This is a genomic window from Microseira wollei NIES-4236 (assembly GCF_020521235.1).
In the GTDB taxonomy this organism is placed as follows: Bacteria; Cyanobacteriota; Cyanobacteriia; order Cyanobacteriales; family Aerosakkonemataceae; genus Microseira; species Microseira wollei.
Map to the genome: position 1 here is coordinate 1 of NZ_BLAY01000061.1, position 51,684 is coordinate 51,684.

Genomic DNA, 51,684 nt, shown 5'->3' on the forward strand with positions numbered 1-51,684 from the left:
AAGCGCGCAGGATGAAGTGAGGTACAGCCTTTTGGCTGGTTTGTCAAGCGCGCAGGATGAAGTGAGGTACAGCCTTTTGGCTGGTTTGTCAAGCGCGCAGGATGAAGTGAGGTACAGCCTTTTGGCTTCGTTTGTCAAGCGCGCAGGATGAAGTGAGGTACAGCCTTTTGGCTTGTTTGTGTAGCGGCAGGATGAAGTGAGGTACAGCCTTTTGGCTTGTTTGTCAAGCGCGCAGGATGAAGTGAGGTACAGCCTTTTGGCTTGTTTGTCAAGCGCGCAGGATGAAGTGAGGTACAGCCTTTTGGCTGGTTTGTGTAGCGGCAGCATTAATGCTGCCGCTACACAAACGAAGGTGTACCATCAACCGCAGCAATCCGCTATAAAGCGATCGCGTAACCTCACTTAACCTAGCGCACGATTTCCCGCAGTGCTTCTGCATCAATCGGTTTGATCAGATAAATCCGCAGTAGATGACCGACAATTCCCAGTTGCAACGGTAACTTGCGTAACGCTTTTACCCACTTAGGCTGAGAACTGCTATCGATATCAGCCATTTGCACGTTGAGATCGCAACAGCGACGCAAGCGACTGAAAAACTGCGGATGTTCCGTGTCGAGAACGGACGGGAAAGCGCGAGCTGCTGTTTCGTTGGTTTTGCGAATCACTTCGGCATCAAACTCGGTTGGATCTAGCCCCAACACGCGATAAAAGCCAGTACGTTCGTGAACCGTTAGGGTATGGGTGGCGAAGACAGTAAGCAGGAAAAAGCGGCTCCATAAACGAGATTGCCAGGTTTTCCAGAGTTTGGGTTGGGATCGCAACAATGCCTTAAAAATATCCCCGTGGCGGTTTTCATCCTGACACCAGCTTTCAAAGTAGCCCAATAGCGGGTAGAACTGATTCTCAGGATGTTTTTCCAAATGACGATAAATGATGATGTAGCGCCAATAGCCAATCTTCTCTGACAGATAGACCGTATAAATCACCCACTCGATCGGGAAAAACGTATAGACCCGATTCTTCGTCAGGTATGCCAAATCCATCGTCGAGCCAAAATCTCCCATCGCTTTGTTGAGGAATCCCGCATGGCGCGCTTCATCCCGCGCCATCAGGTTAAACATTTCCGCCAGCACAGGACTGCGATTTTTCAACTTGCGAGAGAGTTCCTTAAACAGCAGAAAGCCGGAAAACTCCGAAACGCACGATCGCTCCAAGTAATCGATAAATGCCTGTCTCGCTTCTCCCGTAATCTGTTCCCAGGATTGATCGAACGCCTCATCCCGCACAAAGTGGTGGCGGTTGTAATCCGCTCGCATTTCTGCCAGCATCGCCTGCAACTCCATCTCCTGGGCAGACAAATCCAGCTGTGCAGCCGTTTCAAAGTCCGTTGTATAAAACCGGGGAGTGAGGATGTTTTCCTTCAGTGCCTTCGTCTTGGCTGCCGATCCTTCCAGATTGGGCTTTACCGGAGATTTAACCATCGTCTTCCACTGTCGCTAATAACTCAATAGCTTTTAAGTTATACTACTTGCCGCCTCTTGAACAGACGGTTCGTTGAAAAAAGTAATAAACCTCAACATACAGACAATTTTGTCGTAATTAGGCAAAGAAACCGGGTTTTTAGGAAAAACGAAGCAACCGGCTGGCTGCCCTCCCGGCCAGAAACCCGGTTTCTTCGTCGATCTCTGGTTCCCTTTCCCAAGGATTTTTCGTATCACCTTAGTTTCTTTGCGTAAGACGTGTTTTGTTAAGTTATGAAAACTATCGTTCAATAAATCGCCCCATAGCTATAAAGTTAGTTAAGTCAGGGAGACGGCATTGCGATTGATGCAGCGTCGCACTCCATCCACCACTTATAGCGGTTTGCAGCCCATTGTGTAGCGGGTGCATTAATGCACCCGTTACACAAACAAAGCCATCTGGCTGTATCGCGATCGTTTAGGCAAAAAAACTTTGGTGATAGGAAAAATCGTGGGTTTAGAGGCGCTCTATTGACGCATCACCTTTGTTTTTGGCCCCGCGTGGGTAAGTCCTGTGCAATCTGCTGTAAAAGATGGTGGTTTTTACGAGTATTTCGGTGAGGTTTTAGATGAGTCACGATTTAGCCAACCGCCTGCGAGAAGGCACCGCCCATTCTCACACCGCCGCAGAAAACACAGCTTATATGAAGTGTTTCCTCAAAGGAATTGTTGAAAGAGAGCCATTCCGCAAGCTGCTGGCAAATCTGTATTTTGTTTACAGTACGCTGGAAGAAGCACTGCGGCGACACCAGGATCATCCAGCGGTGGGGGCGATTTATTTCCCTGAGCTAAACCGCACGGCAAATCTAGAGAGAGATTTAGCATTTTACTACGGTGACAGCTGGCGCGAGCAAATTACTCCGTTACCCGCAGGTCAGGTTTACGTCAATCGCCTGGAGGAAATCGCCAATAACGACCCCGTTCTACTGATTGCTCACAGCTACACCCGTTACATGGGGGATTTGTCCGGCGGTCAGGCGTTGAAAAACATTGTTCGTTCGGCACTGAATTTGCCCCCCGATCTCGGTACGGGACTGCATGAATTTGAGCAAATTCCAACTGCGGAAGCAAGACGAGAATTCAAGGAAAAGTATCGTCTGGCGCTCAACTCTTTACCGATTGACGAAGCAACCATTCAACGGATTGTAGATGAAGCCAACTATGCGTTTCAACTCAATCGAGATGTGGTTCACGATCTAGAAGATGATGTAAAAGCTGCAATTGGGGAACACGTCTTCGATTTACTCACCCGTCAGGATAAACCCGGTAGCACAGAGCGAGTTCATCCTGGTTCTGCACCCCATTTAGTAGTAACGTAAGTTGCTAGTTATCTGGTTAGGAATGCTAATGGCTGATGGCTAATGGCTGATGGCTGATGGCTGATGGCTGATGGCTGATGGCTGATGGCTGATGGCTGATGGCTGATGGCTAATGGCTAATGGCTAATGGCTAATGGCTAATGGCTAATGGCTAATGGCTAATGGCTGGCTAGTGTTAGGGAAAATGCTGTATTAGCAATTAGCAATTAGCAATTAGCAAGTTTATAACTGGCAACTTGCTAATGGCTAATGGCTAATGATTCAAGTTGCTAGTTATCTCTCGAAGCTCGGCTAATGGCTAATGGCTCATGGCTAATGCCAGTAAAAATCCAAGATTAGCAATTAGCAATTAGCAATTAGCAACGCCCTTTATAACTAGCAACTTGTGTAAAGTAAATTTAGTGGCAAACCAAGAGGGGAATATTAATCCATGAGCTTTTCGCTGCCTGTTCAATTTGACTCAACATTGCTCCGAAAGTACGACCAATCTCTACCGCGCTACACGAGCTATCCACCTGCTACGGAGTTGAAACCGGAGTTTGAATTAGTCGATTTTAGGGCGGCGATCGCAGTCGGTAACTATAAAAAAACGCCACTATCTCTCTACTGTCATATCCCGTTTTGTGAAACGGTTTGTTATTTCTGTGGTTGCAATACCGTCATTACCCAGCGAAAAGAAGTAGCAGAGCCTTATCTGGACTATACAGCGCGTCATATTCGCCAGATGGCTGAGCTAATTGATTGCCATCGTCCGGTGCATCAAATGCACTGGGGAGGAGGGACGCCAAACTATCTTTCTCTGAGTCAAATTGAAAGGTTATGGACGACAATCAATCGGTATTTTCGCTTCGATGCCAACGCTGAAATTTCGATTGAGGTGAATCCCCGATATCTAGATCGAAACTGCATTCTGTTTTTGAAAGATTTGGGATTTAACCGGATTAGTTTTGGCATTCAAGATTTTAACCCCCAAGTGCAGGAAGCGATTAACCGCATTCAACCAGAAGCCATGCTGTTTAATGTCATGGATTGGATACGCGAAGCGGGGTTTGAGAGTGTCAATGTTGACCTGATTTATGGTTTACCCTTTCAAACGCTGGATACATTCCGCAACACTATTTACAAAACCATCAAACTCGCTCCGGATCGCATTGCTGCGTTCAATTTTGCCTATGTACCGTGGATAAAACCCGTACAGCGACGGATTCCCCAAGAAGCGCTTCCCAAAGCTGCGGAAAAACTCGATATTTTGCAAATGACGATCGAAGAACTGAGTCAAAACGGGTATCATTTTATTGGTATGGATCATTTCGCCAAACCAAACGATGAATTAGCGTCCGCTCAACGGGAAGGACAACTCCATCGCAACTTTCAGGGATATACCACCAAACCGGAATCGGATCTGATCGGGTTTGGCATTACCTCGATTAGTATGCTGCATGATGCCTACGTTCAAAATCACAAACGGTTGAAAGACTTTTATCAAGCGATTGATGCAGGAGTTTTACCGATTGAACGAGGGGTGAGTCTCAGCCAAGATGATGTGGTTCGTCGGACAGCTATTATGGAATTAATGTGTCAATTCCAACTCTCAAAAGACGATTTTGAAGACAAGTATCATCTGCATTTCGATCGAGATTTTGATGAGTATTTCGCCCGCGAGCGATTTGAGTTGAAAAAGCTGGAAGCGGATGGACTAATCCGCATGTTCCACAATCGAATTCAGGTAACTCCTGCCGGAAGATTGCTAATCCGCAATATTGCTGCCGTTTTTGATACCTATCTTCTGCACCAAAAAACTGCTGGCAGTTTCTCAAAAGCAATTTAATACAGTAGGGAACATCCAAAACAGTTTGATTTGGCGACAAAACTTAGTGATGTTCCCTACTAATTTTGGTGTATTGAAGAACTTACGTAAGACGAGAAAAGAAACCCGGTTTCGACCGTCGATCTCTCGTTGACAAACCAACGATTTTTCGGAGAAACCGGGTTTCTGAGTAGCGACACGGCAGCCGAAATATTCTGTACAAGTAAACATTTTATACTTGCCGTGTCCCTACAACATTCCCGAGGATTTTTCAGAGAAACCCGGATGGGTGAGCGTCATATCATGTCGGCTTAATTACTTATAATAAAAACTTCCCGGCGTCGGGAGCGTCCCCGTGTCCCCGCGTCAGATGTTAAGTTTTATGACGGTTGCTCATAAGAAAATTGGGGTAATAGTTTATAATTAAAGCCAGTAAAAAGACAAAATTGACCAGGGTTAAGCAGATACAATCGCTATCCCAGAAAAGTTTGGCGCATCTTTTTTTATATAAGAGTTAGAGAAGGAGAGCTTTTAGGGCAGCGATCGCACTAGCTCAATCCGAATATTGAGGCTCGCCTTTGCGACTGGTTCTCCAAAAATATTGGAGTCATGAACCCCACGCATAAATGCGGGGGCTTGTAGAAGTCATTCTTGTGCAAGCTCGAATATATTCTACAAGCCTACATGACCAGACTAAGGTTTGAAACAAAACCTACGTTCAGAAGAAGCGTTAAAGTCCTACCTACGAATGCATGAACCAGTTTGAGCTGCTAGAACTTCAACATTAAACAGGTGTACAAGGGTTAAGCCAGTGTGTTGAAGAAAGTACCGATTCTGAACATTGTCGTTAGCGAAGCGGGGCGTTAGCCCGGTTCACATTACCCCGCAAGGGAGATTAAAACTCATGTTTGTATTTGTTTTAGATAGCTCAAAGAAACCATTGAACCCAACCCATCCGGCCAGAGCCAGAAAATTGCTTAAAACAGGTAAAGCCGCTGTCTTCAAAAGATATCCTTTCACGATTATTTTGCCGGAGGAAGTAGTAGAAACAAACACCCAAGATTTGAGAATTAAAATTGACCCCGGAGCCAAAACGTCAGGTATAGCAATTTTGCGAAACGAAGTAGTCCTGTGGGCAGCAGAGTTGACTCATAGAGGATTTCAGATACGAGATGCTCTAACTTCCAGAAGACAGTTAAGACGTTCTCGTAGAAATCGTAAGACTCGGTATCGTCAACCTCGATTCAATAATCGAAAACGTATGCAGCAATGGCTACCACCTTCGTTAATTAGTCGAGTTGATAACATCCTGACTTGGGTTAAACGGCTATTGCGACTATCTCCAATTACAGCTATTTCGACTGAGTTAGTACGATTTGATACCCAATTGATGCAGAATCCAGAAATCTCTGGGTTTGAGTATCAACAGGGTGAACTTGCTGGATACGAGTTGAGAGAGTATATGCTCGAAAAATGGCATCGTAAGTGCGCTTACTGCGGTGCTACCGATACTCAGTTAGAGATTGAGCATATTATCCCAAAGTCCAAAGGTGGCTCTAATCGGGTATCTAATTTGACGTTGAGTTGTACAAAATGTAATCAAAAGAAAGGAAATAAACCCATTGAACAATTTAAAAAAAATCAACCAGAATTACTCAAGTCAATCAAGAGTCAAGCTAGACGACCACTGGCTGATACAGCAGCAGCTAATGCTACTCGTTGGAAACTGTTCAATTGTCTCAAAGAATTTGGTTTGCCTGTTGAAACGGGAACAGGAGGTAGGACTAAATACAACCGTTGTCGTCAAATTTTACCTAAACATCACTGGCTTGACGCTGCCAATGTAGGGGCATCAACAGAGCGAGAATTTAAAAGTCTTGGTATCAAGCCCTTTGATTATCAAAGCAACTGGACACGGCAATCGTCTGTGCGGCACAAATCGCTATGGATTCCCTATTCGACATAGAGAAAACATCAAAAAACACTTTGGTTTCAAAACTGGCGATATTGTTAAAGCGGTTGTCACTAAAGGTAAAAAACTTGGCTCTTATGTGGGTCGAGTTTTGTGTCGAGCATCAGGTAGTTTCGATATCACAACGGCTACAGGTCGAGTAGCTGGAATTTCTCACAAATATTGTTCATTTATTCACAGGAGCGATGGTTATGCCTATCAATAAGGATTCGCTGCCGCTGGGTTGTCTGTGTAAGGGGGAAACTTTCCTCCCCATGGGTAAACGACAGGGGCTTCCAGTTTCCCCCTTACAAACCCCCGATTATGGTGAAAAAATACTCATTCTGCCAATGCCGATAAGCGGTTGATTGGCGGTTGGCGATCGCAATTCTGGTGGGACGCAACGCCCCAAGCCGTTAAAACCTACTAAAAAGAGGAATAAACCCATGCCCATCACCCCCACTTATCCTGGTGTTTATATAGAAGAAATACCCAGCGGTGTCCGCACGATTACTGGAGTTAGTACATCAGTTACCGCATTCGTCGGATATACCCAGCGGGGTTCCACTGACAAAGGAGTCCAAATTTTCAACTTTGGCGATTATGAGCGGCAGTTTGGCGGTCTTGATCGAGATAGCCCCATAAGCTATGCAGTCCAACAGTTTTTTTTGAATGGAGGTGCAGAAGCTTGGGTGGTACGGGTAGCAAAAGGTGCAGCAAAAGCAGCCATTAACCTGAAGAACAATGTAGATGGTGGGGCAGTGGTGGTGCTGACAGTCACTGCGATTTCAGAAGGAACCTGGGGAAATCTTCTTAGGGTTGAGGTAAATTACGACACTGCCAACCCAGCCAGTCTGTTTAATCTATCAGTAACAGAATTAGTAGACCGGGGCGGAACGCTGGAGCCGGGACGCAGGGAAATCCACCGCAACCTCAGTCTGAACAGCTTTTCACCCAGCTATGGGGTGAACGTTATCAATGCAGGTTCAGAGTTGATTGAAGTCAGCCGTCCCGGTGGTGCTACGGCTGCCATCGCCAATGCCAAAGCAACCAGTACTAGCGGAGTTCTCACCCTAGCCGACTTAGCTCAGTTGAATGATGACCACCGCAGACTTGCCATTAGTTTGGATGGAGATGGCGCTTACGAATTCGATATCTTTGATGCTGGAGGAGGTTTGAGCGGTGCAACCCTGAACGATCGCCTAGACAACCTGGCATCTCGGATTCAAAGCCAAGTCAGAGCTATTAAGCCTGCCGTGCCAGCCTTTTCTGGCTTCACTTGCGTCCGCAATAGCAGTCAAATTGTAGCGACCTCTGGAACCCCAAACGGCGAAGGGGAAAAATCTGCTGTTCGCTTCAGTAACGCTAGTATTCGCAATGCTACGGCTATTCTCAAGTTGGGAGTTAGCAACGGTGGACGCGAAGTAGAAGCAACAGCCCTAATTCGACCCGTTCAAAGCGGAACAACGAGTACCGACCTTTCCGGCTTGGATCTGACCACCCTCGCTCAACCAGCTAGCCTCAACGTGACGCTCCAAGTAGCTGGAGTTGCTGACGATGGCCCCTACACGATCAATCTTTGGAATACCCGACCGACAACATTAGAGGAATTGCGAAGTCGCTTGACAAGCGCTCTAGCCAGTTCCTCTAAAGTAGAGTTGAACCGTGCTAGCGTCAGTTTGGTGGATTCGAGGCTGCGAGTTGTAGCTGGAGGCAGCAATCCCAATGTGCGATTGCACTTTACCAACGCTGGTGGTGACACGACTGCGACAAATATCGGTCTGGTTGGTGGGATAGAAAACGTAGCGCAGTATGCGGTAGGGGTAGGTCTGACTTCCCAAGCTGAGAGTGGCGCTGTCCCCGGCGACGACGGGACTCCACCAGACCCCAATAATTTTAAAGGGAGTCGCGCCAATAAGAAAGGCTTGTATGCTCTAGAAGATGTAGACATTTTCAATATCCTGTGTCTGCCAAACATATCGGATGCCGCCGTACTGAGCGAGGCATTGAGTTACGTAACCGAACGGAGAGCTTTTCTGCTGATAGACTTTCCGCCTGAGGTGGATACTGTTGTCGAAGCCAAACAGTGGCTAGCCACCAATGCCACTCTCCGCAGTAAGAATGCAGCAATCTACTTCCCTCGCATCCAAGCAGCCGATCCGCTGCAAGGGAACCGCATTGGTCCTTTTCCAACCTGTGGGGCGATCGCGGGATTGTATGCCCGAATCGATGCTACGCGAGGGGTATGGAAGGCTCCAGCAGGAACCGAGGCGGTGCTGCGGGGAGTGCAGAAGTTGGATTATACCTTGACCGATCCAGAAAATGGCACGCTCAATCCCCTTGCTATCAACTGCCTGCGGACATTCCCTGCCTATGGCTCGGTTGTTTGGGGTGGACGAACCCTAGAAGGAACCGATGTACTGGCATCGGAGTGGAAGTACATCCCAGTCAGACGATTGGCTCTTTTCATTGAGGAAAGTTTGTACCGGGGTACTAAATGGGTCGTTTTTGAACCCAACGACGAGCCATTGTGGTCGCAAATTCGCCTCAATATCGGGGCATTTATGAATAATCTTTTCCGCCAAGGTGCATTTCAAGGCAAAACACCCCGCGAGGCTTATTTTGTTAAATGCGACAGAGAAACAACCACTCAGAATGACATTAATTTAGGCATTGTCAATATTTTGGTGGGATTTGCACCGCTGAAGCCAGCCGAGTTTGTAATTATCAAGATTCAGCAAATGGCTGGTCAAATTGTGACTTAAAACGATCCCCCCCAACCCCCAATGCCTTGGGGGGGGTAAGACAGAAATAAACAGTTCTCCCAACCTTCTTTAAAAAGAGGAGAGGAAACTAGGAAATGGTATTAGGAGGAATCATGGCTCAATTTAGCGTTAATGCCCAGCGGTTTGACCCATACAAAAATTTCAAATTCCGCGTTAAGTGGGATGGGCGTTATGTGGCGGGGGTGAGCAAAGTCGGCGCACTGAAGCGGACGACGGAAGTGGTAAAACACAGGGAAGGAGGAGATCCGAGTAGTAGTCGCAAATCTCCAGGGCGAACTGAGTACGAAGCAATTACCCTAGAACGCGGCGTGACTCACGATACCGAGTTTGAGCAGTGGGCGAATAAAGTTTGGAACTACGGATCGGGTTTGGGTGCAGAAGTTTCGCTCAAGGATTTTCGCAAAGATATTATCATCGAAGTTTACAACGAAGCCGGTCAGTTAGCGATTGCTTATAGGGTTTTCCGCTGCTGGGTTTCAGAATACCAAGCCATGCCAGATTTGGATGCGAATGCTAATGCTGTCGCCATCCAAAACATCAAGTTGGAAAACGAAGGTTGGGAACGCGATTACGAAGTCACAGAACCAACGGAACTCAGTTTTGTGGAACCTTAAGAGTTAATTGTTAATGGCTGGCTAATGGCTAATGGCTAATGGCTAATGGCTAATGGCTAATGGCTAATGGCTAATGGCTAATGGCTAATGGCTAATGGCTAATGGCTAATTAATTTCCCTCTTCCCAATTAGCAATTAGCAATTAGCAATTAGCAATTCCCAATTAGCAATTAGCAATTAGCCATTAGCAATTAGCAATTAGCAATTCCCAATTAGCCATTAGCAATTAGCAATTCCCAATTACCCATCACTAAAAAAATGCGTTCTCTAAGTGCTAGCGATATCTTGCAAATTTGGGAGTTAGGGTTGTGTCAGCATCCCCTGCAACGGGCTGTGACTATTTTGACTGTCGCTTTTCCGGAAATGAGTGCTGAGGAAGTGGCTTCGCTGACAATTGGGGAGCGAGACGGGTATCTTTTGAGACTCAGGGAATGGACGTTTGGAACGGGGATGAAGGGTTTTGCGGCATGTCCGCAGTGTAGCGATCGCTTAGAGTTCACCTTAGATGTAGCAGATATTCGCGTTGGCGATAATCAACCGATAGAGTCGGAATACAGGCTATCTTACGGGGAAATAGAGTTACAGTTTCGACTTCCTAACAGTCGGGATTTAGCGGCGATCGCTAGTTGTAACAACCCGATTATCGCCCAACAGCGGCTAATTCAACGGTGCGTGTTGCAGGCGAAACAAGATGGGGCGATTTTAGGGACAAACGAGTTATCGGAGGAAGCGATCGCACAACTGGCAAAACAAATGGCAAAGTGCGACCCCCAAGCGGAAATTATGCTGGATTTTACTTGTCCGGGGTGCAACTACCAATGGCAAACTCTGTTTGACATTACCGCATTTTTTTGGAGCGAAATTGCTGCTTTTGCTAAACGCTTGCTGCGGGAAGTTCACACCCTAGCAAAAGCTTATGGTTGGCGCGAAGCGGATATTTTAGCCATGAGTCACCAGCGGCGGCAGTTTTATTTGGAAATGGTGGGATTATGACAAATTTTCTGACTAGATTGGTAGGACGTACCCTCGGCACAATACCCGTGGTACAACCCCGAATTGCCTCGATGTACGATCCGGGAATGGGAATTGGGGAGCAGGGGAGCAGGGGAGCAGGGGAGCAGGGGAGCAGGGGAGAGGGGGAAATTTTCATTTCTAATAAACCTAGTGAAAATATCAACTCTTTGACAGGCGAGACGCCTATCCCACAAGAGTTTTTGGAGAAGTCTAACGATCGATCTCCAATTTCTCATCAGCTGACGATACCGCTTGCACCTGGGGAAATTCAAAGGGAAGTAGATGTAGGGGATGAGTTATTTAATAGTATCGTGGTTGAAAATCGGGGTGAGTTTGCTAAAGCAGCGACGGGGATATCTTTTCAACCGAACTCTACAAGTTTTGATAGTCCCGAAATGCAGAGGAAACCAAAAAATTCGCAGTTTGCAGATGGATTGATTGGCGACAAGGTTGAATCAACGCCTATGATTTCAAATCGCTTATCTGTTCCATCCCTTCGATCTGACGCGGGGATTGTTGCTGCATCTTTTGACAATAACAGAGTAACTGTAATCTCATCTCCAAATCAAGAAGATACTCGACTGCATCGAAACGCAGACTCATTAACTATGGGTGAAACAATTGCGGCAATACCCGAATCGCCTGAATTAAAACAAAAACCGCCCAATCCCAGCAGCGGGAAAGATGAGCAGATGGAGAGATTACCCATCACCGATTACCCATCACCAATTCCCAATTACCAATTCCCAATTCCCCAAACAACTCGAGTCAGTATTGGTCGGATTGAAGTGCGGGCAATTCCGGCGCCACCTGCGCCACCAGCACCGCGCAAATCGATGCCAACACCTAAATTATCGCTGTCAGATTATTTGCGAAAAAGTGGAGGTGGGGGATGAGTAATTTTTTAGCGATCGCAACAGTCACTGCTACTTTTAGTCAAACTATTAGTAGTGCTGTCCAAGCATCTGTTCCCGGTGCTGAGGTAACCACCCAGCGTCCCCACGCACCGGAGAAAGACGAAAAACCGCACGTGAATATTTATCTTTATCAAGTCACTCACAATGCTGCTTGGATTAACGCCGATCTTCCTACTCGTCGCGCCGAAGGAACCCTCGTGCAGCGCCCTCAAATTGCCCTCGATCTCCACTATTTGTTGACGTTTTATGGCGATGAAACCGAGTTTGTCCCCCAGCGTTTAATGGGCAGTACCTTGAGTGCTATACATGCCAAACCAATTCTAACTAGAGAAGCGATCCGCAAGCTGATTGATACTGCCCAATATCCTCATCTTTCTGATGAGTATCTGGAAACCTCTAACTTGGATGAACAGGTGGAATTAATCAAATTTTCGCCAATTTCCATGAATCTGGAAGAGCTATCCAAATTGTGGTCGGTGTTTTTCCAAACACCTTATGCCTTATCGGTTGCCTATCAAGCTTCGGTGGCGCTGATCGAGGCGGAAATTGCGCCCCAGAGAGCGTTGCCGGTGCGCGAGCGCAATATCTACGTCATGCCTTTCCGGCAACCTATTATTGAGCAAGTTATTTCATCTTCTGGCACAAATAAACCGATTTTTATAGACAGCAACTTACTCATTTTGGGCAAGCAATTAAAAGGCGATATTACCACGGTCAAACTAGGAGAAATTGAAGCCACACCACTCCCAGAAAATATCGGCGAAAACCAAATAGAATTAACACTTGTATCTTTGGCTTTAAAAGCTGGCGTTCAAGCTGTACAGGTGGTGCATAAAATCAACTTTGGCACCAGCGCATCCGACCCCCATCGAGGTTTTGAATCCAATGTAGCGGCGTTCGTTTTGCACCCAAAAATTACAGTTTCGATTAGTTCTGTAATCTGCACAATTACAAACGGCATCACCCGATGTTCCGCTGAGGTGACGGTGAATTTTACGCCCAATGTTGGCAAGCGGCAGCGAGTCGTTTTGTTACTAAACGAGTTCCTTTCTGTACCTGCTAATTCGGCAAGAGCTTATAGCTTTAATGCTCCATTAAATAACGGAATTACAGACCCAAATCAAGATGAAACTGCTGCGATTGCGATTCCAATTAAGGGGGTAGCACCGGGAAATTATCTAGTGCGCGTGCAAGTAGACGGCGCAGAGAGCAACCTTGGTGCAAACGCCGCCGGACTTTACAACTCGCCGCAGGTGACAATCTCATGAACAATATTGCACCTCCTAACTGGCAAGAAGCAAACCAGCGTTACCTAACAGCAGCGTTGGCAAAAATTCGGATATATTTACAGCAGTATATCGCTCGTTATCAAGGGAATAATACTGTTGAAATAACTCACATCTTGCACCTTGAGGCAGATCCTCAGCATTTTCGTTCCCAGGTTGAACCTGGGAACGAGATCCGGGAGGTTATAACCGAGATTGCAGCAGAGGAATTAGAAGCGATCGCTTCTACAATGCCCCACCCTCCAGCTTTGGATAGACTATGTGTCGCGTTTAACTTGTCACCATTTGAGCGTCATGTTTTGCTGTTGTGTGCGGGAGTAGAATTGAGTGCATCTTTAGCGAAACTTTGTGCAGAAGCTCAAGGCAATTCCCAGTTTAATTATCCAACATTTAGCTTAGCATTAGCCGTTTTTCCAGAATCTCACTGGAGTGCTTTAGCACCTGTTGCAACCTTACGTCATTGGCGATTAATCGAGGTAGGAAATGGGGAAAGTTTGACTCAGAATCGCCTGGGAATTGACGAACGGATTTTGCATTATTTAACAGGCGTATCCTACATCGACGATCGCTTGCAAGGATTGATAGAACCTGCGATCGCCGGAGAATGGTCAGATGAACTGCCTGCCTCTCACCGCGCGATCGCGCAACAAATTGTTACGATTTGGTCGCGGACAAAAAGAGGATCGGTTTTACCTGCAATCCAACTTTGCGGGGAAGAATTGGTGGGAAAACAAGCGATCGCAATATCCGCTTGTACTGCTTTAGGTATGCAATTGCAAGTTCTCCACGCTGGCGATATTCCCAATAACGTAGCTGAAAGAGAAGCGTTAATGCGTTTGTGGGGAAGGGAAGCAGTGCTGAGTGGCAGCGCCCTACTTTTAGATTGCCAGGAGTTGGAAGGCGTGTCAATGCGCGTTTTGCTGTCGTTTGTGGAACGATCGCCTGGTTTATTATTAATAGCTATTCGCGAACCTTTACCAACTCCTACTCGTCCAGTTATTCGCCTAGATATCAACAAACCGACTTTTCTAGAACAGCAGATATTGTGGAAAAGTGCCTTGGGTTCCTTATCCGAGCAATTAAACGGAAAAATAGCAATTTTAGCAACGCAATTCAACTTAAGTCCCCCAGCAATTAGCGCCGTTAGTATCGAAGTATTGAATCACATCAACCAAGAAACTAACCAATTACCAATTACCAATTACCAATTACCAAATTTATTATGGAATTCTTGTCGAGTGCAGGCGCGATCGCGTTTAGAAACTCTCGCCCAACGCATCGAATCTACCGCTAATTGGGATAACTTAGTATTACCAGAATCCCAACGCCAAATGCTGCGGGATATTGCTGCCAATGTCAGACAAAGATCCAAGGTATACGAAACTTGGGGGTTTGCTAGAGATACGCGGGGATTGGGAATTAGCGCTTTGTTTGTCGGCGCTAGTGGAACTGGTAAAACAATGGCAGCAGAAGTACTCGCAAATGAATTACAATTAGACTTATATCGAATTGACTTAAGTTCGGTTGTTAGCAAATACATTGGCGAAACAGAGAAGAACTTACGGCGCGTATTTGATGCCGCAGAAACAGGCGGGGCAATTCTATTATTTGACGAAGCAGATGCCTTATTTGGCAAGCGGTCTGAAGTAAAAGATAGCCACGATCGCTATGCTAATATCGAGGTAAGTTACCTGCTGCAACGCATGGAAGCTTATCGAGGTTTAGCTATTTTAACTACGAATCTCAAAAGCGCTTTAGATACTGCTTTTTTGCGCCGCATTCGCTTCGTGGTGCAGTTTCCTTTCCCAGATGCAACGCAGCGCAAAGAAATTTGGCGGCGCATCTTTCCAGCCAAAACGCCAATAGAAGGGCTAGATTTTGACAAGTTAGCGCGGCTGAACGTTCCTGGGGGTAATATCCGCAATATTGCTTTAAATGCGGCTTTTTTGGCAGCCGATGCGGGGGAATCGGTGCGGATGTCCCATTTATTACGCGCTGCTAAATGTGAATACGGGAAGTTGGAGAAATCTTTGACAGAGACAGAAATTGGAGGGTGGGTATGAACAACATTGAATTGCATATTGAAGAGTTGGTATTGCATGGGATGGGGGGGAGCGATCGCTACTTAATTGGCGAAGCACTCCAGCAAGAATTAACCAGATTGTTGAGCGAAAAAGGCTTACCGCCTTCACTCGCTCAAGGAGGTGAAATTGCCCGCATAAATGCTGGCGAATTTGAGATGAAATCGGGGGCGAAACCAGAAGCAATTGGAATTCAGATAGCGCATAAAATTTATGGAGGATTAAGGGAATAAAATCTCAATTCGGCAAGATATACTGAAAAATAGCTTCTCCCAAAACTCAACAGTTATGGTACAACAACTATCTGCTCAAACCACATCAGAAATCATCTACCCTGACAGCGACGGAGAACCGATGGCAGAGAACACAGAACAGTTCAAATGGATTGTCCTGATTAAAGAGAACTTAGAAATTTGGTTTGCTGGCGCAGCGGACGTATTTGTCGCTGGAGATTTGCTGTGGTATCCGGTTGAAGGAAATAACAAACTTCGGCAAGCTCCTGATACGATGGTTATCTTCGGACGCCCCAAAGGAAAACGCGGTTCTTACAAGCAATGGGAAGAAGAGAATATACCGCCGCAGGTAGTTTTTGAAATTCTTTCTCCAGGGAATCGCAGCAAAAAAATGTTTGAGAAACTGTTGTTTTATCAACGCTATGGCGTGCAGGAATATTACATTTACGATCCAGACGATAACGAATTAACCGGCTTAGTTCGTTCTGGAGATTGGTTAGAGCCAATTGAAGAGATGAATAATTGGGTGAGTCCGCTGTTAGAAATTCGCTTTGAACTGACAGAAAATAGCCTGGAAATTTATCGTCCAGATGGAAGGCGGTTCCTAACTTCGGTGGAATTGGAACAACGAGCTAACGAGGCGACAGCGAGAGCTGAGGAGGCGACAGCGAGACTCGAACAAGAACAACAGCGCTATCAAGCGTTATTAGAACAACTACGACAGAAAGGCATCGATCCAGAGCAATTGTAAGTCACGGGCGATCGCTTACGGCAGGCTGGCGATCGCTCGATCCAGGTAACTCAGCGAATCGGGAGATTAAGGTTATGAGAGAACGATCGCAAACCCAAACAAAAACAACACCCAAACCATCTTTCACACTTGTTAAATCAGGACTGTTACAGCGCAAATGTGCCTGCAGTAATACCAACCAATTATCCCAAACAAACTGATAATAACTATGACCCAAATTACCCTGGATATACCTGAAGAAGCATTCCCCAATCGCTATCCTTCTCCAGCAGAATTTACCCAGGCAATGAGAATTGCCGCTGCAATCTACTGGTATGCCCGTGGGGAAATTTCCCAAGGCAAAGCTGCTCAACTGGCAGGACTCAATCGCAAAGAGTTTCTGGAAGTCCTTGCCCGCGAACGAGTTGATGTCTTCCTCGTAGACTTCGACGATCTCAACCAGGAGTTGGCTCGTGGTTGAACAGTCATCTGAAGCGGCTGTGTCTCCTGTTATTGACTCTTCGCCTCTGATTTTGCTGACTAAAGCTAACTTGTTGAGCCTTTTGCAGATGTTTTACCCAGAAGTGTTAGTCCCTTCCGCCGTTGCTACAGAAATCCAGCAGTATGGAGAAACAGATGTGACCTTTCAAGCTCTAACTCAGACGGATTGGCTGGTTATAGTCGAAACCCCATCGGTGCCAGAACCCATCGGGGCTTGCAACCTTGACCCTGGCGAAGCAGCGGTACTGGCTTGGGCATATAACCACCCAGGTACTGAGGCAATTCTGGACGATCTCGCTGCTCGTCGCTGTGCCAATAGTCTTAACATTCCGGTTCGAGGAACTCTCGGTTTGGTACTGACTGCCAAGCAACAAGGAAAAATTCCAGCCGCCAGACCTGTCCTGGAACAACTTCGCCAGTCAGGGATGTACCTCTCCGATCGAGTGCTTAATCAAGCTCTGGCGATCGTTGGAGAGTAGAACCTAAATCCAAAATCATTATGACCAGTTTCGGGCATCGACTCAGAAATGCTGGACTAGAGAACTGGCTCAATTTAGAAGAACAACTTTTGCCAACGCTATCGGGAGATTGGGAAAATGAGAACGCGATCGCAAACCCAAACAAAACCCACACCCAAACCATCTTTCACACCCGTTCGGTCTGGACTTTTGCAGCGCAAATGTGCCTGTGGGAATTCGGCTAGTTTGACAGGAAAGTGTACCGAGTGTGAAAACAAACGGCTGACTTTACAGCGTCGTTCTACAGATCGAGCGGAAGCTTCTGAAGTGCCGCCGATAGTGCATGAAGTGTTGCGTGAGCCTGATCAATCTCTAAATGCTTCATCCCTCACTTTAATGAATTCGCGTTTTGGGCATGACTTTAGCCAATTGCAGGTTTATATAGACAAACCTACAGGGAAATCAGTACAGACACTCAGTCTGGGTAGCCCAAAAGGGGGGTTAGGTCATTCAGTAGCTAGCGAGAGGGTGGTTGAGAAGAGGCACTTTCAGAACATGGGGGTTGCCAGAAAAGCTGAAAATCTCCAGCTAACTGCATATCTGAAGATTGAGCGTCCAACCTTGAAACAGAGAGCAGCAGTTCTATCCGATACTGGCGAGGCTGATGTAGAAGCTCTGGAGGATGGTGTCATCAGGAAAGCCCAAGCAGCAGGAGGGGGAGGGGCTGGGGCGGGAGGCGCAGCACCTACATGCACTTATGCAGTTGACTACGCAAATCTCAGCACTGTTGGGTGCGATAGTGGTAAATGCGGTGCCAAAATTTCCTATGACGTTACTGGGGTGAGAGCAACAGGAAGTGGCTGCCCATCCTCACTGGATGGTTTGAGGCTGACTGAAACGGTAACGACAAACAACGGTTGCGGACCGGGCAGCGTCACAACGGGTTCTGGCTGCCCAATTCGGTCGCATCCGCCGATGTTACCAAATTATGGGCAAATCACCGGCTGTACCGATACCTATACTTTGTGCGCTTCCCCAGCCTATTATCCAGCTACTGGATGCACTGAAAGATATACACAGCAATTATTTGTTGGAGGAAACTTAGCTGAGACACGGACAATTACATTCCGCATTACTAAGTCTAGTGGGAGTTGTTCTGGCACAGTTACCCGTACCTGATGGAGGATGATTGTTATGGAGCTAGATAAAAGGGCGAATTCTTCTGAGACAGACCCAAGAGGTACTCTATTAAATTTCATCCGTGAGCTTCGGGATAGTAAGGGTATTCCGATTAACTTTATTGAAGCCGACGAACAGGTGGAAGTTAGCTGGTCAACAATTGACCAGGAAGTAGAAACAGTTCTTAATACAACTGTTAATGGAACTGGCTGCTATCGATGGCGACTGATCTTGGGGCATTATGTGGTCTACCCCAGCGATCGCGTATGGGATACTAAGGTCTGCGGTATCGGGATTACAAACGTGCCACGTCTTGAGGCTGCAACGCAGTACGTGACCGCAGTGCAAACTCAGATCCCTGCACTTAACGATCTTTTAGCACCCCCAATCAAGGGAGAACCCCGTGCGCCAGTCTATATTGAACCTGTTTCGCTGCATCCAGAGTTTTCTATCGTGGAAAATTTAGTGGAGCTACTAGGCACGAATGACCAACTTGCCTTTACTATCGAATACACTTTATCAGAGCGGCGAGTGCTGTACTTCCAGCAGGTTTTAACGAGTAAATAATCACCACTTTCCCCAATTCCCCCGTTTACTGAAAGGCGCAATTAGGGAGAGGAGAGAGGCGATCGCCCAGACGCTACCATGAAACCAACTTTTTGCTCAGGAGGTGTATTTTCTGACAAACCGTCCGGACGATTCAGCCCTTGCAGAACTTTACGAAACAATCGGCAACCTTGTCATCCGATTTCCCCTGCTTCATTGTGAGGAATGTGCCAGCACTCTCAGACAATGGCTCAAACAACGAGGAATTCCCGGCAAACTTTGGCGACTCTCGACTCGGTACGATAATGAAGACTTTATTCTCAGCGATCGCCTCGAACAACAAGGTTGCTTTGAAACCATTACCGAAAATGGCGTTCACTATGGTGTTGAAGTCTTTGGAAAAATCTTCGATAACCTTTCCAAACAAGGACTGTCACCAGAAGATTGGGTCAAAGATTTTACTTCCCCAACGAATGAATTTGAAGTCGAAGTGATTGAAGAGTTTTAAAGATTCGATTCAATGGAGCTAAACCTAATGAGTACATTATTTGACCTACTCGAAAAAATCAAAACCAAACCTGGGTTATATCTGGGAACTACCTCCATCACCAGTCTGCGGATGTTCGTTCTTGGCTATCGTTTTGCGCGCTCAGAATTGAGCATCACCAATACTGAAGCCGAAAGTGACTTCTACAAAAACTTCCAACCGTGGCTGCAAAACCATTTATCTATTCGTACCGTCAACGCCTGGGACAAAATTATTTTGCTGACCTGCATCGACGAGAAAGCTGCTTTTGATTACTTCTTCCAACTGCTGGATGAGTTTCTGCAACGAGACAAAAACCAAGACATCGACCCACTTCTGGTTAAATCCTCAAAAGATACTGAAAAAGTTGCATGAAGACCATCAGTGCGTGTAGTTGCTATCCAGCGGATTGGTGAAAAACCGAATAATACGGTGTTCTTTCGTGGCAGATAGGGGGAATGACAATGTTATGGACTTACCGCATATTTCACGATAAAGATGGTTACTGTATCCGCGTAGTCTATTACGAACGCGACGGGACGCTCATCAGTTATCAGAAAGATCCTGCCATGCCTACAGGCGCGACGGCTCAAGAATTACTGCAAGATATCGAAGCTTTTAAACAGGCGTTTGAGTTGCCTATCCTCACGATGGAGGAACTCGATACCAAAATCGCTTCCTATCCTCCGAAGCCCAAAAAAGATCGGAGTCAAAACAAAACTCTCGACCAAGTAATGACCGAACTGGACAATGAATTTGAAGTCGAAACGAGCGAGCGCCACTAACTTAGATTGAGAAACAAACCCCAAAATTATCATGACTTCTTTCCCCAATTCCCCCCGTTTACTTAAAGGCGCAATTATCGGAGTTGACCTCTTCAATCCGGTGGCAAGCGTCATCATTTTTCAATACAATCCCGACACGCTCACCCGCACGATTAATGCCCAAACAACGGGCAGCGATAATGCCAGCCAAGGTGAAGCATTGCGATTTAAAGGGCCACCCAGAGAATCGATTAGACTTGATGTGGAAATCGACGCGGCGGATCAGTTAGAACAAGAAAAATTTCCGGCTACTTCGATGGGAATTTACCCGACATTGGCGGCGTTGGAAATGTTGCTGTATCCCAAATCTGCGGTAGCGATCGCTAACGAAGTCCTAGCAAGATTTGGCATCATCGAAGTCATCCAACCCGAAGCGCCGCTGACCCTATTTATCTGGGGATCTAGGCGAGTTTTACCCGTGCGCTTAACTCAATTTACTATTACTGAAGAAGCTTTTGACCCTAACTTAAATCCAATTCGTGCCAAAGTTAGTTTAGATTTGAACGTCCTCAATTACCAAGATTTAGGATTGCTGAGCGTTGGTGGTTCGTTGTTTATGGTGCATCAAGTTGCTAAAGAAGTCATGGCAACAATCAACGGCGTCGGTAACTTGCCATCTGCATCAGCATCTTTCTCAGTTAGTGCCAATCTTAGTATTGGAGGTTAAAAAATGTTGAGCCGCCCACCCGCCAGGGAATTAATTCCCTGGCTAATAGCTAAAGTCCACTTAAGTGGACTAAAAAACTTTTACCAAGCCTTTCAGTCGGTTTTAACCGACTTGAGCTATTAGCCCGGAGTTTAAACTCCGGGCGGGCTTGGTTTGTATAGCCGAGATTTCTAACTGCCAGGTCTTTTTCCACCAGTGAGAGGATCGCACTATGTTTGCTCCAAATAGCCGCTATCACAACATTCCCACCGCCACTATGACGGTAACCGATAGCAACGGAATGCCTCGCGAAATCCGCTACCTGCGACGCAGATTTATCCCTTCATCTGAGGGGATGACAACCCTGGTAGAACATACGGTAAAACAAAGCGATCGCTTAGACAACATCACCGCCCGCTACTTAGGCGATCCCACCCAATTTTGGCAAGTCTGCGACAGCAATAATGCTATAAATCCCAACGAACTCACCGACGAAATTGGGCGCGTCATCAAAATTTCTTTTCCCCATTTGTAGAGAATGGTAACGGGAGATTGGCGCTTGTGAATTGGGAAATCAAATCCCTATTCAATTCCAATTAGCCATTAGCCATTAGCCATTAGCCAATCCAAAATCGCTATGCTAACCAACCAACTCGGAATTCGTTTAATTTTATTAATTGGCAAAACTATTCCCTTGCCAGCATCTTATGATGTAACTAGCGCCTTAACCAGAGTTGAAGTTACCAACGATGCAGAACAAGGCGATGGCTTCCAAATTATGTTTACGCTGAGTAAGGATAACGTCGTCAATTATGGCTTGCTACAAAGCGGCGTGGTAGAAACCTTTACCCGCGTAATTATTGGCGTGCTGTTGGGTACAACACCAGAAGTATTAATTGATGGCGTTATTACCCATCACCAAATAGCACCGAGTAACGAACCGGGGATGACTACCCTCACCGTTACCGGCAAAGATGTTAGCCAAATGCTCGATTTGAAAGAGAAAAATGCTGAGTATAAAAATCAACCAGATTTTCTGATTGTGACTCGGATAATAGCCGATTATGCCCAGTATGGATTAGTGCCAAAAGCAACACCAACCACCGATGTACCAATCGAATTGCAGCGGGTTCCTCGCCAGCAAGAAACAGATTTGCAGTTTATTAAAAGATTGGCGAGGCGGAATGGTTTTGTCTTCTACATTGAACCAATAACTTTTCAAGCGAACCTCGCTTATTGGGGGCCAGAAATTCGCGGTGGAATTCCTCAACCTGCTTTAACAATGAATATGGGGGCGTCTAATAATGTCAAATCTTTGCATTTTTCCCAAGATGCGATCGCACCAGTGGGAACGTCAGGTTCTTTTGTCGAACCGATTACTAAAATTAGCATTCCGATTCCCTCCCTACCATCGCTACGTTTACCGCCTTTAGTATTATCACCAACGCCAGCGAAACGGACTGTGCTGTTAAGGAATACGGCGAATCAAAACCCAGCACAAGCAGCAACGGAAGCTGTTGCTACTGTAACGCGATCGCCCGACTCAGTAACAGGAGAAGGCGAACTCGATACCATACGTTACGGTCACATTTTAAGGGCGCGAAAATTAGTCGGAGTGCGCGGTGTAGGTCTTTCCTACAACGGCAACTACTACGTCCGTAGCGTCACCCACACCATTTCGCGCGGCGAATACACCCAAAAATTCACAATCAGCAGAGAAGGAACAAGGTCGTTGCTACCAGTAGTAAGACCATGAACCATTAGCAATTAGCAATTAGCAATTAGCAATTCCCAATTACCCATGACCAACCATCAATTTTTCGGCAAATATCGCGGCATTGTTACCGACATTCAAGACCCATTATTTATAGGAAGAATACGGGCAAGAGTACCTGACGTAATGGGCGACTTAGAAAGTGGTTGGGCAATGCCTTGCGCCCCTTTTGGTGGCAGCGGCATGGGTTTTTTCGCCTTACCAAAAGTAGGGGCGGGTGTGTGGATTGAATTTGAACATGGCGACCCAGATTACCCGATTTGGTCGGGTTGTTGGTGGGGGTCCGCTGCTGAAATACCTCCGATTTTGCTCGCACCTCCCTACAAAAAATTAATGCTCAAAACTGAAGGAGGTCATACGATTGTGGTGGACGATACGCCGGGAATTGGAGGCATCACCCTGGAAACTGCAACAGGGCAAAAGATTGTGATGAATGCTACGGGGATTGAAATTGATAATGGTTTGGGTGGCAGCATCAAGTTAACTGGTCCACAAGTATCGATCAACAATGGGGCATTGGAGGTGATATAAATGCCGGGATTTTTATTACATCAAGGGGCGACGGTGCTGTGTTCTCACGCCGGACAAGCGCAACCCGTTGTACCTAATCCCAGAGTAAAAGTTAGCGGACAACCGATTGTGACGCAAGCTGGAATTTATACCGTAGCTGGGTGTAGTTTACCACCGCCACCAGCTGCGAATGGCCCTTGCATCACCGCCCAGTGGATTACCGCTGCAACGCGAATTCGTGCTAGTGGAGTGCCAGTTTTATTGCAAGATTCTCAAGCAATTTGCGCCCCCACTGGTACGCCTTTAAACATTGTTGTCACGCAAGTTCGCGTCAGGGGAATGTAGGTAATTTTAGATTTTAGATTGAAATTAAATCTGCAATTACCAATTAACAATTAGCAATTAGCAATTAGCCATGAATATAGATTACCCATTCCACTTTGATACTCGCGGGCGCACTGCCCAAACCAGTGAAGACGAACATATCCGCGATTTGATCGAACAAGTGTTATTTACTTCTCCCGGTGAGAGAGTGAATAGACCGACTTTTGGTAGCGGTATTTTGCAGTTAATTTTTGCTCCAAATAGCGATGCCTTAGCGGCAGCAACTCAACTGACAGTGCAAGGATCGTTACAACAATGGTTGGGGGATTTAATTCAAGTTGAGGCGGTGGACGTGCAGAGTGAATATTCAACTTTGCGCGTGTTGGTGCAATATACTGTCCGCAAGTCGCAACAACGACAAGTCGCCCAGTTTACGCGAGGAGTTTAGGAATTTCAGATTTTAGATTTTAGATTTCAGATTACCAAAAGGAGAAGAAAAAATTCCAATTAGCAATTAGCAATTAGCAATTAGCAATTAGCAATTAGCAATTACCAATTACCAATTACCAATATGCTGTACTTTTGTTGCGATGAATATCGGCGGGCTGCGGTGAAGGCGCACGGTAGCCTGAACGGGATTGATTTTTTGGAAGTAGATCCCGATCAAAAAAGTTTGTACGTTCACTTTATTAAAGATTTAGATAGTAAGGCGCTGATTCAAGAAAATATCCGCATCGAGGGTGGAGAACGCATCCCCAACATATCCATCGATAACATAACGATTGGTACGAAAATTCTCACGGTGCGGGTGAAGGAACCTGGGGATTTTTCTACTTATACGCTGAGGTTAGTAAAAGATGAAAAAGAACCGAAACGGATCGACAAGTTCGATCCATTGTTGAGGGCTGTTGATTTTTCGTTTAAAGTTAATTGTCCGAGCGATTTTGATTGTCGTCCAGAACGGATTTGTCCGCCGTCACCTGCAAAAGAACCAGAAATTGATTATTTAGCGAAGGATTATGATAGTTTTCGTCAATTAATGCTCGATCGCATGGCAGTTTTAATGCCGCAGTGGAGAGAACGAAATGCGGCAGATTTGGGCATTGCTTTGGTGGAAATTTTGGCGTATGTCGGCGATTATTTAAGCTATCAACAGGATGCGATCGCAACCGAATCCTATCTTGGCACAGCGCGCCGTCGCATCTCGGTACGTCGCCACGCAAGATTAGTCGATTATTTCATGCACAATGGCTGCAATGCAAGAGTTTGGGTGCAAGTGCGAGTCAAGGATGATGTCGCCGATAACGAGGAGGTGGTGCTTAAAAAAGGCACTCAACTATTAACAACTGTTCCTGGAATTGAAAAACGCATTCCCAGTTCTTCCTCATCAGCTTACAATCAAGCCCTAAACGCACAACCTGAAGTGTTTGAAACCATGCACGAGGCTAGTTTATTCAAGCCTCATAATCAGCTTGAATTTTACACTTGGGGTGCAAAAGAATGCTGTTTACCTAAAGGGGCTACCCGCGCTACGTTACGGGGAAATTACCCTAATTTGCAACCCGGTGATGTGCTGATTTTTGCAGAAGTTATTAGTCCATTAACGGGAGAAACAGAAGATGCTGACCCGACTCATCGCCACGCCGTGCGTTTAACAGAAGTTACGCCTACAGAAGATCCCCTGGGTGGGCGATTTCCTGACCCGGAAAATGGGAATGATGACCCCGTTTCCGTTACTGAAATTGCTTGGGATAGGGAAGATGCATTACCGTTTCCATTGTGTATTTCTGGCAAAACAGATGATAAAAATGTCAGCGTTGCCTTTGGGAATATTGTTTTGGCAGATTACGGTCAAACAATTAACGATGAATTGGTTGGCATTGTTCCGAAGCCGACAATTTTTAGAGTACCAGTTCCGAGTAAAGAAAGTCGCTGTCAGGAAATACCATCCAATCCAATTCCGCCTCGCTTCTATCCTCGTTTGAAAGAAGCACCGCTAACTCATGCCATACCTTACAATTCCAATGCATCGGCTTACTCTACTATGCACTGGTTAGTGAAAGATGCGATACCTGCCGTCAATCTCACCAGTAAATTACACAACAAAACTGATTCTTGGAAGCCAAAACGGGATTTACTCAACAGCAAACCCGACAGCAGAGAATTTGTCGTCGAAGTAGAAACTGATGGTAAAACTTACCTGCGTTTCGGAGATGACAAAAACGGGTTGCGTCCATCTACAGAAACCGAATTTACAGCCACTTATCGCGTTGGCAATGGCGTCGCCGGAAATGTCGGTGCAGAGTCGATAACGCACATCGTTACCGATGAATCAAGAATTAAAGAAGTCAGCAACCCTTTACCTGCAAGAGGTGGAATTGAACCCGAAAGTATAGAAGATGTGCGTTCAAAAGCACCCGCTGCTTTTCGGACTCAAGAAAGGGCAGTTACGCCAGAAGATTATGCAGAAGTTACTCAACGTCATCCCGAAGTGCAAAAAGCAGCAGCAACGTTTCGCTGGACGGGAAGTTGGCACACAGTTTTTGTCACGGTGGATAGATTGGGCGGTGCATCTGTTGACGAAAAGTTTGCAAATAAAATACGCCAGCATTTAGAAAAATATCGCATGGCTGGTTATGATTTGGAAATAGATGCGCCGCGTTTTGTTTCTTTAGAAATTGAGATGCAGGTGTGTGTAAAACCCGGTTATTTCCGCAGCGATGTTAAAGCTGCTTTGCTGCAAATTTTTAGTAACCGCATCTTACCAGACGGACGCAAAGGCGTATTTCATCCCGATAATTTTACCTTTGGACAACCCGTTTATCTCAGCCCATTGTATGCCGCCGCTATGGCAGTTTCGGGAGTCGCTTCGGTGAAAATTACCGCATTTCAACGTCAGGGAACACCAAGTTTAGAAGCATTAGACAAAGGATTTCTATCTTTAGGGCGTTTGGAAATTGCCCGTTTGGATAACGATCCGGACTTTCCAGAACGCGGTATTTTGCGTTTAATAATGGAGGGGGGAAAATGATTCGCTGCGCACCATCCCCCCAGGGAATAAATTCCAAAGCTGATAGCAGAAGTCCGTTAAAACGGACTGAAGAAGTAGAGACAGCAGTCGGTTTTAACCGACTTAGGCTATTAGCCCGGAAATTGATTTCCGGGCGGGATGAAAACTTCGCCAGAGTTTTCCTTTGGCTGATTCGCTGCGCACCATCCCCCCAGGGAATAAATTCCAAAGCTGATAGCAGAAGTCCGTTAAAACAAACTGAAAAGGTAGATGCAGCAGTCGGTTTTAACCGACTTAGGCTATTAGCCCGGAAATTGATTTCCGGGCGGGTTGACAACTTCGCCAGATTTCCGGGCGGGATGAAAACTTCGCCAGAGTTTTCCTTTGGCATTGACAAGCGGAGTTTGGGAACGATAAAAGTTTTGGAGGCGGAAAATGAATTTATCACCCGATAAAAGTCTGCGAAATTTAGATGATTGCGGTTGTTGTGAAGCGATTAGGCAAGAGACACCTGTAGGCGTTTATAACCTGCCTGGTTTAGATGAAATTGCTTATCGCGGTTTGCACTCGGTGATGGTACACCTTGGTTTGTGTAGCGGCAGCATTAATGCTGCCGCTACACAAAAGGCGCCACAAGGCTGTACCTCACTCGCTTGCAATCCGCTGTATCGCGTCGGTACTCATGCCAAATTTAAAGAAAGCTTGTTGGCGCGTCTGTCTGATTCCAAGTTGCCGCAATTACAAGGATTGCGAACTAGGGAGGATGATGACTTTGCGATTGCATTCCTAGATGCGTGGTCAACTGTCGCCGATGTCCTGACTTTCTATCAAGAACGGATCGCCAATGAATCCTATCTCCGTACAGCCAAAGAACGGGTATCAATTTTACACCTCGCGCGCTTAATTGGATACGAATTACGACCTGGTGTAGCTGCCAATACTTACCTTGCTTTCACTTTAGAAGATGCCCCAACTTCGCCACTTCAGGTAACAATTGATATCGGTACTAAAGTCCAAAGTCTACCAGGCGCTGGCGAACAACCCCAGACATTTGAAACAATTGAAAAAATCGAAGCTAGACCAGAATGGAATGCTATTAAACCGCGTTTAACCGAACGACAAGCTATTAAAGGCAATGCCAATTCCCTACTTTTAGAAGGAATAACTACGGGACTTAAACCCGGAGATAATTTGCTAATTGTTCCGGATGGTGGCGGCAAACCTGTCTTTCGCCAAATTGCATCAGTAACGCCTCAACCGCAACAAAATACCACGCAAGTACAACTACAACCGCTAATAGAAACTAGCTTACCTCAGCTCAGCATTTTTTATCAAAAATTATTCCTCAATTATAGCGTTTTAACTGCATCGTTTTTCGACAAAACAATTAGCGGCGCGGATTTTTACGCCTTCGGACAAAGATATCGTTTTCAAGCTAGAGACATCTTCAACAATTTAAAAGCGACTCAACCACCTCCGAGGAGCGTTTTTACTTTCCGACTGCGGGCAGCAATTTTTGGTCACAATGCGCCGAAATGGGATGCTTTACCCTACACTCAGCGCGTGGGCGAATTCGTTCGAGTCCCCAGGACGCCAACTGAAGATAACCCGATGGACAACAAGGAAATATGGCACAATGGAGTTTACTATAATCGCGAAAATTATTGGGCAGAAAATACCCTTAAGAATTACCCCGGTGAATCTTCAACCAGTACAAACCTATATCTCGATAATGTTTATTCCAGCATTGTTAAAGACAGCTATGTGGTTTTGAAACAGGGTAGCAACTGGAAGCTACATCAGGTTGACGCAACAACGGAAATTTCTAAATCCGATTTCACATTAACTGCCAAAGTTACCCGCCTGACTTTGAAAAATAATGATGATTTCGCTAATTTTCAGATTCGCCAAACAACGGTTTTTGCCCAAAGTGAGGAACTAAAACTCGCCCGGTTACCTATTGAACAACCCGTTTCAGGTACGCAAATTCAACTCAATGGTTGGATAGAAACTTTATTTGCAGGACAGATGCTGATAATCTGCGGCGAATTGGATAAATCGCGGGGCAATCAGGCGTGCGAACCAGTAAAAATTAGCAAGGTAGAACACGTTATCGAGAGTGAAGGATATACGCAAATCACCTTAGAAACTAAGCTCAATAACGACTACGTGCGCGATACAGTGACGATTTATGGAAATGTTGCCCGTGCCACTCATGGCGAAACTAAAACCGAAGTTTTGGGTAGCGGGAATGCCAGTCAAACTTATCAGCATTTTACCTTACGTCAATCACCGCTTACTTATGTAACTGCTGATACTCCTAGCGGTGCAGAATCAACTTTACAGGTGCGCGTCAACGATATTTTGTGGCATGAAGTGCCAACTTTATACGGACGAAATTCAGATGAACGAGTCTACATCACTCGCACCGATGATGATAGCAAAACCACTATTCAATTTGGCGACGGCAAAACCGGATCTCGCCTGCCGACAGGACAAGAAAATATCACAGCAACCTATCGCCAAGGTATCGGTTTGGCGGGAATGGTAAAAGCAGGAAAACTCAGTTTATTAATGACTCGTCCGTTAGGCGTTAAAGGAGTAAATAACCCCTTAGATGCTATTGGCGCACAAAATCCGGAGTCGCTTTCCGAAGCGCGGCGCAATGCACCCCTTACCGTACTAACTTTAGATCGCATTGTTTCGTTGCAAGATTACGAAGATTTTGCCCGTGCTTTTTCCGGAATTGCTAAAGCTTTGGCAACTTGGACTTGGACTGGACAAGTGCGGGGTGTTTTCCTCACGGTAGCGGGTTACAATGCAACACCCGTACCAGAAAAAAGTCCCACTTATGAAAAGCTTTTAGCGGCGATGCAAAAAGCAGGCGATCCCTATATTTCGTTGCGGGTGCAATCTTATTTACCAGCGCCGTTTAGAATTGCTGCAAAAGTGAAAGTAGATCCAGATTACGTAACGGAAAAAGTATTAGCAAATGTCCGTTCATCGCTGTTATCTTACTTTTCCTTCGATGCGCGAAACTTGGGTCAACCTGTTACGAAAAGTGAAGCGATCGCACAAATCCAATCTATCCCCGGAGTTGTCGCAGTAGACCTAGATAAACTTTACCGCGTCGGCGAGGCAGCAATATTAAATGACCGCTTAATTGCCGCTTCCCCTCAACCAGGCGCAGACGGCACTATTACTCCTGCCGAATTACTAACCCTAGAACCAGATTTACTCGATCTAGGGGCAATCGAAAATTTTAGATTTTAGATTTAATTTGAATCTGAAATCAGCAATTAGCAATTAGCAATTAGCAATTAGCAATTAATATGAACTTTGATGCCGAAAGATTGTACAACCTGCTGCCAGCTATTTACCGCATTCGCGATGACGAACAGGGTAAACCGCTGTACGCTTTGCTATCTGCCATCGCGCAAGAAGTAGCAATCCTAGAAGAAGATTTATCCCAACTTTACGACGACCAATTTATCGAAACTTGTGCCGAATGGGTCATCCCTTATATCGGCGATTTAGTCGCCAGTCGAACTATCCGAAATTTAGGGAATCTCACGCCCAAAATCCTCAGTACTCGCGCCGAAGTTGCTAACACCATCGCCTACCGACGGCGCAAAGGCACTGCCTCAATGTTGGAACAATTAGCGCGAGATGTAACGGGGTGGGATGCGCGGGTGGTCGAATTCTTTCAACTACTAGCAACTACCCAGTATATGAATCACTTACGCCCACAAAATCGCTCTTGGTTAGATTTGCGAAACTGGGAATCTTTAGAACGTCTGCATACCGCTTTTGAAACTATCCCGCATACTCTTGATGTGCGCCGCATTGCCAGCGGTAGGGGACGCTATAATATCCCCAACATCGGCATTTTTCTGTGGCGTTTAAATTCTTATTCCCTCGCAAATTCTCCCGCTTTCAAACTAGATGATCGCCGCTACTTATTCAATTCCTTGGGTAACAACACGCAGCTATTTAATAAACCTGAAACTGAGGATGAAATTACCCATCTGGCGTCACCGATTAATGTCCCCATGCCCATTAGTCGCCGCGTGTTGGATCGATACCTCGAAGTCTACTATGGCGAAGAAAAAAGCCTCTTTATTAAAGTAGATAACGCGAAAATTGATATTAATCAAATCGTCGTTTGCAACTTATCAGATAAAACGGGTGGCGAGTGGGCGCACAAACCAGAAAATAAAATTGCTATCGATCCGGTTTTGGGGCGAATTGCTTTTCCAGATACTCAAACTCCAACCGATGTGCGCGTTATCTATCACTATGGTTTTAGTGCTAATATGGGCGGGGGTGAATACGATCGCGCAGATTCCCTCGATTTTAAATTAGAACCCGTTGTCAAAGTTCCTCAGCAATATCCAACGATTCAGCAGGCATTAAACGCCGTTGTTGATGGCGGTGTAGTTGAGATTGAAAATAGCGATCGCTACACCGAAAATCTAACTATCAACGTTAATCCAGGTAAGCGCATCGAACTGCGCGCCGCTGATGGATTTCGCCCCACCATAGTTTTAAATAGCAACTTGCAAATTACAGGAGGAGAAAATGCAGAAGTCACGATTAATGGTTTATTAATTAGCGGCGCAAGTCTGCAACTTCCCGCAACTAACAATAGACTTCTCCAACAAAGAATCTCAAAGACAGGCGGGACGCCTATCCCACAAGAGTTTTTGGAGAGGTCTAATAAATTAAAGCAGTTGCGATTAATCCATTGCACGTTAGTACCGGGATTGAGTTTATCGATCGACGGCGAACCGCAAAATCCGACATCATCTAGTTTAATTGTGGAATGCGATCGCACGATTGTAGAAATCGCTCTTTCCATCCTTGGAAGTCTGCAAGTAGTAGATAGCGCCACAGTGCAAATTAGCAACAGCATCGTAGACGCTACAGCAGAAGATAATGTCGCCTATTCTGCCCTTGATAGTAAGTCCGCAGGCGGAAATCTAACTATCAAAAATAGTACCGCGATCGGCAAAGTACATACAGTAGTAATGGAATTGGCATCCAACACCATCTTTTTCTCAACCCTGACAAAAACAGATACTTGGAAAGCACCCGTTTGGGCAGAAAGACGACAGATAGGATGCGTGCGCTTTTGCTATTTAGACTTCAACTCTTTAGTACCGCGCCGCTATTATTGTCAACCAAAAACCGCACAAGATGCAGCGCGCGTCCTTCCGCAATTTACCTCAATTCGTTACGGCGATCCGGGTTATTGTCAGTTGAGTCAGCGCTGTGCTTTAGAAATTCGTCAAGGTGCAGATGACGAATCAGAAATCGGGGCATTTCATGACTTATATCAACCCCAAAGAGAAACTAACTTGCGGGTGCGTTTAGATGAATACTTGCGCTTCGGTTTAGAAGCGGGAATTTTCTATGCAACGTAGCTAATCGATAATCGGTAATGGAAAAAAACTACCAATCACCAATCACCAATCACCAATTAGCAATTAGCAATTAGCCATTAGCAATTAGCCATTAGCAATTACCAATTACCAAAGGAGTTTATAATGAAAGGCGATTTTAGCAGACAAACATTTGACCCCAAAAAACACTACAGCAGCGTCCTCATGCAACAAGGGCGCGTGCAAGTCGATGCAGATTGGAATGAACAACAAGCGATTAATCAATACCGCATTGAAACCGAAACGAAAGATGTAATCGGTAAATGCGGCGTGCCGAAGCAAGGCGGGGGATTTAAAATCGAAGATGCTGGTAGCGATTTGACGATTTCTCCTGGACGGATTTATGTAGATGGGATTTTGTGCCAACTCGAAGAATCCACCCCAATTCCGATTACCTTTCCAGCGGGAACAAATAACCAAGTGCAAGTCCCAAACTGGATCGTCGATAATCTACCATTTGACAAATATCAATGGGTTGAACTTGCCGCTGATGGTATCGATTGGACAAAGTTCCGTATTTTGGATGTGAATTTAAATCAACGGACTTTAACCCTAAACCCCAGGGATTTAACCTCGTTCAAAAGGGCAAATAATCCCATTTTGCGCCGCATCATCACTTATGCAACTCAGCCAGATTATCCCAATCCCGAATACATTATACCAGCAGGTGATAATCCACCACAACTGAATCTAGACAATGGAAATTATCTAATTTATCTCGATGTTTGGCAGCGTCATATTACAGCACTCGATGATGACCAGATCCGGGAAGTGGCATTGGGCGGTGCTGATACTGCTACCCGCACGAAAACAGTTTGGCAAGTTAGAATCTTACCCTTTAAACAAACAGATGAAACAATAACTTGCAATACACCAATCGATTTTCCCCCAGCAAGTACGGGGAAATTAAATGCGCGAACCAAACCTATCGAGAGTCCAAAAGAACCCTGTTTAATTCCACCAACTGCTGGTTACCTGCGATTGGAAAATCAACTGTATCGCTTCGAAGTTCATCAAAGTGGAAAATTAGGCGAAGCTACCTTTAAATGGTCGCGAGATAATGGTTCAGTTGTCACTAATATTGAAAAATTTGATGGCAATATTCTGATTGTAGGCGATGTGGGGCGCGATGAAGTTTTAGGATTTGCTAACAACCAATGGGTGGAAATTGTAGACGATCGCACCGAGTTAAACCGGCAGTTGGGGCAATTAGTTCAAATTGACAAAGTAGAAGCAGCAACGCGCAGGATTACCCTAAAAACAGCCCCCACAGCAGTCGAACCAAAATGGCATCCAAAGCTGAGACGTTGGGATAGCCAAGATGCAATTAAAGTAGAACTTCCAGCTAGCAATGATGGTTGGATTGCTCTCGAAGGTGGCATCGAAGTTAAGTTTTCTGATGGTTATTACAACAGGGGCGACTACTGGCTAATTCCAGCACGGACAGCAACGGGAAATATTGAATGGGAATCTGATTTACCGCAACCGACCTTAGGAATTCAACACCACTATTGCCGTCTTGCTGTTGCTGAATTTGATGACAATACATTAAAAAATATTCAGGATTGTCGCAAGCATTTTCCGCCACTGACAGAGTTGCCAACTGGTGCGGGTTGCTGTACCGTGACGGTTGGCGATGGCATTAGAAGCGTGGGAGATTTTAGCGATATTCAGGAAGCGATCGCATCCCTACTCCAGCAACAAAATGGCGGCAAACTTTGTATCCTGCCAGGAAGATATATCCTCAAAGAAACCATTGTCATCGAGGCAGGGAGAAATTTAATTATAAGCGGCTGCGATCGCCAAACCTATCTCCGAAGCGCTAGCGAACAACCAGTTTTTCAACTCGACAACTGCCGCAACGTCGCATTAGAATCGTTGCAGATTGTAGCCAGATCTGATCGAGGCGCGATCGCAGTCAATTCTAGCCAAGAATTCAGCCTCATTAACTGTTCGATTAGCAATCAAGCACCCGCATCCAGCATCTCAATCCAAGCAAAAGGCGTGCGAATCTTGGCCAATCATTTAACTGGCATTTGGATACAAGAAGGCTCGGCAAATATCCTCATCCAAGATAACGAAATTGCCAGGGGTACGTCAGCAGGAATTGCTTTAGGTAGCATCGACAACATTGAGAAAATCTCTACCAAAGCCGCAGGAATTTCTCACATCGATATTATTGGCAATCACATTCACGACATGAGCAACAGCGGCATTAGTACCGTTGCTCACCAAAAAAACGACAAAGTTGGCATCGGAGATGTGGAAAACCTAACCATTTCCCACAATCAAATTGTCCAATGTGCCGCAGAGAAACCAAATCCTTTCTACGATAATCAAGCCGTCGGTGGAATTATCCTGCGCGAAGTTTCTCACGTTCGCATTCACCACAATTACATCGCCGAAAATGGGTTGGAAAAATCCCTAGCCGCTTGCGGAATTTTCGTCACTGACAGTCAAGGACTAGAGATTGCCAATAATACCGTTATCGATAACGGATCGGTTGAGGAAACAGGGGAAGATTGCATCAATTTTACTATCCTGCCGACAGGTGCTGGCCCCAATCCCAGAGTTGTGCAGGGAGTACAATTCTTAGTGCGAGATTTCAACGGAACTCCCCTAGAACAAACCCAAGTGAATTCTACGGGACTTAACTGCGGCTTTAATACTGAAATCCAACTTCCTTCTCCCGTCACAAGCATTTCTCTGACTCTAATTAGCTCTGCCTCACCAGTACGGATTGTCGCCTTTAATCAGGATCGTTCTCAAGCTGGCACTGGCGAAACAAGTGGAGGAACGGTAACAATTGCAGGTGCAGCAATCAATCGCGTTGTAATCGTTGCTCCCCAAAATGAAGCTGGATTGCTGCGGTTTTGCTTTGGCACTCCTACCACTTTTTATCAAGCAGGTATTGTCGCCTTAAATGCGATCGCAGCTTACCTTCCAGCCCCAAATAAAGTGTCTTTCCCCCGCACTGGTACGCCTGCTGCCTCAATTCAAAACAATGCGGTAGTTTGTCCAAAAGGACACGCCCTAATTGTCACTGGAATAGGCTCGATGCTGGTTTCTGGCAATACTTTGTCCAGTCACGGGGTATATACTCAACCCAATTCCATCCCACCTTGGGATACCTTGGGCAGGTGTGTATTCATCTCAAATCTGGGTTTAATGCCAGAACTTTACAGCCCCATTCCAGGCGATTTTATCGCTACTAACATTCACCTAGAACGTCAGTCTGTTGCAGCTAATACTCCCAGGATATTGCCCGATGGACGAGTGCAATTTCACAGCAACCAGGTAACGCTTCAAATAACAGGCAAGCGCGATACCCAACTCGACGCTCCGATTGTCATTGTTTCTTTGGATGATATCTCGTTCCAAGACAATCAAATTTTGACAGAAAACATTTCCGGAGTATCCTTGTTTGGTGTAGTGACCCTAGCTCCAACTATCCGCGCTTCCGGCAATCGCTTTACCGAACTACGGGGCAAAACTACTTTTTCTTACTTTTCAACCGCCCAATTCCTCAACCTAACAACCGATAACCAATCCACCCATTGCATTATAACGAGCGCCAATCCAGGTCAAAAGATTGAGACAAACAATCAAGAAATCGCCACGCTGATCTGGAAGGAAAAAACTTGCGAGCGCGCGCGAGCGCAACTCAAACAAGAGTAGTAACCCCAGTTGCAAGCTGGCAAGCTTGCCAGCTTGCTAATATAGGATTTTACTGAGATTAACCATTAGCCATTAGCCATTAGCAACTCTTTTGAGATAACTAGCAACTTGAGTTAGCAATCAAAATATTTGTAAGAGGTGACTTTATGTCTGAGCCAGAATTTGAAGTTAACAATATTAACGCTTTGGTTGAAAATCTGCTAAGTCAGGCAGCTGACGCAAATCTACAGATGCTCGAAAGCTTTGCTAACATCCAAAATCGCCGTGCAGCACGTCTAGCTGATGCTGAAGCTCGATTGAAAGCCGATTTGGGTGAAAATCATCCCCAGGTGGTGGCTTTGCATGATGCTGCTGCAATGGCGGCGGCGATGAACCACGCCCTCGAAACAATCGCAGTCCGTACAGCACGCCGTCCCAAAGTCAAGGAAAATGAATGGTTGGTATTCGGACGGGTATTAGATGCAAATGGCAACCCAGTTTCAGGCGTGCGGGTGCGAATTTTCGATCGCGATCGTATCTTCGATGACTTGCTAGGCATCACCGAAACCGACGAATACGGCGACTTTGCCATTACCTACCACGAGCGCGACTTTGCCGAACCGGGGGAAGGACTTCCGGAATTATACTTAATGCTCTCAGACACCGAAGGTAATCTTCTATACTCCTCCCGCGATAATATCCGCTATAACCCTGGTCGAGCCGAGTATTTTGAGATCCTGCTGCCTAGCAGCTGACCCAGAAGACGGGGAGACGGGGAGACGCCCAGATGGGGAGATGGGGAGATGGGGAGATGGGGAGATGGGGAGACGCCCAGAAGGGGAGACGCCCAGAGCGACCTCTAGCAGCCATCCCGAATTTATTCGTGGATAATAAAAAATTTCTTCCTTGTTGGAATCCCTTGGCGCCTACCATGGGGTATCCCCGCGTCACCTTGTCCCCACGTCCCCGCCTCCTGTTCAATTTTCTCATTATGATCTCAGGCTTTTCACCCATAATTAAAACTCAGAGCGTCCCCGTGTCACCGCGTCCCCGCGTCCTGCTCAATTTTCCAAAAAGTCTATTGTATTTTTTTGTAAACACCGCTATATCCCGAAACAATAATCCTTTAGACTGATTTGCAATTGAAAATTTTGGGATAAGCAAGCACATGCAGATAGCAAATTTGCACTGGCACGATTATTTAGTGCTGATTTCTTTTGTTGGTTCTATTGCTGGCCTAATCTTACTATACGATCCGCAGCGGACTCAAGGGGAAGAGTTTGAGGAGATCGAGCGCGAGCTCATGCAAATGTGCTTTACTTACTGGCTGGTGTACTGCGTCGCTAAAGGCATTTTAAAGTTGGAGTTGCCAGACTGGGAAACTCTAGTGATGAGTTTAAAGTTAACGGCGGTTATTTCTTACCTGCTGACGTTCTGCTGCATCCTGTCCCTACCGCTGCACCGTCTTTCTAAGCAGTATGCAAAATAATTTTGGGAATGGGTAATATCATGTCCTGAGGTATCGGTAGTGTATGGATGGCTAATTGCTAATTGCTAATTGCTCGCAATTCAATTGCCAAAAGAGCCATTAGCGATTAGCTATTAGCAGTTACACAACCGTTGCTACCGGACATCATATAATTGGTAATTGGTAATGGAAAAATCAATCAAGATACGAATGAGCAATTACCCATTAGCAATTAGCAATTAGCAATTAGCAATTAGCAATTATTTTTGTTTGTCTTACCGAGGGCTATTGCGATCGCATCCTCTAATTCTATCTGAGATAGGGTCGAGAGAATGAAGACTTCTTGAACGGTTTTTCCTGACCGGGCTAGCACTTTAAAACCCCCCCGAATCGGTACGGAAACCCGCAACTGCAACTGGGGCGAATGACCTTTGACGCGGCTGAGAACGCCTGGGGTGATGGTTTGAATGCCGGGGTAACCAAGCAGGCGTTCTAAAACTGGGATTAAGCCGTGAATGTGGGTAGAATGATTCCAAACTAGCCTGCCACGGTCGGAATTTTTCATTGATTTAAGTAGCTTCGATGGGTGCCATTGTCAGACCGGCACGAGAAAGCTGTTGATGGTAGAATTCAGCTTGCTCTTGGGGACCAACCCAAACAATGGCTTGACCTTCATAGTGTATCTGCTCGGTGAGTTCCCAAGCGCGATCGCTCGTCATGTTCGGAATATACTTCACCAAGCAGTCGTGGACGTGCTGAAACGTGTTGAAATCATCGTTCAGCACGATCACCTTGTAATTAGGATAAGGCTTGCGGGTAACTTGAGATGACTTCTGGGGCGTTACAGTCGGTGCTGTCGCCATCGCTTGCACGGCTGCTGAAAGTACTATCGACATAGGGTAAAGACTGAAATTACAGAAGCAAAACGGCTCTAAGAGGGTTTTAACACAATTTGACCATTTGGGTAATGGCTAATGGCTAATGGCTAATGGCTAATGGCTAATGGCTAAGAAGACACGGGAGGTGGCAGCGCCCCAACCTCCTTCCCCGACGTAAGCGCAGGAGTTCGAGATTTTAGCAATTAGCAATTAGCAATTAGCAATTAGCAATTACCGCCAATCTTGCCAAGCATTATTAAATATCGAAGTATTGGGAAAAGCAACGGGGTTGTTGTTTTTCGCCAACAGGCGTTGCAATACTTCTAATTGCGGTTCTGGACGGGGAAGGTCATCTACTAATTGATAAGGCATAACCCCATTTTTTAAAGCAAAATCCGCTACAGTTCCGGCTGCTGCACCTGCCGACCATTCAAATGAGTGTACCCGATAAGCGGCGGCGGCGGTATGGCTGGTGGCGATGCTTTTACCTGCGACTAGCATGTTATCGATTTTTTGGGGAATCAGCGCCCGCAGGGGTATCTGGAACGGATACGCTTCCCCTTGTCCTTTTCGGGTTCCTTCTTTTTCCGTATTTCCAGGCGCTTCGGGTGGACTGTTGGTCATGCAAGGATGGAAGTCAATGGCATAGTGTCCGATGCCGACGGAATCTGGGAATATAAACGCACGCGATCGCGCCGCTACCTGTTCTGGCGATACAATACCTGCAAGTACCGCAGCTGCATTCAATCCCGACAGCGACGCCCACAAGCGACGATACGCATCCGGTTCTAAGCTTTGACGATAAAAATCTGTGCGGAAATTGTTGCGCGAAATATCAATTTCCCATACCATAAATCCTTCCCTTTGTCCATAGCTGGGGCGTCCAATTATGCGGCGTCCTTCCCGCATGTAAGGATATTTTGATAACCCGTGGGCGGTTCCCATTGGCGAATCAAATCCGGAAAGAAAGCGGTGATTGGGATAGGGTTTTTTTACTCCATCCCCCAGTTGAGAATCTGTCGTTCCCGTTACTAACCAGTAAAAATATCCAATCGCGTGTTCTTCGCCTCGGCGTAAAGTTTCCGTCCGCAATCCCCCCATCCATCCCCCTGGTTGCAATTGTCCCGTTGCTTGCAATTGGGCGCGGGTATAAATTAAATTATCCTGGGATGTTCCCGGACGATAATCGTTTCCCCAAGTCCAGTTTTGCATCGAGATATCGCCGACATTTATGGGGAATTGTTTGGGGTCTGAGGGTAATTTTTGCTCTGGTTTGGCGCTTCTAATGCGACGGTAAGTAAAAACTAGGGGAAAACTGGCGAGTCGCGGTAATTCGTAACTGTAATAAGGTGCGTATTGCGAATAAAATGGCGGCAATGTATGGTTTTGGGGTTCTGCCGTTGCTTGCATGGCAAAGGTGTAAGTAAATCCTTGGGTGCAATAAGCGTCGCCTGTGGTGCTAGAGGAAGAAGGTTCTAAATAAGAACGGGGATCGATTCCTAAACGATAGGGAACGTCTGCAAGTCCGATTAATTCTCCCGTTTCGGTGGCATCAATTACATACCAATCCGCTGGTTTAGGCGTGCGGGTTTGTTTGCGAGATTGACGGGGTACGAAGCGGATAATTCTTTTATCGAAACGGGCAGAATTTTCGTAACGATAGGCGTCTTCTATCTTGGCAGAAAGAGTTTCGGTGTTGATTGGGGGAGTGCCTTTTGCTGGGCGATGTTGAATTGCGATCGCACCCGTTATTTGTTTCCCATCCGGGCTATATTCCAGTTCCTTAATCACAGTAGAAGGAAGCCATTTCAACTTCCCATCACCCTTGTCTTCGGCATCTTTTAATACCTCATACAACAACTTGTGACCATCGCGGGGTAGATAACAAGATTCGCTTACCCAACACTTACCGGGATTGAGGATACCGTAGTGTTCTTTGATACGCTGACGGAAGTCTAGATAACCGCGCGGGAAGTATAAGCGATCGCGCTGGGTTTTTCTTTCGTCGAGGGCAGAAGTTCCCTGGGCAGAAATTTGTCCGCCTACCCAGTCGGTAATTTCCGTCAGACAGACAACTCGCCCTGCGAGTAACGCTTCGTAGGCAGCAGCAGAACCCGCTAGCCCTCCACCTACGACTAGAATATCGCATTCTTCGGTTTTATCCGGCTGTCTGGGGGGTGCGGCTATGGCGACGGGGATGAGTTGTAGCAGAATTGAGATTAGCGGGACAATAGTGAGCGATCGCTTCATACTCTACAAGAATCAGCGTACAAGCTTTTTAACTTACCACTGTCAAAATGTTTGTGGCAAGCTTTTCTAAATCTGGATTGAGCATACGAGCAAGAATCGCCATCAACGATAATCTGATAGACAAGCAACTTTAGCACTATAAAAGAAAAGCTCGTGGCAGTAAAAATAATTGAATTTTTAGGTATGAATGCTCATGGTTTAAGCGCTTCAGACTATCGAGCGGCTGAAAAGTTATGTCCCTACATTGGCACAATGTGTAAAAAAATAAATCGAGAGCTTGAGCAAAAACCGATGTGCGTAGTTGAAAGTCGTGGGGGCGTTCCGCTAATTGTATGCGAACATAGGCTTTTATCTACGGTGATGGAGAATCCAACGTCCTATCAGCGTGCTAGATTATTTGAAATATCGCAAATAATATTTGATGAGGGTATAGAACCCAAAGATATTGAATACAAGTATGAAGTCACAACAAGACTAAGGCAAAGAGCAGACTTTGTTCTTAGGGATAAAAGAAATGGTGATGCTTGCATTTTGGAAATTCAAGGCGGCGGGGAAACAAGTTCTACAAGGATTCTGACTGACCATGTAACCAAATGGGAGAATGGAGAAAATGTAAGATTAGATGATTTTCCCGTTCGAGTTACAAAAAGCGGTAAGATGACTGCCCCTGGACTAATTCCTGCTAATGCCTGGAGGCGCTTGCAAGAACAAATCATCGTCAAAGGTGGAATATGCGTCAGTTCTGAGAAGAAGTTTGTTGCAGCTATGGGGAAAACGATTTATCTACACCTATTGGGTAAATTACCCACGATCGAATCTATGAAGCGACAAAAAAGCGGTTCTTGGAATTGTGCTTTCATCCCATATGAAATAAGTAAGAGCGAACAAATTGATTTCAACCTTGACAAAGATAACGTCTTATACTTAGACCTCAAAGAATTAGTTACTAAGCTAATTGAGTATGGTGTGAGAGATGATGAATTGTTCACCGCTGATATGATACCTCTAGAAGAGGGCTAGTTGGTGGAAAGTAGGGCGCGAAGGTTCTTGTATCAGATCGTATCCTTTTTCGACGTGAACAATCCGTTCGGCAATGTACTTAGCAACGTAAACAGTTACCGCATTTCCTATAGTTCTGAATCGACGAGAGTCCAATCGGGGGGAAATCCCTGAAGCTTCTCGTACTCCGAAGGCGTCATCCGTCTGACAGACAACATCTGAGCTACCTCTTGAATCAAGCGTCCAAGTTTCTCCGTCATTACGAAATCCTTTTGACTGCGGGCCTGCTGTATGCTTTCTTCCAATTGAGGCATGTTGGATAGAATAGAGATTTGATTTTTTATTGCTGTTTCTAACTCCACTGGAAGCGGTTTTTGCCTCGCACTGGCTCGCTCCAGTAGGGACTGCAAATGGTCTGTCGTCAAGAAGAACCTTAGCGGAACAAATCGATCCAAAACTTCCGACAAGGAAGACTCTTCTACGTCTCTGGGGTGTTCCGAAGAATTTAGAGTCAAACACTCTCCACGAAAGACCATACCCGCACCCGTCCAACTTATTGAGGACAGCTGCAAAATCTCTTCCATTGTTACTATTGAGCAATCCTGGGACATTTTCGAGAACAATCCATTGAGGTTGGCGTTGTTCAACAAGTTGTATAAAGTTATGGAATAGTCCACTTCTTTTTCCCTCTAAACCTTTTCTTTTACCTTGATTCGCTAAGGATACATCTTGGCAGGGAAACCCTGCAACATAAATATCAGCGGCGGGTATTTGAGCGCTATCTATCTCAGCAATATCTGGATATAATGGCACATCAGGCCAGTGCTTTTTCAATACCTTTCTGCAAAAAGCATCGATTTCACACTGCATTACAACTTCCATCCCAGCCATTTCAAAGCCGAGATCGAAGCCTCCAATCCCTGAAAAAAACGATGCCACTCGCAAACGCCTTTCCATTATGCTCGTATTCATAGGGTTATTACTTGACTATACCCAATATATTGGGTATAGTCAAGTACTTTGAGGTTGAAACATAAATGGTAACTGTACGGTGGAGGCTGAAAGAGTTGCTCCAGAGCGAGGGAATAACTCAATATCAGCTGATGAAGCTTGCTCAGGGTAGAGTGAGTAAGAATACCATAGGAAGTGCGATTCGGAATGAACTTAATGGGGTTCAGTTTAGTACGTTGGCAGCAATAATAGAGGTGCTGGAATCTCATCTTGATAGGCAGATCGGCATCTCTGAATTAATAGAAGTTAGAAGAGACATGATTGATGATTAAAAGAATCGAACGCTTCGCACGCATTCTTCGATTTTATCTGGTGAATGCTGTTTCAAGCGATAGAATTGGGGTCTATGCCGAGCGCGCGCAACCTTTCCTCTAACCTTTGGGCGCGTTGTTCTGCTTGCAAAATCCGTTCTTCTGGTGTCAGTAATCGTTGCCCCTGTTCATCATACCAGTAAAGCCACTCCCGCGTAATTCCCTGATAAGTTCCCCGTTCAAATCCAATTCCTAAACCAATTTCTTCTAGCCAAACCGGATTTCCTCGCTGCAATACATATTCGCCATCGGTCAAACGATACACTTCTAGGGGTTGTTTTTTGCGCCGCAAGGGATTGTAAATAACATAGTACAATACCTCTAATTCGGCATACTGTTTCTTCTTGCTGGTATATTCTCCCCGACGTTTTTGCGAAACAACTTCTAGCACCAAAATGGGAACCCGCTTTTCTTCCCAAATCACATAACTTAAGCGCAGATTTTCATCAAAAAAGCGCTCTACTCCCAGACTTAAAAACCCATCAGGAACAATCGCCGGTTGTTCCAAATCGTAGTAGATTCCCATATCAATGCCAAAAAACCAATCCATCCGGTTTGCCCATACAAGAGCTAGGATTGCTTTTAGCAGGGAGGGAATTAAATCTTGCAGTTCATTATCCACAGGCGTATCATCCGAGTCTGGTAGATCTTCAGCAGAAGGTAAGCAGTGTAGTGGGTTGTACTTTAACACGATTGATTTCCCCCAAAGTAATGTCATTTTCTTTGTTTTAGCATTTAATACAGCAGATAATTGATAAATAGAAGAAGCGCTATGCATACCCTAGCTTGCGCGAACGCTCTAAGGTATAGGTCGTTAAAACAGAAAGCTTACCCCAAGACAGAGGCGCTTTAAAATCAGAAGATCACCATTAAAAGTAGAAGATTAAAAACCTCTCGTCAGTTAGTCATGTTTAAAAGTTTAACAGTCACAGGGGCTATCATCGCAGTTGGATTAGTTGGTACGTTAGATTATTCAGCAATCGCTCAAACCGGCGAACCTGCACGAAGTGAATCGTCATCCCGCCAAAGTCAGATGAGTGCGATTGACAGACAGTTTATTATCGACGCCACCCAAGGGGGAATGGCAGAAGTTAGACTTGCACAACTCGCTTTGCAGCGCTCAAGAAATGAACAAGTGAGGGAATTTGCTCAGCGGATGATTGAGGAACATACACGAGCAAATCAGGAACTGATGCGAAGAGCAACTCAAAAGGGAGTGACGCCGCCAGCAACACCAGGTCCCAAGTATGAAGCAGCAATGAGGCAGCTGATGCAACTATCTGGAGAAAGTTTTGACCGCGCTTATATGAGCGAGGGGGGACTTAACGGTCACTTGGAAAGTGCGGCGGTATATCAGCGTCAAGCTATGTTGGGACAAGACCCGGATCTGAGAGCTTTTGCTGCCAGAATCTTACCAAGGGTGCAGGATCATTTGCAAATGGCTGGCAGAATGACGGGCAATACTTTTGCTTTTTCAGACGACAACAATCTGCGTGCTATACCTGATGTGCAGATGAATCAATAACAGGACTTATATCATGTCCGGTTGTATCGGTTGTGTAACTGCTAATAGCTAATCGCTAATGGTTGCTCTCTCGCAATTGACAAGCGAGCAATTAGCAATTAGCAATTAGCCATCCATACACTACCGATATCTAAGGACATGATATTACGCAACGTTTCTATATGTAACGCAAGTTGCTAGTTATCTTTTTAGGGCTGAAGACAGGTTAATGGCTAATAGCTAATGGCTAATGGTAGACCCGAAAAATATTCCCATCAGCAATTAGCAATTAGCGATTAGCTTCTGCTGTACAACCCACGATAGTGATAACTAGCAACTTGGGTTATGTAGTAACGCACCATCTCCACCAGATCTGGACAGGACTTACGCTCATATTCCGGGTTTCTCTGAAAAATCGTTGATTTGTAAACTAGAGATATAGGTCGAAACTTTGGTGATGGCAAGGTCGTGGATAAGTCCTGAATAAGATAGCCCAAAGGTAGAATCTTAAATTCTTAGGGTGGTGCGTCAGGCGCATAGAATGTGTGAGTTTTGACCAATAGGTTAATAGTCTGCGCCTGACACACCCTACAGTCGCTATACTAACCGGAAAATCAACGGGTAGCGGTAGGGTTGGTCAGGTTCGCTGAGAACTTGAAGAATCGCAATAATGGGCATTATCAAACTAACGAAGCCCAAGATAATTAGCAGCGGAAACCCAATTAAAACAAAGATTAGAAAGAAGCAAATTGCTGCATAGATATAAAGGTTGATGTGAAAATTTATTGCTTCTTTGGCGTTTTGTTTTACCACTGAATCGCTTGTTACAGATAAAATAACAATCGGTATGATTACAGATACAAAGGTAGAGCTAAAAAATATCGCTCCGTGACATAGCGCCGATAAAAGCTTGCGTTGCTCTTGTGCTTCCATACTATATCCCCGCTTGTAGGAATGCCATTACCATCGTAGCTTGTTGCATCCTGGTGTTGCCATTATTTCACCCATCTGGGTGAAGATTTGCGCTCGCGCGCCCATAGCTGCGAACTCTCTCTGTTCTTGAAGTAGCACTAAGCTTTTGATAAACTAAAATAGTGCTATCGAGATCCTATGAAAAAGTTATCGTTTTATTTCCTTCTTTGTGTCGTACTATTGTTAGGAATTATCTTAGTTCAAGCTCCCTTGTTACAAGCGATCGCGCCGCCCCAAGATGCGACTATTGTATCTGGGCAGTCAAATATGGAAAGCGAAGATGAAGCAAGCGCCTCAATGTCAAGTTTCGATGAGGCGGTCAAGAACGCTGAAACTTTACCAGGATTATTTACGCTTTATCGCCACAAACAAAATGGCAAAATATTACTGGAAATTAAACCAGAACAACTGGATAAAAACTACCTGGCTACTATTACCCTAGCGTCGGGGATTGGCGAACAATGGTTGTATAGTGGTATACCGCTGCCAACTTTCTTGTTCTATTTTCGCCGGGTGAATAACAATTTACTTTTTACGGTTCGCAATGTAAATTTTCGGGCGAATCCCAATGACTCCCAAAGACTTTCGGTGGAGCGTTCTTTTTCCGATTCGGTGCTAGATTCTCTCAAAATTATCAGCATTCATCCCCAACGGCGGACTATGCTTGTCGATTTGGGAAACCTGCTTTTGAAGGATTTACCTGGGTTAAAGTCTCTGCTGAGAAAAACTTTACAGGTTCGTTACGAACTCGATGGGAGCAAATCTTATTTTGGCACAACTGGAGGGTTTCCCCTAAATGTAGAAATCGATGCGATTTACGGGTTCACACTATCGGATGGTGAAAATGAACCCGATCTGCCAACCTTACCCGATAGTAGAGCGCTGAGTCTGAGAGTGCATTACAGTTTCTCTCAGTTGCCGGAAAATAACAACTATCGTCCCCGCCTTGCAGATGAGCGCGTTGGCTATTACTATACCACCTATAAAGACTTTTCTGGCGATAATCAACCAGATCCTTTTGTGCGCTATATTAATCGCTGGCATTTAGAGAAACAAGACCCCAGTGCGACAATTTCTCCGCCGAAAAAACCAATTGTATTCTGGATTGAAAATACCGTTCCCCTCGAATATCGCGAGGCGATTCGCGAAGGGGTGTTGATGTGGAATCAGGCATTTGAAAAAGCCGGATTTAAAGATGCTTTGTCAGTGCAACAGATGCCTGATAATGCACCTTGGAATCCAGCGGACGTGCGTTACAATACGATTCGCTGGCTCAATTCTCTGGATGCGGCATTTTTTGGCATAGGGCCATCGCGAGTAAATCCCCTGACTGGGGAAATTTTGGATGCGGATATTGTTGTCGATGGGGATTTGGTGCGATCGCAAAAGCAAGACTATCGCACTTTTGTCGAAAACCAACGGTCTGCGAATGCGAATTTAACTAACCCACCCAGGGATATGACTCAAGCAAACTATCAATTAGCCATCGGAGAGATTGCACTTCCCTTAGTTCAAACTAAACCGAATGAAATGAAACAATTTATTCACCAATTCTGGCGATGGGTTGTTGCTCACGAAGTCGGACATGCGTTAGGTTTGCGACACAATTTTCGCGCCAGTACTCTGCTTAAACCAGAGGAACTCAATAACACCAACATCACCCGCACTAAAGGAATGGTGAGTTCGGTGATGGACTACGTACCCGTAAATTTAGCGCCGATTGGTACGCCGCAAGGAGATTATTTCCCAGTTATTGTCGGCGCTTATGACGAATGGGCGATAGAATATGGCTACAAACCCAGCACCGCAACAACTACTCTGGCGTCAAAGCCATTTTTACAACAAATTGCTAATAGACAAGCGAATAATCCAGAATTATCTTATGCACCCGATGAGGATGTATACGATCTCGATCCAACTGTCAACACCTACGATTTAAGCAGCGATCCGTTACGCTATTCCCAGCTACAACTCGATAACGCTCGCGTTTTGTGGGATCGCCTCAATCGGCGTCCTCCATCCGCAGACGAGGGTTACAGCGAACTCAGAGAAAGCTTTGACCAAATATTGTTTTATTATTGGCGACAGGTTTATTTTATTTCTAAATATATTGGCGGACAATCGTTTTATCGCGTCCGTCCCAACGCACAAAACCAACCCCTCCCCTTTGTACCCGTCCCCGCCTCCAAGCAGCGAGAAGCATTGACAGTTTTGCAAAAGTATCTATTCGCTGCCGATGCGTTTAATTTCCCGCCGGAATTGCTGAATAAATTAGCACCTTCGCGGTGGAATGATTTGGGGAATGAAGCGGTGATGAATCGCTTAGATTATCCCATTCACGATCGCATCTTTTTTTTCCAAAGCTACTTTTTAAGCATATTGCTGTCAGGCGATCGCCTCTCCCGCTTGCGCGACTTGGAATTAAAAGCCCCACCCGGAGAATCCCTGACAATGCCTGAATTATTTAATACCTTGCAAGCGGGGATTTGGACGGAACTAGAGGAAATGGTTAAAATCTCCAGTTGGCGGAGAGCGTTGCAGCGGGAACACCTGCGGCTATTAATTAACATGGTACTGCGGACAGAAAGCGTACCAGAAGATGCGCGTACGCTTGCTTGGTCTAAACTCAGACAACTGCGTTCCGAGAGCGACCGCACTCTGAGAAAGCAAGGTAAAAATTTAGACGAATATACAATAGCCCATTTGGCAGAAACCCGCGATCGCATTACCAAAGTTTTGGATGCTCCCTTGCAATCAAAACATAAAAAGACACTGTAAGGCGATATTGTCAAGATTCGCTCACAATCAATCGGTGTAAATTTTCCACCATTGCAGCGGCTCTGCCAATGCAGAAATCGCTGAATATTGGTTGAATATTTACACCAAACCTTTGAAATCAAATTAACCAATTCTGCAAAAGCTCTGCAAAATTATCTATATTGTTAGCATTGCAACTGTAAATTTTGCTCGCAAATCTCCATTGATTAAACAGATCTCTGGTGCGTTACGCTGTCGAAGAGAGCACCCTACAGTTTGTCTACAGTTTGTCCCGGTTTCGGGAAAAATGGGCTGACGTTACAGAAATTATCCAAAGGAAGCATCGGCATGATTGGTACAGCCGCACTCAAACGTAAGAAAATGACGGAGACAGGCGTTTTGAAGATACTGAGTGCGGTTTCGAGAATGGATGCAGAAACATTCTGCGAGCGCTGGTTTGGTCTTGACGAGCTAGAACCAGAAGATAGAGAGCAGGTTAAACGGGAAAGGGGTTACAGAGCAAGGTGTGTCAGGATTTTGAGTGCCGTGCTGAGGAAGCCTGAAAAAACGATTAGCAACTGGGGTTCCAGATTTGAGGAGATGCCAGAAGACTATCAAGTAACGCTGACTTATGCAGATGCGCTGCGGGTTCAGTTGCAGGCATCCCCAGATCGGCTTTTAAGTTTGTTTCTAGAGCGCCGCTCTAGAGAAGAAAATTAACCCTGATTTGGGGGTAAATATATTGCTCTCCTGGCTGGGAAAGTTCTATTTTTTTGGTATCCAGATTTTCAACAATCAATCCCAATGAAACAAAGCTTTTTACCCAATCCCAATCTAAATCTCCAGCTTTCCCTCCCCGCTCCAACTCCTGACGAACCAAGTCCCGCAAGAGAACCGTTGAAACATTTGCTGATTGGTTCTCCTCAAGCGGTGAGGGGTGAAATTAAAAGATTGCACGTCCTTGGTTACGCCGAAGTTGGTGCGTGGAGTCCCCTCCAACCAATGGCTAACAGAAGGGAGATGATGAGTATTTTGATCAAATATATTGTTCTCCGATAGTACAAATGCGATTTGCCGGAGGCATATCCGCTTCGCGGAATCGCACACCCATTGCACAACAAGGAAGGGGATGCGATATTTGGTTTTTGGGGCACGGCATGGCAAAATCTTCTCGTTACCAGCAAAGCCGATCGATGTTCCCTACTGAATGGGATTTTTTTTCCGTTATATATAAGCGCGCGCCTTGACCATTATGAAAATAACAATATCAGAAAAAGAACAGAAAAGTCAAGGGATGCGGGATTGATATCATGTATAGCTAATGGCTAATTGCTCATGGGAATATTGTCCTGATATACCATTAGCCATTAGCAATTAGCCATTAGCTATTTATCTATTAGTAGATTCCAGATATTGCTGTAAATCTTTAGTTCGTTGTTCGGTCAATCTTGCCAAACAACTCGCTTGAATCATCGGCGCCATTGTTCCACCTTCAACTTCACTGCGTTCAAAATTGCAACTAGCATCGCGATATCTAATCCACGCTTGCTGTGCAGTCACTAATTGCTGTCTGCGCGCAGCAGGTAGCTTAGGCAGCAATTGTTGGTAAACTTGATTTAACCTGCGATCCGCATTGCGATAGGCAATTCCCGCACAGGCATTCATTTCTGATTGCGTTTGAGGATTGTTACAGTTCGGTTGTTGAGCAACTTGTACGCCTGCTACATTAGACCTCTCCAAAAACTCTTGTGGGGTAGGCGTCTCGCCTGCCCTTGACTCTAGTTTATGGAAAATTATATTGGGACTTGCATTGGCAATTGTCCCCGCAGCAATTCCCAAACCGAATAGCGTTACCGTGCCAATTGTGACTAGTGAAAATTTACCCATTGCAGAAAATTTAAGTGACGGTAACTACAACTTAGCAAATGCGTTCGCGCCAGCGTGCCTCTGGCATATCGCGCCTGTCCCCATTCGTTTCTAACCGCAATATTTCTTAACTTAATTAAAAATTTACCGAATTGACAGCTAAAGTTCATTACTACTTCATATTTTTACAATATTTCCTAGGGAAATTAGTATATTTTTAACCATAGAAATGAAATAGGTAAATTTCATGAAAAAAAAACTGAACGCCCTTCAAGCTTCCTTCGTTCTCAGTACATTAACCGCCTTTTGTCTAGGCGCATCCTCTGCCAGTGCCGCCTTATTAGTCGGCAATACCAGAGGTGACAACGTACTCCTATTTGACGAGCAAAACGGACAATTACTTGGGGATTTCATTCCTGCTTTTGGCTTGTTTGTCAAGCGCGCAGCAAAAATGGCAGCCGCTACACAAACGAAGGTGTACCTCATACGGCTGCAATCCGCTATAAGATCCAGATGACATAAACTTTGGCCCCGACGGTAACCTTTACATCTCTAGGGGAAGAACCCCCGAAACTTCCGCCATTTTGCGCTACGACGGCAAAACCGGGCAATTCCTGGATGTTTTCGCCTCTGGCGGCGGGTTATTGCGCCCCTATGGTGCGGCATTCGGCCCCGATGGTTATCTCTACGTCAGTAGTTTCCTCACCGACCAAATTTTGCGCTACGACGGCAACACAGGTGCGTTTGTCGATGTATTTGCTTCAGGCAATCGTCAACCAGGAGGATTAAACGGCCCAGACGATTTGCTATTCGGGTCTGATGGTAGTCTTTATGTAACTACTCAAGGCAGCGTCGCGATTAACGGCAGTCCTGATTTTAGCTTTGGTCTTCCCAGCCAAGTGTTGCGTTTTGATATAAATACAAAAACATCTACAGTATTTATAGATCAGCCAGCACCATCACCCGACAGTGTTGGATTTGTTAGTTTTCTCGGACTAGCTTTTGGCCCCAACGGAGACTTGTTTGTCAGCGATTTTGCTAACGATATTAGACGTTACGACTTGGCAACAGGAGCGTTAGTTGATACTTTATCGACCAATTACACGGGGACTATTCCGAGTAACAATTTCATCGGTAACTTGACCTTTGGGCCAAACAACGAGCTTTACACCGTCGGCTTTGATTTTACAAACAATAACTTTGGCGCAATTCTCCGTTATGACGCAGTGACGGGAAACCCCTTGCCTTCACCGGGTAATAGCGGTTCCATTTTCGTACCCACTAACAGTCGGCTGTTGCGTCCTATCGGCATCACGTATACTTCAGAGAGGCTTACTCCCGTACCTGAGCCTACTACAACTGCTGGTTTACTGACAATAGGCGCTTTGTTCTCAGTTTCGCTGCTAAAACGTCAACGCAAACAAATTAATTAACGGAAGTTGCTAATTGCTAATTGCTAATTGCTAATTGCTAATTGCTAATTGCTAATTGGTAATATAGCATTTTTCCTGATTGAGCCATTAGCCATTAGCTGCACGTTTGAGTCGGTGTAGGGACACGGCATCCAAAACCTGATCTACAAGCAAACATTTGATGATTGCCGTGTCCTCTGAAAAATCGTCGGTGTAGGGACACGGCATCCAAAACCTGATCTACAAGCGAACATTTTATGATTGCCGTGTCCCTCTGAAAAATCGTCGGTGTAGGGACGCATCCAAAACCTGATCTACAAGCGAACATTTGATGATTGCCGTGTCCTCTGAAAAATCGTCGGTGTAGGGACACGGCATCCAAAACCTGATCTACAAGCAAACATTTGATGATTGCCGTGTCCTCTGAAAAATCGTCGGTGTAGGGACGCATCCAAAACCTGATCTACAAGCGAACATTTGATGATTGCCGTGTCCTCTGAAAAATCGTCGGTGTAGGGACGCATCCAAAACCTGATCTACAAGCGAACATTTGATGATTGCCGTGTCCTCTGAAAAATCGTCGGTGTAGGGACGCATCC

At 45.6% G+C, this 51,684-nt stretch carries 49 protein-coding genes and 1 pseudogene; 38 read left to right on the forward strand and 12 right to left on the reverse strand.

The annotated features are described in order from the left end of the window. Positions 1 to 407 precede the first annotated feature (407 nt). Positions 408 to 1,481 carry a magnesium-protoporphyrin IX monomethyl ester (oxidative) cyclase gene (acsF, locus tag MiSe_RS20305; protein WP_226584303.1) on the reverse strand — a complete coding sequence of 358 codons (1,074 nt, stop codon included), beginning with the start codon at positions 1,479 to 1,481 and terminating at the stop codon, positions 408 to 410. Positions 1,482 to 2,089: 608 nt separating this feature from the next. On the opposite strand from acsF, the gene MiSe_RS20310 reads away from it, so the two are divergent. The 11 genes and pseudogenes from MiSe_RS20310 to MiSe_RS20360 all read left to right on the forward strand — a co-directional run bounded on the left by MiSe_RS20310 (position 2,090) and on the right by MiSe_RS20360 (position 16,279). Next, positions 2,090 to 2,839, forward strand: coding sequence for a biliverdin-producing heme oxygenase (locus tag MiSe_RS20310; RefSeq protein ID WP_226584305.1), 750 nt, complete (start codon positions 2,090 to 2,092; stop codon positions 2,837 to 2,839). A 430-nt stretch (positions 2,840 to 3,269) separates the two neighbouring features. Next, positions 3,270 to 4,667 carry an oxygen-independent coproporphyrinogen III oxidase gene (gene hemN / locus MiSe_RS20315; protein WP_226584307.1) on the forward strand — a complete coding sequence of 466 codons (1,398 nt, stop codon included), beginning with the start codon at positions 3,270 to 3,272 and terminating at the stop codon, positions 4,665 to 4,667. Between the two features lie 883 nt (positions 4,668 to 5,550). After that, a pseudogene (gene iscB / locus MiSe_RS20320) lies at positions 5,551 to 6,823 on the forward strand (RNA-guided endonuclease IscB). Between the two features lie 220 nt (positions 6,824 to 7,043). Continuing rightward, a complete protein-coding gene (locus MiSe_RS20325) occupies positions 7,044 to 9,362 on the forward strand; it encodes a phage tail sheath family protein (RefSeq protein WP_226584309.1) in 2,319 nt (772 codons plus the stop codon). Between the two features lie 113 nt (positions 9,363 to 9,475). Then, positions 9,476 to 9,997 (forward strand): phage tail protein, encoded by a 522-nt coding sequence (locus MiSe_RS20330; protein ID WP_226584311.1) that lies wholly within the window; start codon positions 9,476 to 9,478, stop codon positions 9,995 to 9,997. A gap of 258 nt (positions 9,998 to 10,255) precedes the next feature. Further along, entirely contained in the window at positions 10,256 to 10,990 is a 735-nt protein-coding gene (locus MiSe_RS20335) for a T4 family baseplate hub assembly chaperone (protein WP_226584313.1), read from the forward strand. After that, complete coding sequence (locus MiSe_RS20340) at positions 10,987 to 11,907, forward strand: hypothetical protein (protein ID WP_226584316.1); 921 nt, start codon at positions 10,987 to 10,989, stop codon at positions 11,905 to 11,907. The genes MiSe_RS20335 and MiSe_RS20340 overlap by 4 nt, the downstream gene beginning before the upstream one ends. Beyond that, positions 11,904 to 13,196 (forward strand): Pvc16 family protein, encoded by a 1,293-nt coding sequence (locus MiSe_RS20345; protein ID WP_226584318.1) that lies wholly within the window; start codon positions 11,904 to 11,906, stop codon positions 13,194 to 13,196. Before MiSe_RS20340 ends, MiSe_RS20345 begins: the two co-directional genes overlap by 4 nt. Then, entirely contained in the window at positions 13,193 to 15,277 is a 2,085-nt protein-coding gene (locus MiSe_RS20350) for an ATP-binding protein (protein ID WP_226584320.1), read from the forward strand. The genes MiSe_RS20345 and MiSe_RS20350 overlap by 4 nt, the downstream gene beginning before the upstream one ends. Beyond that, entirely contained in the window at positions 15,274 to 15,528 is a 255-nt protein-coding gene (locus tag MiSe_RS20355) for a hypothetical protein (protein ID WP_226584323.1), read from the forward strand. The genes MiSe_RS20350 and MiSe_RS20355 overlap by 4 nt, the downstream gene beginning before the upstream one ends. Positions 15,529 to 15,583: 55 nt before the next feature. Beyond that, entirely contained in the window at positions 15,584 to 16,279 is a 696-nt protein-coding gene (locus MiSe_RS20360; RefSeq protein ID WP_226584326.1) for a Uma2 family endonuclease, read from the forward strand. A 1-nt stretch (position 16,280) separates the two neighbouring features. Here the strand turns inward: MiSe_RS20360 and MiSe_RS20365 are convergent, their stop codons facing one another. Then, positions 16,281 to 16,457 (reverse strand): hypothetical protein, encoded by a 177-nt coding sequence (locus tag MiSe_RS20365; protein ID WP_226584329.1) that lies wholly within the window; start codon positions 16,455 to 16,457, stop codon positions 16,281 to 16,283. 30 nt (positions 16,458 to 16,487) lie between these two features. Here MiSe_RS20365 and MiSe_RS20370 point away from each other — a divergent pair, with 30 nt between their 5' ends. The 20 genes from MiSe_RS20370 (at position 16,488) to MiSe_RS20465 (ending at position 37,146) form a co-directional block, all read left to right on the forward strand. Then, positions 16,488 to 16,739, forward strand: coding sequence for a UPF0175 family protein (locus MiSe_RS20370; protein WP_226584333.1), 252 nt, complete (start codon positions 16,488 to 16,490; stop codon positions 16,737 to 16,739). Beyond that, complete coding sequence (locus tag MiSe_RS20375) at positions 16,732 to 17,238, forward strand: PIN domain-containing protein (RefSeq protein WP_226584335.1); 507 nt, start codon at positions 16,732 to 16,734, stop codon at positions 17,236 to 17,238. The genes MiSe_RS20370 and MiSe_RS20375 overlap by 8 nt, the downstream gene beginning before the upstream one ends. Before the next feature lie 117 nt (positions 17,239 to 17,355). Continuing rightward, positions 17,356 to 18,396 (forward strand): hypothetical protein, encoded by a 1,041-nt coding sequence (locus MiSe_RS20380; RefSeq protein WP_226584338.1) that lies wholly within the window; start codon positions 17,356 to 17,358, stop codon positions 18,394 to 18,396. A gap of 15 nt (positions 18,397 to 18,411) precedes the next feature. Further along, the gene (locus tag MiSe_RS20385) at positions 18,412 to 18,963 is read left to right on the forward strand and encodes a hypothetical protein (protein WP_226584341.1); all 552 of its coding nucleotides are present in this window, start codon (positions 18,412 to 18,414) and stop codon (positions 18,961 to 18,963) included. Positions 18,964 to 19,066: 103 nt separating this feature from the next. Further along, positions 19,067 to 19,450, forward strand: a complete 384-nt coding sequence (locus MiSe_RS20390) for a papain fold toxin domain-containing protein (RefSeq protein WP_226584344.1) — start codon at positions 19,067 to 19,069, stop codon at positions 19,448 to 19,450. A 27-nt stretch (positions 19,451 to 19,477) separates the two neighbouring features. Next, positions 19,478 to 19,843 (forward strand): hypothetical protein, encoded by a 366-nt coding sequence (locus tag MiSe_RS20395; RefSeq protein WP_226584347.1) that lies wholly within the window; start codon positions 19,478 to 19,480, stop codon positions 19,841 to 19,843. An 83-nt stretch (positions 19,844 to 19,926) separates the two neighbouring features. Continuing rightward, positions 19,927 to 20,253: a hypothetical protein gene (locus MiSe_RS20400; protein WP_226584350.1), complete on the forward strand. Its 327-nt coding sequence runs from the start codon at positions 19,927 to 19,929 to the stop codon at positions 20,251 to 20,253. Between the two features lie 31 nt (positions 20,254 to 20,284). Beyond that, positions 20,285 to 20,959, forward strand: a complete 675-nt coding sequence (locus MiSe_RS20405; protein WP_226584352.1) for a CIS tube protein — start codon at positions 20,285 to 20,287, stop codon at positions 20,957 to 20,959. Between the two features lie 211 nt (positions 20,960 to 21,170). Next, a complete protein-coding gene (locus tag MiSe_RS20410) occupies positions 21,171 to 21,473 on the forward strand; it encodes a LysM peptidoglycan-binding domain-containing protein (RefSeq protein WP_226584355.1) in 303 nt (100 codons plus the stop codon). Between the two features lie 102 nt (positions 21,474 to 21,575). Beyond that, entirely contained in the window at positions 21,576 to 22,694 is a 1,119-nt protein-coding gene (locus MiSe_RS20415; protein WP_226584358.1) for a phage late control D family protein, read from the forward strand. Between the two features lie 45 nt (positions 22,695 to 22,739). Beyond that, complete coding sequence (locus tag MiSe_RS20420) at positions 22,740 to 23,243, forward strand: phage baseplate assembly protein V (RefSeq protein ID WP_226584360.1); 504 nt, start codon at positions 22,740 to 22,742, stop codon at positions 23,241 to 23,243. Continuing rightward, positions 23,244 to 23,567, forward strand: a complete 324-nt coding sequence (locus tag MiSe_RS20425; RefSeq protein WP_226584363.1) for a PAAR-like protein — start codon at positions 23,244 to 23,246, stop codon at positions 23,565 to 23,567. It begins immediately after the preceding gene. Positions 23,568 to 23,637: 70 nt separating this feature from the next. After that, positions 23,638 to 23,994, forward strand: a complete 357-nt coding sequence (locus MiSe_RS20430) for a GPW/gp25 family protein (protein WP_226584366.1) — start codon at positions 23,638 to 23,640, stop codon at positions 23,992 to 23,994. 123 nt (positions 23,995 to 24,117) lie between these two features. Beyond that, the gene (locus tag MiSe_RS20435; RefSeq protein ID WP_226584369.1) at positions 24,118 to 26,577 is read left to right on the forward strand and encodes a putative baseplate assembly protein; all 2,460 of its coding nucleotides are present in this window, start codon (positions 24,118 to 24,120) and stop codon (positions 26,575 to 26,577) included. After that, on the forward strand, positions 26,574 to 27,011 hold the full coding sequence (locus MiSe_RS20440) for a hypothetical protein (RefSeq protein ID WP_226584372.1): 438 nt from the start codon (positions 26,574 to 26,576) through the stop codon (positions 27,009 to 27,011). Before MiSe_RS20435 ends, MiSe_RS20440 begins: the two co-directional genes overlap by 4 nt. Then, positions 26,992 to 29,829, forward strand: coding sequence for a putative baseplate assembly protein (locus tag MiSe_RS20445; protein WP_226584374.1), 2,838 nt, complete (start codon positions 26,992 to 26,994; stop codon positions 29,827 to 29,829). The genes MiSe_RS20440 and MiSe_RS20445 overlap by 20 nt, the downstream gene beginning before the upstream one ends. A gap of 59 nt (positions 29,830 to 29,888) precedes the next feature. Further along, a complete protein-coding gene (locus MiSe_RS20450) occupies positions 29,889 to 31,982 on the forward strand; it encodes a hypothetical protein (protein ID WP_226584377.1) in 2,094 nt (697 codons plus the stop codon). Between the two features lie 123 nt (positions 31,983 to 32,105). Further along, complete coding sequence (locus MiSe_RS20455) at positions 32,106 to 35,678, forward strand: DUF6519 domain-containing protein (protein WP_226584380.1); 3,573 nt, start codon at positions 32,106 to 32,108, stop codon at positions 35,676 to 35,678. A gap of 146 nt (positions 35,679 to 35,824) precedes the next feature. Further along, a complete protein-coding gene (locus MiSe_RS20460) occupies positions 35,825 to 36,412 on the forward strand; it encodes a transthyretin-like family protein (RefSeq protein ID WP_226584382.1) in 588 nt (195 codons plus the stop codon). Positions 36,413 to 36,825: 413 nt separating this feature from the next. Next, positions 36,826 to 37,146 (forward strand): hypothetical protein, encoded by a 321-nt coding sequence (locus tag MiSe_RS20465; RefSeq protein WP_226584384.1) that lies wholly within the window; start codon positions 36,826 to 36,828, stop codon positions 37,144 to 37,146. 232 nt (positions 37,147 to 37,378) lie between these two features. Here MiSe_RS20465 and MiSe_RS20470 read toward each other — a convergent pair whose 3' ends face one another. From MiSe_RS20470 to MiSe_RS20480, 3 genes are all read right to left on the reverse strand, one after another. After that, positions 37,379 to 37,690 (reverse strand): DUF2103 domain-containing protein, encoded by a 312-nt coding sequence (locus MiSe_RS20470; RefSeq protein ID WP_226584387.1) that lies wholly within the window; start codon positions 37,688 to 37,690, stop codon positions 37,379 to 37,381. A gap of 4 nt (positions 37,691 to 37,694) precedes the next feature. Further along, on the reverse strand, positions 37,695 to 38,021 hold the full coding sequence (gene clpS / locus MiSe_RS20475) for an ATP-dependent Clp protease adapter ClpS (protein ID WP_226584390.1): 327 nt from the start codon (positions 38,019 to 38,021) through the stop codon (positions 37,695 to 37,697). A 213-nt stretch (positions 38,022 to 38,234) separates the two neighbouring features. Next, positions 38,235 to 40,253, reverse strand: coding sequence for an FAD-dependent oxidoreductase (locus tag MiSe_RS20480; RefSeq protein ID WP_226584393.1), 2,019 nt, complete (start codon positions 40,251 to 40,253; stop codon positions 38,235 to 38,237). Between the two features lie 153 nt (positions 40,254 to 40,406). Between MiSe_RS20480 and MiSe_RS20485 the strand changes: the two genes are divergently transcribed. After that, on the forward strand, positions 40,407 to 41,273 hold the full coding sequence (locus MiSe_RS20485; RefSeq protein WP_226584396.1) for a hypothetical protein: 867 nt from the start codon (positions 40,407 to 40,409) through the stop codon (positions 41,271 to 41,273). Here the strand turns inward: MiSe_RS20485 and MiSe_RS20490 are convergent. Both MiSe_RS20490 and MiSe_RS20500 read right to left on the reverse strand, forming a co-directional pair. Then, the gene (locus MiSe_RS20490) at positions 41,259 to 42,224 is read right to left on the reverse strand and encodes a DNA cytosine methyltransferase (protein WP_226584398.1); all 966 of its coding nucleotides are present in this window, start codon (positions 42,222 to 42,224) and stop codon (positions 41,259 to 41,261) included. The two genes, MiSe_RS20485 and MiSe_RS20490, sit on opposite strands and share 15 nt — an antisense overlap. Before the next feature lie 363 nt (positions 42,225 to 42,587). Next, on the reverse strand, positions 42,588 to 43,265 hold the full coding sequence (locus MiSe_RS20500) for a Uma2 family endonuclease (RefSeq protein ID WP_444980526.1): 678 nt from the start codon (positions 43,263 to 43,265) through the stop codon (positions 42,588 to 42,590). Positions 43,266 to 43,481: 216 nt separating this feature from the next. Between MiSe_RS20500 and MiSe_RS20505 the strand changes: the two genes are divergently transcribed. Further along, positions 43,482 to 44,099, forward strand: a complete 618-nt coding sequence (locus MiSe_RS20505; RefSeq protein WP_226584405.1) for a DUF4142 domain-containing protein — start codon at positions 43,482 to 43,484, stop codon at positions 44,097 to 44,099. Between the two features lie 576 nt (positions 44,100 to 44,675). Here MiSe_RS20505 and MiSe_RS20510 read toward each other — a convergent pair. Further along, positions 44,676 to 45,011, reverse strand: a complete 336-nt coding sequence (locus tag MiSe_RS20510; RefSeq protein WP_226584408.1) for a DUF4870 domain-containing protein — start codon at positions 45,009 to 45,011, stop codon at positions 44,676 to 44,678. A 177-nt stretch (positions 45,012 to 45,188) separates the two neighbouring features. On the opposite strand from MiSe_RS20510, the gene MiSe_RS20515 reads away from it, so the two are divergent. The 3 genes from MiSe_RS20515 to MiSe_RS20525 all read left to right on the forward strand — a co-directional run bounded on the left by MiSe_RS20515 (position 45,189) and on the right by MiSe_RS20525 (position 48,866). Further along, a complete protein-coding gene (locus MiSe_RS20515; protein WP_226584411.1) occupies positions 45,189 to 47,828 on the forward strand; it encodes a zinc-dependent metalloprotease in 2,640 nt (879 codons plus the stop codon). A gap of 255 nt (positions 47,829 to 48,083) precedes the next feature. Next, the gene (locus tag MiSe_RS20520; protein ID WP_226584413.1) at positions 48,084 to 48,527 is read left to right on the forward strand and encodes a hypothetical protein; all 444 of its coding nucleotides are present in this window, start codon (positions 48,084 to 48,086) and stop codon (positions 48,525 to 48,527) included. Positions 48,528 to 48,611: 84 nt separating this feature from the next. After that, a complete protein-coding gene (locus MiSe_RS20525; protein ID WP_226584416.1) occupies positions 48,612 to 48,866 on the forward strand; it encodes a hypothetical protein in 255 nt (84 codons plus the stop codon). On the opposite strand, the gene MiSe_RS51070 is transcribed toward MiSe_RS20525, so the two are convergent. Then, positions 48,844 to 48,966 (reverse strand): hypothetical protein, encoded by a 123-nt coding sequence (locus MiSe_RS51070; protein ID WP_264196606.1) that lies wholly within the window; start codon positions 48,964 to 48,966, stop codon positions 48,844 to 48,846. The genes MiSe_RS20525 and MiSe_RS51070 overlap by 23 nt on opposite strands. Before the next feature lie 230 nt (positions 48,967 to 49,196). After that, entirely contained in the window at positions 49,197 to 49,694 is a 498-nt protein-coding gene (locus tag MiSe_RS20530) for a lysozyme inhibitor LprI family protein (RefSeq protein WP_226584417.1), read from the reverse strand. A gap of 226 nt (positions 49,695 to 49,920) precedes the next feature. Here MiSe_RS20530 and MiSe_RS20535 point away from each other — a divergent pair, with 226 nt between their 5' ends. Both MiSe_RS20535 and MiSe_RS20540 read left to right on the forward strand, forming a co-directional pair. Next, the gene (locus MiSe_RS20535) at positions 49,921 to 50,190 is read left to right on the forward strand and encodes a hypothetical protein (RefSeq protein ID WP_226584420.1); all 270 of its coding nucleotides are present in this window, start codon (positions 49,921 to 49,923) and stop codon (positions 50,188 to 50,190) included. 67 nt (positions 50,191 to 50,257) lie between these two features. Beyond that, positions 50,258 to 51,106 carry a Vgb family protein gene (locus MiSe_RS20540; RefSeq protein ID WP_226584423.1) on the forward strand — a complete coding sequence of 283 codons (849 nt, stop codon included), beginning with the start codon at positions 50,258 to 50,260 and terminating at the stop codon, positions 51,104 to 51,106. A gap of 234 nt (positions 51,107 to 51,340) precedes the next feature. On the opposite strand, the gene MiSe_RS51075 is transcribed toward MiSe_RS20540, so the two are convergent. Beyond that, the gene (locus tag MiSe_RS51075; RefSeq protein ID WP_264196608.1) at positions 51,341 to 51,463 is read right to left on the reverse strand and encodes a hypothetical protein; all 123 of its coding nucleotides are present in this window, start codon (positions 51,461 to 51,463) and stop codon (positions 51,341 to 51,343) included. 12 nt (positions 51,464 to 51,475) lie between these two features. After that, positions 51,476 to 51,684, reverse strand: a 209-nt coding sequence (locus tag MiSe_RS20545) for a hypothetical protein (RefSeq protein ID WP_226584426.1), incomplete at its 5' end; no start/stop codon positions are given.

What these genes read in the sequence shown, in the direction of transcription:
- MiSe_RS20530 (WP_226584417.1), bottom strand. Translation starts at nt 49,694, where the DNA reads ATGGGTAAATTTTCACTAGTCACAATTGGCACGGTAACGCTATTCGGT.
- MiSe_RS20510 (WP_226584408.1), bottom strand. Translation starts at nt 45,011, where the DNA reads ATGGAAGCACAAGAGCAACGCAAGCTTTTATCGGCGCTATGTCACGGA.
- MiSe_RS20470 (WP_226584387.1), bottom strand. Translation starts at nt 37,690, where the DNA reads ATGAAAAATTCCGACCGTGGCAGGCTAGTTTGGAATCATTCTACCCAC.
- MiSe_RS20380 (WP_226584338.1), top strand. Translation starts at nt 17,356, where the DNA reads ATGAGAACGCGATCGCAAACCCAAACAAAACCCACACCCAAACCATCT.
- MiSe_RS20345 (WP_226584318.1), top strand. Translation starts at nt 11,904, where the DNA reads ATGAGTAATTTTTTAGCGATCGCAACAGTCACTGCTACTTTTAGTCAA.
- MiSe_RS20405 (WP_226584352.1), top strand. Translation starts at nt 20,285, where the DNA reads ATGACTTCTTTCCCCAATTCCCCCCGTTTACTTAAAGGCGCAATTATC.
- MiSe_RS20455 (WP_226584380.1), top strand. Translation starts at nt 32,106, where the DNA reads ATGAAAGGCGATTTTAGCAGACAAACATTTGACCCCAAAAAACACTAC.
- MiSe_RS20435 (WP_226584369.1), top strand. Translation starts at nt 24,118, where the DNA reads ATGCTGTACTTTTGTTGCGATGAATATCGGCGGGCTGCGGTGAAGGCG.
- MiSe_RS20370 (WP_226584333.1), top strand. Translation starts at nt 16,488, where the DNA reads ATGACCCAAATTACCCTGGATATACCTGAAGAAGCATTCCCCAATCGC.
- MiSe_RS20535 (WP_226584420.1), top strand. Translation starts at nt 49,921, where the DNA reads ATGAAAAAAAAACTGAACGCCCTTCAAGCTTCCTTCGTTCTCAGTACA.
- MiSe_RS20355 (WP_226584323.1), top strand. Translation starts at nt 15,274, where the DNA reads ATGAACAACATTGAATTGCATATTGAAGAGTTGGTATTGCATGGGATG.
- hemN (WP_226584307.1), top strand. Translation starts at nt 3,270, where the DNA reads ATGAGCTTTTCGCTGCCTGTTCAATTTGACTCAACATTGCTCCGAAAG.
- MiSe_RS20450 (WP_226584377.1), top strand. Translation starts at nt 29,889, where the DNA reads ATGAACTTTGATGCCGAAAGATTGTACAACCTGCTGCCAGCTATTTAC.
- MiSe_RS20480 (WP_226584393.1), bottom strand. Translation starts at nt 40,253, where the DNA reads ATGAAGCGATCGCTCACTATTGTCCCGCTAATCTCAATTCTGCTACAA.
- MiSe_RS20335 (WP_226584313.1), top strand. Translation starts at nt 10,256, where the DNA reads ATGCGTTCTCTAAGTGCTAGCGATATCTTGCAAATTTGGGAGTTAGGG.
- MiSe_RS20410 (WP_226584355.1), top strand. Translation starts at nt 21,171, where the DNA reads ATGTTTGCTCCAAATAGCCGCTATCACAACATTCCCACCGCCACTATG.
- clpS (WP_226584390.1), bottom strand. Translation starts at nt 38,021, where the DNA reads ATGTCGATAGTACTTTCAGCAGCCGTGCAAGCGATGGCGACAGCACCG.
- MiSe_RS20460 (WP_226584382.1), top strand. Translation starts at nt 35,825, where the DNA reads ATGTCTGAGCCAGAATTTGAAGTTAACAATATTAACGCTTTGGTTGAA.
- MiSe_RS20515 (WP_226584411.1), top strand. Translation starts at nt 45,189, where the DNA reads ATGAAAAAGTTATCGTTTTATTTCCTTCTTTGTGTCGTACTATTGTTA.
- MiSe_RS51075 (WP_264196608.1), bottom strand. Translation starts at nt 51,463, where the DNA reads ATGCCGTGTCCCTACACCGACGATTTTTCAGAGGACACGGCAATCATC.
- MiSe_RS20525 (WP_226584416.1), top strand. Translation starts at nt 48,612, where the DNA reads ATGAAACAAAGCTTTTTACCCAATCCCAATCTAAATCTCCAGCTTTCC.
- MiSe_RS20490 (WP_226584398.1), bottom strand. Translation starts at nt 42,224, where the DNA reads ATGAATACGAGCATAATGGAAAGGCGTTTGCGAGTGGCATCGTTTTTT.
- MiSe_RS20505 (WP_226584405.1), top strand. Translation starts at nt 43,482, where the DNA reads ATGTTTAAAAGTTTAACAGTCACAGGGGCTATCATCGCAGTTGGATTA.
- MiSe_RS20330 (WP_226584311.1), top strand. Translation starts at nt 9,476, where the DNA reads ATGGCTCAATTTAGCGTTAATGCCCAGCGGTTTGACCCATACAAAAAT.
- MiSe_RS20385 (WP_226584341.1), top strand. Translation starts at nt 18,412, where the DNA reads ATGGAGCTAGATAAAAGGGCGAATTCTTCTGAGACAGACCCAAGAGGT.
- MiSe_RS20430 (WP_226584366.1), top strand. Translation starts at nt 23,638, where the DNA reads ATGAATATAGATTACCCATTCCACTTTGATACTCGCGGGCGCACTGCC.
- MiSe_RS51070 (WP_264196606.1), bottom strand. Translation starts at nt 48,966, where the DNA reads ATGCCGTGCCCCAAAAACCAAATATCGCATCCCCTTCCTTGTTGTGCA.
- acsF (WP_226584303.1), bottom strand. Translation starts at nt 1,481, where the DNA reads ATGGTTAAATCTCCGGTAAAGCCCAATCTGGAAGGATCGGCAGCCAAG.
- MiSe_RS20425 (WP_226584363.1), top strand. Translation starts at nt 23,244, where the DNA reads ATGCCGGGATTTTTATTACATCAAGGGGCGACGGTGCTGTGTTCTCAC.
- MiSe_RS20350 (WP_226584320.1), top strand. Translation starts at nt 13,193, where the DNA reads ATGAACAATATTGCACCTCCTAACTGGCAAGAAGCAAACCAGCGTTAC.
- MiSe_RS20415 (WP_226584358.1), top strand. Translation starts at nt 21,576, where the DNA reads ATGCTAACCAACCAACTCGGAATTCGTTTAATTTTATTAATTGGCAAA.
- MiSe_RS20400 (WP_226584350.1), top strand. Translation starts at nt 19,927, where the DNA reads ATGACAATGTTATGGACTTACCGCATATTTCACGATAAAGATGGTTAC.
- MiSe_RS20325 (WP_226584309.1), top strand. Translation starts at nt 7,044, where the DNA reads ATGCCCATCACCCCCACTTATCCTGGTGTTTATATAGAAGAAATACCC.
- MiSe_RS20445 (WP_226584374.1), top strand. Translation starts at nt 26,992, where the DNA reads ATGAATTTATCACCCGATAAAAGTCTGCGAAATTTAGATGATTGCGGT.
- MiSe_RS20440 (WP_226584372.1), top strand. Translation starts at nt 26,574, where the DNA reads ATGATTCGCTGCGCACCATCCCCCCAGGGAATAAATTCCAAAGCTGAT.
- MiSe_RS20310 (WP_226584305.1), top strand. Translation starts at nt 2,090, where the DNA reads ATGAGTCACGATTTAGCCAACCGCCTGCGAGAAGGCACCGCCCATTCT.
- MiSe_RS20340 (WP_226584316.1), top strand. Translation starts at nt 10,987, where the DNA reads ATGACAAATTTTCTGACTAGATTGGTAGGACGTACCCTCGGCACAATA.
- MiSe_RS20465 (WP_226584384.1), top strand. Translation starts at nt 36,826, where the DNA reads ATGCAGATAGCAAATTTGCACTGGCACGATTATTTAGTGCTGATTTCT.
- MiSe_RS20395 (WP_226584347.1), top strand. Translation starts at nt 19,478, where the DNA reads ATGAGTACATTATTTGACCTACTCGAAAAAATCAAAACCAAACCTGGG.
- MiSe_RS20360 (WP_226584326.1), top strand. Translation starts at nt 15,584, where the DNA reads ATGGTACAACAACTATCTGCTCAAACCACATCAGAAATCATCTACCCT.
- MiSe_RS20420 (WP_226584360.1), top strand. Translation starts at nt 22,740, where the DNA reads ATGACCAACCATCAATTTTTCGGCAAATATCGCGGCATTGTTACCGAC.